We start from the raw sequence: 56137 nt of genomic DNA on the forward strand, positions 1-56137 counted from the left end.
TCGACTATCTGCAGGAGCCCGACTGCTTCCACGACCTGTTCGGCCACGTGCCGCTGCTGATCGAGCCGGTGTTCGCCGACTACATGCAGGCCTACGGGCGTACCGCGCTCGCGGTCGCGGACGACGACGCGGCGCTCGCACGGCTCGCGCGTCTCTATTGGTATACGGTGGAGTTCGGGCTGATCCGCGATCCGCGCGGCACCAACGGGCTGTCGATCTACGGCGCGGGAATCGTGTCGAGCAAGGGCGAGAGCCTCTACAGCGTCGAGAGCGCGGCGCCGAACCGGCTCGGCTTCGACCTCGAGCGCGTGATGCGCACGAAGTACCGGATCGACACGTTCCAGAAGACCTACTTCGTGATCGACGACTTCGCGCAGCTGTTCGCGCTGGCCGACGTCGACGCGCGTGCGCTGGCCGAGCGGCTCGCCGCGCTGCCCGAGCTGTCCGCCGACGCGGTGCTCGATACCGACGTCGTGCTTCAGCGCGGCACCGGCGAAGGCTGGCCCGACGACGACGACGCATGACGCATGAGGCATGATCCAGCCGCGGACGCCGGCAGCCTCCGGCGCCGGCCGCGATGCGCGCCGCCCAACTATGAAACAATGACCGGAGCCGGCTTTGCCGCGCGGCGTGTGCCGCGCGCGAGCGCCGCTACCGAACGAGGTGCAACATGATCCACAAGCTCACATCCGAAGAACGCAAGACGCGGCTCGAAGGCCTGCCGCACTGGACGGCCGTGCCGGGCCGCGACGCGATCCAGCGCAGCCTGCGCTTCGCCGATTTCAACGAGGCGTTCGGCTTCATGACGCGCGTCGCGATCAAGGCGCAGGAGATGAACCACCATCCGGAATGGTTCAACGTGTACAACCGCGTCGACGTGACGCTGTCGACCCACGACGCCGACGGGCTGACCGAGCGCGACATCGAACTCGCGCAATTCATCGACCGCGTGTGTGCGCACACGCTGCCGGCGGCCTGACACGTTGCGCGAGCCGCCGCGCCGGTTTTGCCGCGCGGCGCGTCAACTTTTCATTTCGCTGAACGTTTTCTAGGATGTATTGAGCGAAAGCCTTCAGCTTTCCAAGCCATCCTTAAGGCGCACGTAAGTCTCGAACGCATTCCGCGCCTTGGGGTCCAAACCTTCCAGTTGCAGCGCGCTTCCGCGCTGTACAATCAGCAGCGCATACGGCTTGGAGAGCGCGCTGGCCTCTTCGCAGAGTTTGAGTTCGTCGCCGCTGGATGGCGAGCGGGCGCGCCAGAAATTGATCGCGGCTTCGAGGTCGTGAATCGAAATATCGGACATGATTGAATTTGTTCGTTCGCTGGCCGCCATGCTTGATGTCAGGCGATGCGGCGCCCCTGTGGAAACGGCGTCGTGCTGTCCGCGTGCCTGAACCGCCAACCCATTGTACTTGAGCGAACTTCATGCGACTCCTTCTGATCGAAGACGACCGCCCCATCGCACGCGGTATCCAGAGCAGCCTCGAGCAGGCTGGCTTTACCGTCGACATGGTGCACGACGGCATCTTTGCCGAACAGGCGCTGGCACAAAACCGCCACGAACTCGTGATCCTCGACCTCGGCCTGCCGGGTATCGACGGGATGACGCTGCTCACCCGCTTTCGCCAGACCAATCGCCACACGCCGGTCATCGTGCTGACCGCGCGCGACGAACTGAACGACCGCATCCAGGGCCTGAACTCCGGCGCCGACGACTACATGCTCAAGCCGTTCGAGCCGGCCGAGCTCGAAGCGCGCATCCGCGCGGTGATGCGCCGCAGCGGCCCGCACAGCGACATGCCGCGGCCGGAAGTGTCGCTCGGCGGCGTCCGGCTGTCGGGCGTCGATCGCCGCATCTTCAACGACGACAAGCCGCTCGAGCTGTCGCCGCGCGAATTCGCGGTGCTCGAAATGCTGCTGCTGCGCCACGGCCGCGTGGTCAGCAAGGCGCAGCTGCAGGATCACCTCACGCATTTCGGCGGCGATCTCGGCGACACCGCGATCGAAGTCTACGTGCACCGCGTGCGCAAGAAGCTCGAGCAGTGCCGCGTCGAAATCGTCACGGTGCGCGGCTTCGGCTACCTGCTGCAGGAAATCCGCCAGACCGCCAGCGTCTGAGCGGCCGGGCGCGCCGGCCGGCCGCCTGCGGCCGGTGCGTCGCACCGCGCCGTTGCCAGTCGCCCGTCGCCGTCCGGTGCCCGACCGCGCCGCTCCCCGTGAGCGGCGCTCATCCATTTGCCCGTCGAAATGTCTGCTGATCCGGCCGTGACCTCCAGCCTGCGCCGCTCGCTGCTGCGGCGCCTCGCCGCGCCGCTGTCGATGCTCGCGCTGATGAGCGGCCTGATCGCCTACTGGCTCGCGTGGCAATACACGCAGCACGTGATCGACCGCTCGCTCGCCGATCTCGCCACCGCCATCTCGAAACAGATCCAGATCGCCGGCCCCGACGCGCCGTTCACCGTGCCGCCGCTCGCGCAGGCGATGTTCTCCGATCCGGCCGAAGCGCTGATCTACCGGATCAGCGACGGCGAACAGGAGCTCGCCGGCGATCCGAAGCTGCCGCTGCGCGGCATCAACGTGCGCCGCATGCATCACGCGTACGTGTTCGAGGCCGAGTACGACAATCGCGCGGTGCGCGTCGCCCAGGTACGCGTCGAAGACGTCGAGGGCGGCAAGCCGATGGTCGTCGAAGTCGCGCAGCCGGTGCGGCACCGCTACAGGATCGCCGCCGAATTCCTGGTCGCCATCATGATGCCGCTGCTGCTGTTGCTGCTCGCCGGCTGGGGCATCGTGTGGCGCGTCGTGAACCAGCAGCTCGGCCCGCTCACGCATCTCGCCGATTCGCTGAACCGGCAGACCCACACGTCGCTGGAGCCGGTCGACGAGACCGACGTGCCGCTCGAAATCCGGCCGCTCACGAGCGCGATGAACGCGCTGCTCGGCCGCCTGAAGACCGCCCTCGACGCGCAGCGCAAGTTCATCGCCGACGCCGCGCACCAGCTGCGCACGCCGCTCACCGCGGTGAAGCTGCATGCCGAGCAGGCGGCCGTCGCGCGCGATCCGCAGCAGACCTATACGGCCGTGCGCGAACTGCGCGCGGCTGCCGATCGCGCGGTGCGGCTGTCCAACCAGCTGCTGTCGCTCGCTCGCGCGGAGCCGGGCGAACAGGTTGCGCGTTTCGTCGACGTCGACCTCGCCGCGATGGCGTTCGAGACCGGCGCCGAGTGGGTGCCGCGCGCGCTCGCGTCGCACGTCGATCTCGGCTTCCAGCGCAGCGACGAGCCCGGCGACGACGAAACATTGAACGTGCGCGGCAATCCGGTGCTGCTGCGCGAAGTCATCGCGAACCTGCTCGACAATGCATTGAAGTACGTGCCGCTCGCGCGGCCGGACGGCGCGCGCATCACCGTGAACGTCGCGCGCGGTACGCTCGACGACGGCCTGCCGGCCGCGGAGATCGTCGTCGAGGACAACGGCCCCGGCGTGCCGGCGAATCAGCAGGCGGACCTGTTCAAGCGCTTCTTCCGCGGCGACGCGCAAAGCGGCAACGGCGTCGAGACGGGTGCGGGGCTGGGCCTCGCGATCGTGCACGACATCATCGCGATGCACGGCGGCACGGTGTCGTACGAGGATGCACCCGAAGGCGGCTCGCGCTTCGTGGTGCGGGTGCCGCTCGCCGAGCGAACCAGCAAGCCGGCGAGCGAAACGCCGGCGGCCGTGCCGACGCACTGAGCGGCGCGTAACGCGCGCGTAGCGGATCTCGAGCGAACCCGGCGGAGCCATCGAGCCTGCCCGGCCGCGCAGCAACGCAGCAACAAGGCCCGCCGGCGCAACAGCCGCGCGAGCTCGCGCGGCGCGTCGCTCACTTCTTCTTTTTCTTGTCCTTCGCGCCGGACTCGGCCTTGCCGTCCTTCTTGTCCTTCTTCTTTTTCTTCTTGCCGTCGTCGTCCGGCGTCGCGAGCAGCGTGCCGCGGCACGTCTCGGCGCCGCAATGGCACGCGTATTCGCGCTTGAGCTTCTTCGTCAGCTTCTCGTCGATCACGAGGCCGTAGTCGTAGAACAGCTCCTCTTCCGGCTCGATGTCGCGCAGCGCGTGGACGAACACGCGGCCCTTGATCTCCTCGGCCTCGCAGTTCGGCGCGCACGAGTGGTTGATCCAGCGCGCGCTGTTGCCGTTGACCTTGCCATCGATCACGCCGCCGTCTTCGAGTGCGAAGTAGAACGTATGGTTCGGGTCGTTCGGATCGTGCGGATGACGGCGCAGCGCTTCCTTCCACGAGATCCGCTCGCCCTTGTATTCCACTACGCGCTCGCCGGCCTTGATCGGCTCCACCGCGAACACGCCCTTGCCGTGTATTCCCGAGCGGCGCACCGCGATCCTGCGTGAACTCATCGAACGAATCCTTGTGAAGTCGACTTGAATGAAAGACGGCCGTGCTCACGGCCCTGCGTCGCGCCAAACGAAAACGCGGCACCGACGGTGCCGCGTCCGGGCATGCAGCGAATCATCCGCATGCTACACGTTCGAGATTGCTTCGTTCAACATCGCGCGACGTCGCGCGCACGACGTTCAGCGTCAGCGCTGGCCGAACGCGACGTCGCCGAACAACGCCTTGTGCTCGCGCGGTTGCGAACGCCAGTACTGCGGCGGCGCCGACACCTGCGCGCCGAGCTCGGCCGCCGCATGCCACGGCCAGCGCGGGTCGTACAGCATCGCGCGCGCCATCGCGACGAAATCCGCGTCGCCGGCCTCGATCAGCCGGTTCGCATGCGCGGGCTCGCTGATCAGGCCGACCGCGATGGTCGGCATCCCGACCGCGCGCTTCACGGCCTGCGCGAACGGCACCTGATAGCCCGGCGACAGCGGAATCTTCTGCAACGGCGACACCCCGCCGGACGACACGTCGATCCAGTCGCAGCCGCGCTGCTTCAGCGCATGCGCGAACGCGATCGTGTCGTCGAGCTCCCAGCCGCCTTCGACCCAGTCGGTCGCCGACACGCGCACGCCGACCGGCCGATCGTCGGGAAACGCCGCGCGCACGATGTCGAAGATCTCGAGCGGAAAGCGCATCCGGTTCTCGCGCGAGCCGCCGTACTCGTCGGTGCGCCGGTTCGCGAGCGGCGACAGGAACTGATGCAGCAGATAGCCGTGCGCCGCATGCACCTCGATCGCGTCGATGCCGAGCCGCGCCGCGCGTTTCGCCGCCGCCGCGAACGCGTCGCGAATCCGGTTCAGGCCGGCCGTATCGAGGGCCAGCGGCGGCGTCTCGCCTTCCTTGTGCGGCACGGCCGACGGCGCATGCGGCAGCCATCCGCGGTCGGCCACCGAGACGAGCTGGCCGCCCTGCCACGGCACCTCGCTCGAGGCCTTGCGGCCGGCATGCGACAGCTGCATCGCGACGCGCACCGGCGAATGCTTGCGAATCGCCGCGAGCACCGGCGCGAGCGCGGCTTCGGTCGCGTCGTCCCACAGACCGAGGTCGCCGGCGGTGATGCGGCCGTCGGGCTCGACCGCGGTCGCTTCGATGCAGAGCAGGCCCGCGCCGGACAGCGCGAGATGGCCGAGGTGAATCATGTGCCAGTCGGTCGCCTCGCCGCGTTCGGCCGAATACTGGCACATCGGGGAGATCACGATCCGGTTCGGAAGCGTCACGCCGCGTAGCGTGAACGGGGAAAACAACGCAGTCATGGAGGCCGCTCGCGTGCAGAGGAAAGAGCGGATCAGCGTAGCACGCACGTCGCGCGCGTGCAGGCGGGCGGTTGGTCAGTAAGCGGATGGTCAGCTAGGGGGTTGCCGCAGATGTGGGAACAGCACTGCGCCGCGTGCCGGCTCGCCGATCGCGCGGTGCCAGCGGTGCCGCGCGCGCGATCACACCCCGACGCTGTCGAGCCACTCCGAGAACATGCGTCGCGCGGCCGTCTCGAGCGCGGGGCCGTGCTGCGCGGTGTCGGCCCGCAGACGACACGCGTCGATGCCGGCCGTCGCCGCGATCTCGCCGGCATTGCCGATCAGCCAGGGCTCGAAGCGGTCGGTGCGGATTTCCGGATGGCATTGCAGCGCCAGCACATGCCGGCCCCATGCGAACGCCTGGTGGCGGCACGCCGGTGTCGATGCGAGATGGATCGCGCCGCCCGGCAGGTCGAACGTGTCGCCGTGCCAGTGCAGCATCGAGGTGGCCGCAGCGTCCAAATGACGCAGCGGCGAGGCGCGGCCCGCGTCGGTGAGCGCGAGCGGCGCCCAACCGAGTTCCTTCTCGGCGGCCGGATAGACGCGCGCGCCGAGCGCGCGGGCGATGAACTGTGCGCCGAGACAGATGCCGAGGATCGGCAGGCCCGCATCAATGCGCTGGCGCACCAGCGCCGCAAGCGGCGCGATCGACGGATACTGCGCATCGTCGTACACGCTGAGCGGCCCGCCGAGCAGCACCAGCAGCGACGGCTGCAGCGCGTCGAGCACCTCGACGCGCGACGCGCCGACGTCCACGTAACGCACGCGGCGCCCGCGTTCGCCGAGCACCTGCTCGAAGCTGCCGAGATCCTCGAAATGCACGTGGCGGATCGCCACCACTTCGGCATGCATCATCGGCCTCCCGGTCGATCGGCGGACTTCAGCCGGCGAATACCTTCCAGGTCTTCTTCTGGGTCGCGACGTCGGCTTCTTCGTGCCCCGAGCAGTCGAGGCGCAGGTCGCTGTCGGTCATCGCGTGGTCGAACACGGCGCAGTGATGCACGGTCTTCTTCGACTGCTTGCCCGGCTGGAAGTGCGCGCACGTCAGGCACATGCGCTGCGGCGGCGTCGCACCGGCCACCTGCAGCTCGCGCAGCGTCTTCAGCAGCGCGCGATACAGTGCGCTCTGCTCGTCGGCGCCGAGCTTGCCGACCGCTTTCGACAGAAACTCCGGCCATTGCAGCGCCTTCTTCGCCGCGGTGCGGCCGCGGGCCGACAAACGCACCGCGAGCGCGCGGCCGTCGTCCAGGGCGCGACGCTTCTCGACGAGCCCCTTCGTCTCGAGCGTGCTCACCGCATCGCTGGTGGTCGCGGCCGTGAGCTGCGTCTCGCGTGCGATTTCGCCGAGGCGCATCGGCCCCTTGCGTTGCAGCAGCAGCACGAGGATCTCGCCCTGCGTCGGCGTGAGGCCTGCGCCCTCCGCCCAATCCCACGCCTGGCTCCGCATGGCCGTGCTCAATCGCAGCAAGCTGTGGGTCACACGTCCCGAAGCCTGATTCCCGTAAACGCCTTCGCTCATAGTCTTTTCGCTTTGCCGCCGCCCGGATGCCGAGCAGCCGTAGTGTGGAGATCCGATGTCTATCTCAAAATAAACGCCCACCGAGGAGCGTCAACACGGCCGTCGCGAGGCACACGCGGCGGTCGCATTCGCGGCGACCGGTGAGAGACCCGTCGTTCCGGTGTCCGCAGAGTCGCCATTCTAAGCGAGAGCGGAAAATCGTACAGCTAAGTTATCCACAGCATTCTGTGGGGAATACCTCGATAACCGTAACTTTTCGTTGTGCCGCCAATTGCCGCGGGTGGTGCGACAAAACGCGCAAACATTTTCGTGTCCGGATCGGACATTTGTCTGGCGATACCGGACGAAGGGGTTATCCAGTGCGCAGAGCGTTGACTTTGAAGCGGAATATCGGGTTATCCACAGATTTTGAGGAACACTGGGGACGCGATTGGCCCGAAATGGCGGCGAATACCGTTCAGTGAATCGCCGCGCGGTCGAGCCTGCAATCTGCAAAACATTTTTTCATTCGCGCCAGCGCAAACACTGCTGTCTGACCGTTTCGTTCAGCGACTTCTCCTGTTTGAAAACGGTTCTCAACCACGACGCGTCATTTACGCGCGCTTTCGCTAGCGCACCGATCTCGTCGAGGGCCGCGCGCGAGCCGAGCGCCGCCGCGTGCGGGGCGATCCGGTCGAGCGTGTCGAGGATGTCCTCCGCGATCGTGCGGCGCTCACCCGTCTGAGGATTCACGCAGGTCCCCTCGAGCCCGAAGCGGCACGCTTCGAAACGGTTGAACGTGTAGACGAGATAGTCGTCCTCCGACAGCTTCAGCGGCCGGTCGGTCAGCAGATAGCGCGCGAGCGTCTGGATGTAGCACGCGATCGCGGCCGCGCGGTCGACCGACAGCGGCGTGTCCATCACGCGCACCTCGATCGTTCCGTAGCCGGGCTTCGGCCGGATGTCCCAGTAGAAGTCCTTCATCGAGTTGACCACGCCCGTGTTGACCATCTTCGTGAAGTACTCCTCGAAGCTGTCCCAGGTCAGCACGAACGGCGCGCGGCCCGACAGCGGGAACGCGAACACCGAGTTCAGGCGCGCCGAATGGAAGCCGGTGTCGACGTTCTGCACGAACGGCGACGACGCCGACAGCGCAATGAAATGAGGAATGAAGCGCGACATCGAATGCAGCAGGAACAGCGCGCTGTCCGGGTCTGGGCAGCCGATGTGCACGTGCTGGCCGAACACGGTGAACTGCTTCGCGAGATAGCCGTACAGCTCCGAGATGTACTGGAAGCGCGGCGCGTCGTAGATCTGCCGGTCGCTCCACTGCTGGAACGCGTGCGTGCCGCCGCCGCAGAGCCCGACGTTCAGCTGGTCGGCCGCCTTCACGAGCACGTCGCGGATCGCGTGCAGCTCGGAGAGCGCCTGTTCGTGCGAATGACAGATGCCGGTCGACAGCTCGATCATGCTTTCGGTGATTTCCGGCGTGATGTTGCCCGGAAAGGTCTCGCCCTGGATCAGCCGCATCAGGTCGGACGCGGCCTTGGTCAGGTCGTAGTTGTGCGTGTTGACGACCTGGATCTCCAGCTCGACGCCGAAGGTGAACGGTTCGGAATTGACGAAGGTTTCGAGTGCCATGGCGGGTTCCGGAATCAGTTTCTGTCGCTGCGTTCGCTGACCGCCGACAGGCAGCGGTACACGACGAACGGGCTCACGAGCTGCAGGACCACGATCGTGCACATCACGATCGCGCGCAGGTGCGGGTCGAAATTCGGATACATCTGATAGGTGTCGTCGACGAGCAGGTACGACAGCGCGGACATCGGCGTGAGCGCGATGCCGAGCGCGACGCCCTGCTTCATCCCGAGCCCGCTCGGCTTCGCGAACGCGACCACACCCGCCAGCTTGGCGACGAGCCGCGTGACGATCAGCACGATCGCGAGCAGCCCGCCGAGCGCGATGTCGCCCCACGTGAACGACGTGAGCGTCAGCACGAACAGCACCACCGTGAGCAGCCAGCCGGCCGTGCCGAAGTGCTCGGGCCACAGCTGCGGACGCGCTTCGAGGTTCTTCACGATGATGCCGGCGAGCAGCAGCGTGAGCAGCGTCGACAGCTTCAATGCCTGGGCGACCGCGATCGCCAGCATCACGAGCCCGAACAGCGCGACGAACGAGTGCTCGTCGCGCATCGTCGAGGTCATGTGGCGGAACAGGTAATTGCATGCGCGCGCAACGAGATAGGCGACGATGAACGAACCGGCGATCAGATACACCGGTTGCAGGATCGTCGCGAACACGTTGCCGTACGCTTCCTGATGGAGCCAGCTCGTCACGAGCTTGGTCAGCACGATCGCATACACGCTGTTCAGCGCGGTCAACGTGATGAGCCGCTGCGACACCTGCCCTTCCGCGCGCAGTTCGGTCTTCAGCTGGATCACCATCGACGGCGAGGTCGCGATCGCGATCGCCGACAGCACCAGCGCGACCATGCCCGACACGCCGAGCGCGAGCATCACGAACAGCACGAGCACGAAGGTCAGCGTCGCTTCGGCGAGGCTCGACGCAATCAGCCACGGATTGCGGCGAATCCACTTCAGGTCGAGCCGGCTGCCGAGCTCGAACAGCAGCAGGCCGAGCGCGACGTCGATCAGCAGACGCGAGGTTTCGTCGGTACTCGCGTCGATCACGCCGAATCCGAGCGACCCGGCGATCAGACCGATCACCGCATAGCCGGTGATGCGCGGCAGTCGCCAGGCGCGATAGCACAGCTCGCCACACAGACCGGCCGCAAACAACGCGAGACCGGCCCAGAACACGGCATCCGGCGCGAGCGGCCAGTTGGGCAGAAATGAGAACGCCGACTTCATCGTGGTGACTTCTCCTTTGGAAGCAATCGCCAGCGGCGCGGGGTCAAGCGTCAGAAATGAGATGCACGCCGGCTGGGTATCGCCCCGAATGTGATTGTTGTGGTCGACGACGGCGGGACATGGGATCCGCCTCTTCCGCCATCCGGCGGAGTGTCGTACAGGCTGCCGATCTGGATTGTCGGCCTGGTGTGTGAACGGACTGCGCAGTCTCGAAGATTCAGATTCGAAATCGTGCCGACCGTTCCATTGATGCATGTCCGGCGCAGGGCCGGACGAACGCGAAGGAAACCGATTGTGCCACAGCTTTTTCGTTCCGGAACCCGCCCGATCGACTCGCGGCGCTGTGAGGCGCCACAGGTCTTTGGTTTCAACTGTTTACTCGTATACATACGTAGTAGAAGTTAACAAGGCACGCACAGTTCTGTGGATAACGCCGGTTTGTGTAGAAAGATCAAGGCATTGGCGTGCGCGTAACCCGTTGCACACGTTGTTTGCTCACAGCGGTTCGAGTTGAGCAACTTTCGGGCCGCATCGCGGCTGTGCGAGTTACCCAGTTTACGTCCACTGTGATTGCACACGGACTGCGTACGGATTCCGCGCAGTTATCCACAGCGGTGCGTGGATAAGTTTGCGCGGGCGAATCGCGGGACTGTGAGGCATGGGCCGGCCAGGTCAGCCGAGTTTGCGCCCGCGCAGGGCGCGGATCAGGAACCGGGCGGGGTCGACGGCATCGACGAGCTCGCGCTCGAGCGGCAACGGCTCGCCTTCGAGTTGCGACGCGATCAGCTCGGCACCGAGCGACGCCCACACGAGGCCGCGCGAACCGAAGCCGAACGCGCCGTACAGGCCGGCGGTGCGCGGCAGGTCGCGCGCTTTCGCACCGCTCAGCGCCCGCGCGTTGGCAACGGCCTGCGCTTCGTCCGCGAGCGGGCCGATCAGCGGCACGCGATCGGCGACGACCCAGCGAAACGCGACGCGCCCGCGCAACGTATCGACGTCCGGCACGTCGCCGACGAGGCCCGGCAGCAGATGCCGGATGCGCGCGAGGTTTTCGAGGTGGCCGGCGTCGCGAATCTCAGGATCGACGTCGTCCGGTTCGAAGGTCGCGCCGATCAGCAGCGTGCCGTTGTCGAGCGGCACCGCGTAGCCGTCGCCGATCGCGGGGCACGGCAGCGGCGCCGTCGTGCCGGGCGGCAGCAGCGTCAACTGGCCGCGCACCGGCTGTAGCGCGACATGCCGCAGGCCCGCGAGCCGCACCGCGTCGCCGGCATTCGCGAGCACGACGACCGGCGCTTCGGCGATCGTCGCGCCGTCGGCGCCGATCGCGCGCCACGTGTCGCCGTCGCGTTCGAGCCGCGCGACCTCGGTGCCGGTGCGCAGCGTCACGCGCTCGCCGGCCGCGGCGACCTGGGCGGCACAGAGTCCGGCCGGCCATACGGCGCCGCCGTGCGGAAACAGCAGGCCGCCGTGCGCGACCGGCAGATTCAGATGCGCGCGCGCGGCGTCGGCATCGAGCAGCGTGACATGGTCGGCCGGTGCGCCGAGCGCGTCGAACGCATCGCGCATTCGCACGAAGTCGTCGGCCGATTCCGCGAGATGGATCATCCCGCGCGTGCTGCGCGCGAACGTGTGGCCCGCATGCTCGAGCGCGCGCCAGCGCGCGAGCGCATGCAGGAAACCGCTGCGCGTGAGGCGGCTCGCGACGTTGTCGTCGCGCGTCATCAGCGGATGGAACACGCCGGCCGGATTGCCCGATGCCTCGCTCGCGATCTGCGCGTGTCGCTCGATCAGCGTGACGTGCCAGCCGCGCGCGGCGAGCCGCTCGACGAGCGCACATCCGGCGAGGCCCGCGCCGATCACGATCGCCTCGCGCACGGCCACCGGCAACGCGCGCGGCGGCTCGTGCCGGCGCATCCGCCACCGCGGCGCGTATTCGCCGACCAGCATCGCAAACTTGCCGGCCAAACCCGGCATCTTGCGATAGGCGAAGCCCGCTTCGACGAGCGCCTGCTTCACGACGCCTGCGCTCGAATACGTCGCGAACGTCGCGTCGTCGGCTGCGACGCGCGCGAGCGCGCGGAACACGTCGGCCGACCAGAGGTCCGCGTTCTTCGCCGGTGCGAAGCCGTCCAGATAGAACGCGTCCGCGCGTGCGACGAGCTTCGGCAGCAGCTCGCGCGCATCGCCGAGCGCGAGCGTGAGCACGACGCGTCCACCTTCGAATTCGATCCGATGAAAACCGGGCACGGCCGGCGGCCACGCATCGGCAAGCAACGTGGCCTGCTCCGACAAAGTTGTGCCCGCAACGATGTGGGAAAGCGCGCGGCGCAGGTCGTCGCGCGTGAACGGATGCTTCTCGAACGACACGAAATGCAGCCGCTCGCAGCGCGCGGGGTCGTCGCGCCACGCGGCCCAGGTCGCGAGGAAGTTGGTGCCGGTGCCGAACCCCGTCTCGACGATCGTGAACGTGCGGCTGCCCTGCCAGCGTGCGGGCAGCCGGTTGCCGGCGATGAACACGTAGTTCGCCTGCGCGAACGCACCGGCGACGTTGTAATAGATGTCGCCGTACTCGGGCGAGATGAGGGTGCCGTCGTCGCGAAACGCGAGCGTGGCCGGGACGAGTCGGTCGGGCATGCGAAACAAAAAGCGTGGCGGCCAAGCCTGGCAAGGGATTGCGCGGACGCCCGGCGCGCCGCGTTGGCAAAAACCAACGAGCTGGCGCGCGCGTGGAGCGAGCTGCGTATCCTCTGCGCTTGGCGCAGGTCAAAAAATGGGCAATCGACGATTCATTCGGCGAAATACCGATGAAAATCTTTGAAACCCTTGTCGTTATTGGGTTTGCGCTGCGCTATCATAGCAACGCCGTACCGCGGGGTGGCCGCCGGCAAGCCGGACGGCGCGTCGCGCGGGCCAGGATTCGGCGCTGTGTCGTCGGAGTCTGTCTCTCGACGGCACGGTTCGCGCACGTATAATCGGCGCGTTCGCGCTGTTCGTGTCAAACCTAACCTGAAAAAGGAACCTTAATGAACAAACAGGAACTGATCGACGCCGTCGCCGCCCAAACGGGCGCCAGCAAGGCTCAAACCGGCGAAACGCTGGACACGCTGCTCGAAGTCATCAAGAAAGCCGTGTCGAAGGGCGATGCGGTTCAGCTGATCGGCTTCGGCAGCTTCGGTTCGGGCAAGCGCGCAGCACGTACGGGCCGCAACCCGAAGACGGGCGAAACCATCAAGATCCCGGCAGCCAAGACGGTCAAGTTCACGGCTGGCAAGGCGTTCAAGGACGCCGTCAACAAGCGTTAATACCGCGCTCGTTCCAGAAAAAAACCCGCCTTCCGGCGGGTTTTTTGTTTGGCGCGCGCGGCATTTTCACCACAGTGTGCGCCGCGCTTGCAAGATTTAACGTTGTGTCGGCCGCTTGCCAGCAGCGTGTTTACCGCGTGTTACGCATGCACGATCTGCCCGTCGGGATCGTCGTCATCATGCTCGTCGACGTCCCACGCCGGGAACGGATCGTCGAATGCGGCCCATTGTTCGGCGCCCAGCGCGAATTCCGCATCGGTGAGCAGGCACGCGTCGAGTTTCGCGCGCCAGGCATCGGCGTCGAGCCCGATGCCGATCAGCACGAGCTCCTGACGGCGATCGCCGATCGAGCGATCGTCGAGATCGCCCTGCCACTCCGTGCGAATTTCGGCGAGCAATTCGTCGTCTTCCGGCCATTCCGCGCGATCCTGCGCGGCCCACCAGAGGCCGGCCGGCCCGTGTCGGCACACGCCGCCCGCCTGCGACAGCGAGCCCGCGATGTCGTTGCGCGTCGCGAGCCAGAAGAAGCCCTTGCTGCGCAGCACGCCCGGCCATTCCTGATGCAGCAGCGCCCAGAGTCGCGCCGGATGAAACGGCCGGCGTGCGCGGTAAACGAAATTGCCGATGCCGAATTCGTCCGCTTCGCCGTGCACGTGCGCATGATGCGGATCGTGGCAGTCCGGATCGTCGCACTGCGTATGATCGTGATCGAGCGACGCGAGCCATCCCGGCGCATTCGCGGCCTCGTCGAAATCGAAGCGGCCGGTGTTCAGCACTTCGTCGAGCGGCACGTTGCCGAACGTCGAGACGACCTGATGCGCGCGCGGGTTCAGCCGCGCGAGGATGTGCTGCAGGCGCGCGAGTTCGTCCGCGCCCACCAGATCGGCCTTGTTGATCACCAGCACGTCGCAGAATTCGATCTGCTCGATCAGCAATTCGACGAGCGTGCGATCGTCTTCGTCGGAAGCGGCGATTCCGCGCGTCGCGAGCGCATCGTCGGAACCGTAGTCGCGCAGGAAGTTGTACGCATCGACGACCGTCACGAGCGTGTCGAGCCGCGCGACGCTCGACAGCGAGGCGCCGTCGTCGTCGACGAACGTGAAGGTTTCGGCGATCGGCATCGGCTCGGCGATGCCGGTCGATTCGATCACGATCGCATCGAAGCGGCCGTCGGCGGCGAGATTGCGGATCTCGACGAGCAGATCGTCGCGCAGCGTGCAGCAGATGCAGCCGTTCGACATCTCGACGAGCCGTTCCTCGACGTGCGACAGCGCCTGCGCATCGCGCACGAGCGACGCGTCGATGTTGACCGCCGCGAGGTCGTTGACGATCACCGCGACCTTCAGGCCCGCGCGGTTCGCGAGGATGTGATTGAGCAGCGTGGTCTTGCCGGCGCCGAGGAAACCGGACAGCACGGTGACGGGCAACGGCTGGTTCATTGCCGGATTCATAACGATTTGCACCAACGGAAAGGATGAAAAAGCGGCCGCGGCGCCCTTGCGGGGCGCGATCGGCCCGCGGGGCCGGTCGACATGGCGGCGTGAGTCCGCATTGTGCATCAAACGCGCGCCGGCCGAGCGGCTGCGCGCCGCGGCGTCACTGCTGCGGCAGCAGCTTCCACTGCGACAGGATGCCGGCGATCTGCCGCGCATACTTGTCGCGCAGCGACGGCGTTTCCGAATGATAGGCGCCCACCGCCTGCCAGCTGTTGCCGTAGCGATTCATCTTCTGGCGCAGATGCCACGCGGCGATGTAGACGTTCTTGCACGGCTCCATCAGCGTGTCGCGGCCGATCCCGTAACGCGACAGCGTCTGCAGATGGATCGAGTTGATCTGCATGAGCCCGTAGTCGACGGAGCCGTTCGTATTCTTGTTCAGCGCGTCGGGCCGGTTGTGCGACTCCTGCCACGCGATCGCGCGCAGGATCAGCGGATTGACCTTCTGATACCGGGCGGCTTCGTCGAAACAATCGGCGCGAGCGTTGCCGCAGGCGAACCCTGCGCCGGCGGCGATCAGCGCGATCGAAGCGAACCGTCTGTTCATAGTGCGCAAGCGGTGACGAATAGGTGAAATGCTCGGGAAAACCCGTGTCTGTTCGGCGTACGACTGGAAACGCGTCGCCCGTATCATACCGACAGACCGTCACGTGGCGACATCCGACGGACGGCAGACCGTTTATACCGCATTTCCGTGTCGATCTCGATAGCGCGACAAGGCGATGGCGGCCGGAATCTCGCAGTGATGCCGAAAATATTACATTCTGCATACATTGCGCCAGCAAGATGTCGTATGTGAGACAGTCTTCGGATCAATGTGATATTTCGGACATGAAAAACTGCTAATGTCGCGCCTTTAGGACTTGGATCCCAGCACTACCGCCGGAAGTGGCCTGAGCCGGCATCGACCCATTCATCCATGACAAGAACTCGCTTCGCTATGCGGCGCATCGCCACGACCCTGGTGGTCGCCGGCATCATCGTCTCCCAGGCCGCCTACGCTCAGGTCACGCTCAACTTCGTGAATGCGGACATCGACCAGGTCGCGAAGGCGATCGGCGCCGCGACCGGCAAGACCATCATCGTCGATCCCCGCGTGAAGGGGCAGCTCAATCTCGTGGCCGAGCGGCCGGTGCCGGAGGAGCAGGCGCTGAAGACGCTGCAGTCGGCGCTGCGCATGCAGGGCTTCGCGCTGGTGCAGGACCACGGCGTGCTGAAGGTCGTGCCGGAGGCCGATGCGAAGCTGCAAGGCGTGCCGACCTATGTCGGCAACACGCCGCAAGCGCGCGGCGATCAGGTGATCACGCAGGTGTTCGAGCTGCACAACGAATCGGCCAACAACCTGCTGCCGGTGCTGCGCCCGCTGATTTCGCCGAACAACACGGTCACCGCGTACCCGGCGAACAACACGATCGTCGTGACCGACTATGCGGACAACGTGCGCCGCATCGCGCAGATCATCGCCGGCGTCGACAGCGCCGCGGGCGCGCAGGTGCAGGTCGTGCCGCTGCGCAACGCGAACGCGATCGACCTGGCCGCGCAACTGCAGAAGATGCTCGACCCCGGTGCGATCGGCAACAGCGACGCGACGCTGAAGGTGTCGGTCACCGCCGATCCGCGCACCAACTCGCTGCTGCTGCGCGCGTCGAGCGCGTCGCGCCTCGCGGCGGCGAAGCGCCTCGTGCAGCAGCTCGATGCGCCGAGCGCGGTGCCGGGCAACATGCACGTGGTTCCGCTGCGCAACGCGGACGCGGTGAAGCTCGCGAAGACGCTGCGCGGGATGCTCGGCAAGGGCGGCAACGACAGCGGCTCGTCGGCGTCGTCGAACGATGCGAACAGCTTCAACCAGAACGGCGGCTCGTCGTCGAGCGGCAACTTCTCGACCGGCACGTCGGGCACCCCGCCGCTGCCGTCGGGCGGCCTCGGCGGTTCGTCTTCGTCCGCGTATGGCGGCGGCGCATCGGGCAGCGGTGGCATGGGCAGCGCCGGCCTGCTCGGCGGCGACAAGGACAAGGGCGACGACAACCAGCCCGGCGGGATGATCCAGGCCGACGCGGCGACCAACTCGCTGATCATCACCGCATCCGATCCGGTCTACCGGAACCTGCGCTCGGTGATCGACCAGCTCGACGCGCGGCGCGCGCAGGTCTATATCGAGGCGCTGATCGTCGAGCTGAATTCGACGACGCAGGGCAACCTCGGCATTCAGTGGCAGGTCGCGAGCGGCCAGTTCCTCGGCGGCACGAACCTGAACCCGACGTCCGGGCTCGGCAACAGCATCGTCAATCTGACGGCCGGCACCGCCGGCGCCACCACGCCCGGCCTCGCGGCCAATCTCGGCACGCTGACGCAGGGCCTCAACATCGGCTGGCTGCACAACCTGTTCGGCGTGCAGAGCCTCGGCGCGCTGCTGCAATATTTCGCCGGCGTGAGCGACGCGAACGTGCTGTCGACGCCGAACCTGATCACGCTCGACAACGAGGAAGCGAAGATCGTCGTCGGCCAGAACGTGCCGATCGCGACCGGCTCGTACTCGAACCTGACGAGCGGCACGACGAGCAACGCGTTCAACACGTACGACCGTCGCGACGTCGGCCTCACGCTGCACGTGAAGCCGCAGATCACCGACGGCGGCATCCTGAAGCTGCAGCTGTATACGGAAGACTCGGCGGTCGTCGCCGGCACGACCAGCGCGCAGACGGGGCCGACCTTCACGAAGCGCTCGATCCAGTCGACGATCCTCGCCGACAACGGCGAGATCATCGTGCTCGGCGGCCTGATGCAGGACAACTACCAGGTGTCGAACAGCAAGGTGCCGCTGCTCGGCGACATCCCGTGGATCGGCCAGCTGTTCCGCTCCGAATCGAAGCAGCGCGCGAAGACCAACCTGATGGTGTTCCTGCGGCCGGTGATCATCAGCGATCGCAACGTCGCGCAGGAAGTCACCGCGAACCGCTACGACTACATCCAGGGCGTGACGGGCGCATACAAGTCGGACAACAACGTGATGCGCGACAAGGACGATCCGATCGTCCCGCCGATGCCGCTCGGTCCGAGCCAGGGCGGCACGCCGGCCGGCAACCTGTTCGATCTCGACAAGATGCGGCGCCAGCAGATGCAGCGTCAGGTCGCGCCGGTCCCGGCCCAGCCGCTGCCGGAGCAGACGCCCGTGCAGCCGCAAAGCGTGCCGCAGCAGACGGTGCCGCAGCAACCGTTGAGCGCCACGCCGGGAGCCTCGCAGTGAGCGACGTGCTCGCGTCCGCGCCCCAGGACGGCGCGCCGGGCGAACGGCAGCCGCCGTCGCCGCTCGCCGCCCGCCTGCTGCCGTACGGCTTCGCGAAGAGCGGCCAGGTGCTGATCGCGCACCAGCTCGACGATACGCTCGAGGTGTGGATCAGCGAACGCACGAGCGACGCGGCGCTCGCCGAGATCGCCCGCAACTTCGGTTCGATCGTCGTGCAGCGCGTGCCGGCCGACGAGCTCGCGCAGGCGATCAACCACGCGTACGCGCGCCAGGACGGCAGCGCCGCGCAGATCGTCGGCGAGGTCGAAGGCGAAGTCGACCTGTCGCGGCTGATGCAGGACATCCCCGAAGTCGAGGATCTGCTCGAATCGGAAGACGACGCGCCGATCATCCGCATGATCAACGCGCTGCTCACGCAGGCCGCGCGCGAGCAGGCGTCGGACATCCACATCGAGCCGTTCGAGAATGCGTCGGTCGTGCGGTTTCGCGTCGACGGCACGCTGCGCGACGTCGTGCGCCCGAAGAAGGCGCTGCACGGCGCGCTGATCTCGCGGATCAAGATCATGGCGCAGCTCGACATCGCCGAAAAACGCCTGCCGCAGGACGGCCGCATCACGCTGCGCGTCGGCGGCCGCCCGGTGGACGTGCGCGTGTCGACGCTGCCGACCGGGCACGGCGAGCGCGCGGTGCTGCGTCTGCTGGAAAAGGACGCGCAGCGCCTGAACCTCGAAGCGCTCGGGATGGGCCGCGACACGCTCGTCCAGTTCGACAAGCTGATCGCCCGCCCGCACGGGATCGTGCTGGTGACGGGGCCGACCGGCTCCGGCAAGACGACGACGCTGTACGCGTCGATGTCGCGGCTCGAAACGGCGACGACCAACATCATGACGGTCGAGGATCCGATCGAATACGACCTGTCCGGCATCGGCCAGACGCAGGTCAACGAGCGGATCGGGATGACGTTCGCCCGCGCGCTGCGCTCGATCCTGCGCCAGGATCCGGACGTCATCATGATCGGCGAAATCCGCGACCTCGAAACCGCGCAGATCGCGGTGCAGGCATCGCTCACGGGCCACCTGGTGCTGGCGACGCTGCATACGAACGACGCCGCGTCGGCCGTCACGCGGCTGACCGACATGGGCGTCGAGCCGTACCTGCTCGCGTCGTCGCTGCTCGGCGTGCTCGCGCAGCGGCTGGTGCGCCAGCTGTGTCCGGTGTGCAAGGAAGAGCGGCACGAGGACGGCCGCAGCGTGTGGCATCCGGTCGGCTGCGACAAGTGCGGCCATTCGGGCTACACGGGCCGGCGCGGCGTGTACGAACTGCTGGTGGTCGACGATGCGATCCGCTCGCTGATCCATCGCAACGCGGCCGACGCGGAGATCCTCGCCACCGGCCGCGCGCAAGGCATGCGCACGCTGCGCGACGATGCCGAGCGCTGGCTCGCGGCCGGCGCGACGTCGCTCGAGGAAGTGCTGCGCGTGACGGGAGGCGCATAGCGCGATGCCGGCATTCCGTTTCGAAGCGATCGACTCGGCGGGGCGTGCGCAGAAAGGCGTGATCGACGCCGACAGCGCGCGCGCGGCGCGCGGCCAGCTGCGCACGCAGGGGCTCACGCCGCTCGTGGTCGAGCCGGCCGCCAGCGCGACGCGCGGCGCGCGTTCGCAGCGCCTCGCGTTCGGCCGCAAGCTGTCGCAGCGCGAGCAGGCGATCCTCACGCGCCAGCTCGCGAGCCTGCTGATCGCGGGGCTGCCGCTCGACGAGGCGCTCGGCGTGCTCACCGAGCAGGCCGAGCGCGACTACATCCGCGAGCTGATGGCCGCGATCCGCGCCGAAGTGCTCGGCGGCCATTCGCTCGCGAATGCGCTCGGACAGCATCCGCGCGATTTTCCGGAGATCTACCGCGCGCTCGTCGCCGCCGGCGAACATACGGGCAAGCTCGGCATCGTGCTGTCGCGCCTGGCCGACTACATCGAGCAGAGCAACGCGCTCAAGCAGAAGATCCTGCTCGCGTTCACGTATCCGGGGATCGTCACGCTGATCGCGTTCGGCATCGTCACGTTCCTGCTGAGCTACGTCGTGCCGCAGGTCGTCAACGTGTTCGCGAGCACCAAGCAGCAGTTGCCGCTGCTGACGATCGTGATGATGGCGCTGTCCGAGTTCGTGCGGCACTGGTGGTGGGCGATCCTGATCGCGGTCGCGCTCGTCGTGTGGATCGTGAAGTCGACGCTGTCGCGCGCCGGGCCGCGGCTGGCGTTCGACCGCTGGGTGCTGACCGCGCCGCTCGCGGGCAAGCTCGTGCGCGGCTACAACACGGTGCGCTTCGCGAGCACGCTCGGCATCCTGACCGCGGCCGGCGTGCCGATCCTGCGCGCGCTGCAGGCGGCCGGCGAGACGCTGTCGAACCGCGCGATGCGCGCGAACATCGACGATGCGATCGTGCGCGTGCGCGAAGGCTCCGCGCTGTCGCGCGCGCTGAACAACGTGAAGACGTTTCCGCCGGTGCTGGTGCACCTGATCCGTTCCGGCGAAGCGACCGGCGACGTGACGACGATGCTCGACCGCGCGGCCGAAGGCGAGGCGCGCGAGCTCGAACGGCGCACGATGTTCCTGACGAGCCTGCTCGAGCCGCTGCTGATCCTCGCGATGGGCGGGATCGTGCTGGTGATCGTGCTGGCCGTGATGCTGCCGATCATCGAGCTGAACAACATGGTGCAGTGACGGCGTGGCCGGCGCGTGCGCCGGCGCCGCTCAGCGCATGTAGATCGCGGGGGACGGCGTGTTGGCCGGGAGCTGGACTTCGGCGCGCGCGCCGTTGCGGTCGACGATGATCGAGCGGCTGCGCACTTCGGCGAGCTTCGCGCCGGGCGCGAGCTCCGCGCCGAGCGACACCGCGCGCGGCGGTTCGCCGCCGATGCCGACGATCGCGGCGCCGCCGTGATCGAGCGCGAGAATGCCGAACAGGTGGATGTCCTGCACGGGATTCTTGTCGAGCTGTCCGCCGAAGAGCGCGGCGGCGTCCTCGGTGCGGATCGGCAGCCGCGCGGCGGCGGCAGGCAGCGGCGCTTCGCGGGCCGACAGCGTGACGACCCAGTAGGTGGCCGTCGCGCACAAACCCGCGAAGAGGGCGAGGGAGAGGATCCGGATCGAGAGCGCGTTCATGCGCGCTATTGTACGGATCTATATGAAATTTGCGTTGAGTGAAAGCCCTCGGCGATGCGCGCCTTACAATGCGTGCTCCGCGCCCCGGGTATCGGAAGCCTGCCGTCAGGTATGCGGCCGCGATGCGCAGGGTGCGTCACTCAATCGACGACATTTTTTGGAAAGAGGTAGTCATGCAAACGTGGATCACTCGCCGTAATGCGGCCGTGCGCCGTCAGCGCGGTTTCACGCTGATCGAGATCATGGTGGTGGTCGCGATCCTCGGGATCCTGGCGGCACTGATCGTGCCGAAAATCATGAGCCGTCCCGACGAGGCGCGCCGTATCGCCGCGAAGCAGGACATCGGCACCATCATGCAGGCGCTCAAGCTGTACCGTCTCGACAACGGCCGCTATCCGAGCCAGGAACAGGGGCTGACCGCGCTGACCCAGAAGCCGACGACCGATCCGATCCCCAACAACTGGAAGGACGGCGGCTATCTCGAACGCCTGCCGAACGATCCGTGGGGCAACGCGTACAAGTACCTGAATCCGGGCGTGCACGGCGAGATCGACGTGTTCAGCTACGGCGCCGACGGCAAGGAAGGCGGCGACGGCAACGACACCGACATCGGGTCGTGGCAGTAAGCCCGCGCTGACCGGTCCCGCCTTCGCCGCATTCTTCCCCTCATGCCCGCCCCTCGCACGCCGTCGCGCCCCGCTGCCGCATGCCGCACCGCCGGCCGCGTGCGCGGCCGCATCGCACGCGCGCAGGCGCGCGGCTTCACGCTGCTCGAGATGCTGGTCGTGCTGGTGATCGCGGGCCTGCTGGTGTCGCTCGCGTCGCTGTCGCTCACGCGCAATCCGCGCACCGACCTGCGCGAGGAAGCGCAGCGCATCGCGCTGCTGTTCGAGTCGGCCGGCGACGAAGCGCAGGTGCGCGCGCGGCCGATCGCGTGGCAGCCGACCGCGCACGGCTTCCGTTTCGACGTGAGCTCGGCCGACGGCTGGCGCACGCTGCGCGACGATCTGCTGCGTCCGCGCGACTGGGACGGCGGCGTGACGGGCGCCGATATCGACTATCCGGGTTCCGACACGCGCGCGAGCCGCGTCGTGTTCGGCACCGAAAGCATCGACACGCCGGTGCGCGTGACGCTGCATTCCGCCGCCGGCAGCGCGACGATCGTCGGCACCGGCAACGGCCGCTACGAGGTGCAATGACGATGCGTCGTCGCCTGCGCTTCCCGGCCGCTTCCTCGCAGGGCTTCACGATGATCGAGGTGCTCGTCGCGCTCGCGATCATCGCGGTCGCGCTCGCCGCGTCGATCCGCGCGGTCGGCACGATGGCGACCAACGCCTCCGATCTGCATCGCCGGCTGCTCGCCGGCTGGAGCGCCGACAACGCGCTGGCGCAATTGCGCCTCGCGCATGCGTGGCCGGAGGTCGGCGAGCAGAGCTTCGACTGCTCGCAGGGCAACGTGCAGCTGGTGTGCACGCAGCGCGTGAGCAGCACGCCGAACCCGGTGTTCCGGCGCGTGCAGGTGTCGGTGAGCATGCCGGGGCGCGCCGGCGTGCTCGCACAAATGGTGACGGTGGTCGCGAATGAAACCAGCCGTCCGCTCTGACGCGCCGCCGCGCCGCCAGCCGGCGCGCGCCGCCGCCTCGCGGCGCGTGCGCGGCTTCACGCTGATCGAGCTGATGATCGCGATCGCGATCCTCGCGGTCGTCGCGATCCTCGCGTGGCGCGGGCTCGACCAGATCATGCGCGGCCGCGACAAGGTCGCCTCCGCGATGGAGGACGAGCGCGTCTTCGCGCAGATGTTCGACCAGATGCGCATCGACGCGCGGCTCGCCGCGACCGACGACGAAGCCGGCCAGCCGGCGATCGGCGTCGCCGGCAATACGCTGCAGATCGTGCGCGAACTCGACGTGCCGGGCGCCGCGCCGCGGCTGCAGGTGGTCCGCTACCGGATCGCCGGCGGGCGCGTCGTGCGCTACGCATCGCCGCCGCTCGACGACGCGAACCGCCTGCGCGACGTGCTGAAGGACAGCAGCGTCGACGGCTGGAGCTGGGTCGCGCTGATGGGCGGCGTCGGCGCGATCGACGCGAAGCTGTACGTGCCGCGCGTCGGCTGGACCACCAACCTGCAGACGGCCAACGACGCGCTGGCGCAGAACAACGACGCGCTGAAGGTGCCGCAGATCGGCAACGCGCCGCCCGCGCGCGCGGTGACGGGCCTGCAGGTCAGCATCGGCGCGACGTCGCTGCGCGTGCCGGTCACACGCATTTTCCTGGTCGGGGAATGACGATGCGCGCCCGCCCTTCCCGCTTCCGGTTCGCCGCGCGCGCGCAGCGCGAGCGCGGCGCGGCGATCATCACCGCGCTGCTGGTGGTCGCGCTGTCGGCGATCCTTGTCTCCGGGATGCTGTGGCGCCAGCAGGTGCAGATCCGCCGCATCGAAAACCAGCGCGTGCTCGCGCAGGCGCAGTGGGTCGCGCGCGGCGCGCTCGACTGGACGCGCATGATCCTGCGCTCCGAAGCCGACACGGCGCCCGGCATCACCTATCTCGGCGGGATCTGGGCCGTGCCGATCGCGAAGACCAAGCTGTCGGACTTCCTCGGCCGGATCGGCGCGCCGAACGACAACGGCGGCGAGGACACCTACATCTCCGGCTCGATCGAGGATGCGCAGGCGAAGTACAACCTGCGCAATCTCGTGTCGTCGCCGGCGCCGGGCGTGCTGCAGCTCAACGTCACGCAGCTGCAGGCGTTCCAGCGGCTGCTGGCGACGCTCGGTTACGACGGCGCGCTCGCGAAGCGGATCGCGCTGCAGATGCGCGCCGGGCTGATGCATTCGGCGACGCGCTTCCAGACGCCGGCGCTGCCGGGTGCCGGCACGGCCGCGACCGCGCCGGTGCCCGGCGGCGACCTGGCCGGCAACTTCACCGACGAACCGGGCATGTCCGACACCGAGCGCGGGCCGGCGCCGCTCGTGATGACGAGCGTCGACAGCCTGCTCGACGTCGACGGCGTGACGCCCGAGATGGTCGCGCGGCTGCGCCCGTTCGTCACCGTGCTGCCGACCACGACGCCGGTGAACATGAACACCGCGCCGGCCGAGGTGATCGCCGCGCTGGTGCCGGGGATGAGCGTGTCGTCGGCGCAGGCGCTGGTGTCGCGCCGCGAGACGGTGTTTTTCCGCAACGCCGGCGACGTGCAGCTCGCGCTGCGCGGCGCCGGTGCGCCGAACGCGACGATCGACTCGAGCCTCGTCGACGTCAATTCCAGCTATTTCATCGTGCACGGCCGGATCCAGCACGATCGCGCGGAGGTCGATCGCACCTCGCTCGTGTATCGTGATCCGACCACGCATTCGACGCGGGTCGTGCGCATCCGCGACCAGCTATAACGACGCCATTCGGGAGAGGAGCTCTTGAGCACGCTGATTGTTTCTTTGCCGCCGCGCGAGCCGGCCGTGCCGTTGCAGGAATGGCAGTGGCCCGAGCTGCCGTTCACGCTCGTGGACAAGGCCGGCCAGGTGCAGCGCGCGGGCCGCGCCGCGCTCGCGCTGCTGCCGCGCGCGAACGCGACGGTGCTGATCGTCGCCGCGCGCGACGTGCTGCTGCTGGCCGCGACCGTGCCGCCGCTCAAGGGGCCGAAGCTGCGCCAGGCGCTGCCCAACATCGTCGAGGATCAGCTGATTCAGGATCCGCTCGGCTGCCATATCGCGCTCGATCCGGTCGCGCTGCCCGACGGCCGCCGCGTGCTGGCCGTCGTCGATCGCGCGTGGTTCCGCACGATCTGCGACGCGTTCATCGCGGCCGGCCACCGGCACCTGAGCGCGGTGCCGGCCACGCGCTGCCTGCCCGCGCCGCGCGCGAGCACGGCCGACGCCGCCCTGCCCGCCGACGGCGACGCCGCGCCTGCCGCCGCACTCGCAGCCGACGCCGCGCCGCTCGCACGGCCCGCGCCGGTGGCCGCGGTGCTCGGCCTCGCGACGACGGTCGAACCGGCGCTCGTCGAAGCCGGCGCGCAGCCGGGGGCGGCCGTGGCGCCGCGCTACGAATTCGCGATCGCGCGCGGTGCGCTCGGCGAAGGTTTCGCCGCGCCCGCGGCCCGCGCCGGCGGCACGCTGGCCGCGCTCGCGGGCGGCGCCGACGTCGAACTGTACGAACTCGGCGAGCCGGGCGCGGAGCCGCGCCTCGCGTCGGTCGGCCGCAGCGACGCCGCGCTGTTGCCCGGGGCGCAGCCGCTGGCGTTCGACGTGTTCGCGCGGCGTGCGCTCGACGAGAAGTTCGATCTCTGCCAGTTCGAATTCGAATCGCAGCCGTGGCGCTTCGATCGCGCGACGGTGAAGCGCCTGCGCGTGCCGATCGCACTCGTGGCGGCGACGCTCGGCGTCGCGGTGATCGGGATGAACCTGCACTGGTGGAAGCTGTCGCGCGAGCGCGATGCGCTGTCGGCGCAGATCACCGAGACGCTGCTGTCCGCGTTCCCGAAGACGACCACCGTGCTCGATCCGCCCGCGCAGATGCAGCGCCAGCTCGATCAGCTGCGGCTCGCGGCCGGCGAGCTGTCGCCGAACGATTTCCTCGCGCTGGCGAGCGGGCTGTCGCGCTCGATGGGCGCGCTGCCGCAGAACGGCATCGCCTCGCTCGATTATCACGACCGGCGGCTCGACGTCGGCTTCAAGCCGGAGGTCAAGGTCGACCCCGATTTCCCGCAGCGTCTCGCGCGCAACGGGCTGGCCGGCGAAGTCGACAGCAGCACCGGCAAATGGACGATCCGGAGCCGCTCATGAACACCGCACAACTGAACGAGACGCTGGCCCAGTTCTGGGGCGAGCGCACGCCGCGGGAACGCACGCTGCTCGGCTGGGGCGGCACGGTGCTGGCCGTCGCGATCGCGTATTCGGTGTTGTGGTCGCCCGCGCAGGAAGGCCGCGCGCGCATCCAGCACGAGTTGCCGACGCTGCGCCGCGAGCTCGCGCAGATGACCGCGCAGGCCAACGAGGCGAAGTCGCTGACCGCCGCCGCGCAGGGCGTCGCGCCGACCGGCCTCGCGCTGAAGGACGCGCTCACCGCGTCGCTGTCCGATCACGGGCTGCAGGGCGCGCAGGTGCAGGTGGTCGGCAACGGCGTGCAGGTCCAGATGAAGAACGTGTCGTTCCCGGCATGGACGCAGTGGCTCGACGATGCGCGCCGGCAGTTCAAGGTGCAGGTCGGCGAAGCGCACGCCACCGCACTGAAGGATGACGGTCAGGTCGACCTGACGGCCGTGATGCAACCCTCGATGCAGAAATGACGCAGTGAACGAAACAAGCGACGCCCGGCCGATGCGGCCGGCACTCAGGCGGCTCGTCGCCGTCTTGCCGTGGCTGGCGGCCGGCGCGCTGGCCACGGCCGCCACGCTCGTCGCGCTCGCGCCGGCCGCGTGGATCGCGCCGCAGTTCGCGCGTGCGACCGGCGGTCACGTCAATCTCGTCGATCCGGACGGCTCGCTGTGGCACGGCTCCGGCACGCTGATGCTGGCGCCGGGCGCGGACCAGAGCGCCGCCACGCTGCTGCCGGGCCGCGTCGAATGGACCACGCGCTTCTGGCCGCTCTTGACCGGCCGCGTGCAGATGCGCATGCGGCAGACCGAGGCGATGCCCGATGCCGTCACGCTCGACGCGACGTGGCGCGGCGCGGTGCTGTCGGCCGGTGCGATGGCCGTGCCCGCATCGCTGCTCGCCGGGCTCGGCACGCCGTTCAACACGCTCGACCTGCAGGGCGACGTGCGGCTCGGCTGGACCGACTGGCGGCTGATCGGCAACAACGCGTTCGGCCAGCTGACGGTGACGATCGATTCGATGAGTTCGCGCGTGTCGCGCGTGAAGCCGCTCGGCTCGTACCGCGCGGTGCTGCAGGCGAAGGGCGCGGACGCCGATCTCGACCTGTCGACCACGCAGGGCCCGCTGTTCCTCGACGGACACGGCGGCTTCGGCCCCGGCCACGGGTCGTTCCGCGGCACCGCGCACGCGGCGCCGGAGCAGCAGGCGAACCTCGCGGGGCTGCTGAACCTGCTCGGACATCCGATCGGCAACAACCAGGTGTCGCTGATCTTCGGCGACGCGATGCGCTGAGCCGCCGCGGCCCGCGCCGCGGCTCCCGTTACTGCTGCGCGAGCGGCGCGGCGGCCGTCGCGCCGGACGCCGGCATCGCGGCGGGCGCCGCCATGCCGCCCGTCTCGCGCGCCATGTCCGACGTATCCCAGCCGCCGCCGAGCGCCTTCACGAGCCCGACCGACGACACCATCCGCTGGCCGCCGAGCGTCGCGAGCTTCTGCTGCGCAGTGAACGCGGTGGTCTGCGCGGTCAGCACGTTCAGATAGGCGACCGTGCCGGCCTTGTACTGGTTCGTGACGATCGCCAGCGCCTGCTCGGCGCTCGCGACCGCCTGCCGCTGCACGTCGACTTCCTGCGCGAGGATGCGCTGCGACGCGAGGTTGTCCTCGACGTCCTGGAACGCGGTGAGCACCGCGAGCCGGTACGCGGCGACGTCCTGATCGTAGGTCGCGCGGGCCGCGTCGGTCTGCGCGGCCCGCAGGCCGGCGTCGAACAGCGTCGCCGCGAGCTGCGGGCCGACCGTCCAGAACCGTGCGGGCAGCGTGAACAGCTGCGACCATACCGAGCTCTGGAAGCCGCCGCTGGCCGACAGCGTGAGCGTCGGAAAGAATGCGGCGATCGCGACGCCGATCTGCTCGTTCGCGGCGGCCGCGCGGCGCTCGGCGGCCGCGATGTCGGGCCGGCGCTCGAGCAGCGCGGACGGCACGTCGACCGGCGTGACCGGCGGCTCCTCGGCGAGCGGGTTCGGCGGCAGCGAGAAGGTCGATGCCGGTTCGCCGATCAGCGTCGCGATCGCATGCTCGTATTGCGCGCGCGCGACGCCGTTGTCGATCGACGCGGCCTGCGCGCTCTGCAGCTGGGTCTGCGCCTGGATCACGTCGGCGCGCGCGGCCACGCCCTGCGCGTACTGGTTCTGCGTGAGCTTCAGCGAGTCGCCGTACGACTTCACCGTGTCGTCGAGCAGCTTCTGCAGCGCATCGGACGTGCGCAGCTGGAAGTACGTCTGCGCGAGCAGCGCCTGCTGCGACAGCCGCGCGTTCGCGAGATCGGCCGCGGCCGCCGCTTCGCCGGCGCGCTGCGCGCTGACGTTGCGGCTCACCTTGCCCCACAGGTCCGGCTCCCAGCTCGCATCGAGGCCGACGCTGTAGCTGTTGCCGATCGCCGAGCCGCCGCCGAACGTGGACGAACCCGACGACGACGCGCGTCCCGTACGCGAGCGCGTGCCCGACGCCGTCAGCCCGACCGTCGGGAAGTACGCGGCGCGCGCCTCGGTCACGAGCGCGCGTGCCTGCCGGTACGCGGCGGCCGATTGCGCGATGGTCTGGTTCGACGCGTTGAGCTTGCCGATCAGCGCGTCGAGCTGTGAATCGCCGTAGACGGACCACCACGGCCCGCGATCGGCCCGGTCGGCCGGCTGCGCGACCTTCCAGCCGGCCGGCGCTTCCTTGAACGCGGCGGGAATCGTCGTGTCGGGCCGGTGATAGTCGGGCCCGACCGCGCAGCCGGCGAGCAGCACGGCCGTTGCAACGGCAACGGCGGCGCTCAGCGGGCGAAAGGCGCGCGGGAAGGAGGCGTACGGCATCGTGAGGTTCCTGTCTGGGTGCGGCGGCCGGCGAGCGGCGTCGCGCAACGCGCGCGGTGCGGACGTTCAGCCGCTGGCGGACAAATGGTAACTGACGGCGGGAAAGCTGCGCAGCCGTAAGGGTAAGGTGCGCGGCCGCACGCATGTGTTACCGGTGCGGACGGCCGGTTTACCGGTCGTTACGGCGGACTTGCGTGCAAAACGGGCCGGCTGCGCCGACCGCACCGCGCGTTGCGGCGGGCCGATTCAACGGCGAAGGCAACGGCGACGGCGGGCGCCGCGCCGCGTCAGTGGCAGCGCGCGGGCACCGGCAGGGGATCGACGGCGGGCCGCCATGGCGATGGGTCGGGTGCCGCCGTCTGAGTCGTGCGGTGCCCGGCGCGGCCGGCCCGTTTCGCGCTGCGCTGGCGCCGATGATCGAACCACGCGAACCCGAGCGCCGCGAGCGAGCCGCCCGGCACCACCAGCATCGTCACGTACAGCGCGATCTTCCAGCCGCGGTGCGGGCCGGCGAACGCATGATGAGCGGTATCGGTCAGGTTGCGGCGCAGTGCGCCGGCGGCGTTTTTCAGGAACAGCATGGGGAACATCCTCGGGTGCCCGGCAGGGCGGGCGCGGCGGTCAGAACATAGTCTCCGGCGGTGCGACATGCACGTCGTAACTGGTTGCCTGAAATAATATTGACCAAGCAATCATTTTTCAAGATACTGGGCGCGTTTTGTCCTGAAACGCACTGTTGCTGCGCGCAATCGCAATGAACGGCGGCCTTTACGATCCCGACACCATCGAGCTGGAAACGAGCCTCGGTTATTTCCTGACCAAGGCTCGGCAGGCGCTCGTCGAGCGGATGGATCGCGCCCTCGAGCCGTACGACCTCACCGCGCAGCAGATCGGCGTGATCCTGCTGCTGTCGCGCGGCTATGCGCGCACGCCGTTCGAGCTGTCGCGCAAGATGTCGTACGACAGCGGCTCGATGACGCGGATGCTCGACCGTCTCGAGCGCAAGGGCCTGGTGGCCCGCGCGCGCAGCGAGCAGGACCGCCGCGTAATCGAGCTGACGCTGACCGAGCGCGGCGCCGAGGCGGCGCGGGCGTTGCCGTCGCTGATCGCGACCGCGCTGAACGCGCAGCTGGCCGGCTTCTCGGCCGACGAGCTCGCGACGCTCACCGGCCTGCTGCAGCGCTTCATCGCGAACGGCCCCGGCGACGCCGGCTGCCCGAAGCCCGACGAATCCGACGAACCCCACTGTTGAGCGCGGAGGCCCGATGTTCCGGTTTAAGCATTCGCTTATTTGTCTGTCTGGGCAGAAGATGACCGTGCAGGTGCCCCGCGCGCCCCTTCATTCGTTCCACCCGGTCGCGCCGCACGGTTCCGTGTGCCCGCGCCTTGTGCCGACGCGTTGCGCGCGTCGCGTCTAGGAGATTCCGATGTCCACCACCACGGCATCTGCCGCGTCCCCTGCCGCCGAACCGGCGCCGCTCACCGGCGGCGCGCTCGCGCTGCTCACCGTCGGGCTCGCGCTCGGCACCTTCATGGAAGTGCTCGACACGTCGATCGCGAACGTCGCGGTGCCGACCATCTCGGGCAGCCTCGGCGTCGCGACCAGCGAAGGCACGTGGGTGATCTCGTCGTACTCGGTCGCATCGGCGATCGCGGTGCCGCTGACCGGCTGGCTGGCGCGGCGGGTCGGCGAAGTGCGGCTGTTCACGCTGTCGGTGCTCGCGTTCACGATCGCGTCGGCGCTGTGCGGCCTCGCGTCGAACTTCGAGACGCTGATCGCGTTCCGGCTGCTGCAGGGCCTCGTGTCGGGGCCGATGGTGCCGCTGTCGCAGACCATCCTGATGCGCAGCTACCCGCCCGCGAAGCGCGGGCTCGCGCTCGGGCTATGGGCGATGACGGTGATCGTCGCGCCGATCTTCGGCCCGTTGCTGGGCGGCTGGATCAGCGACAACTACACGTGGCCGTGGATCTTCTACATCAACCTGCCGATCGGGATCTTCTCGGCGACCTGCGCGTACTTCCTGCTGCGCGGCCGCGAGACCCGCACGAGCAAACAGCGGATCGACGCGATCGGCCTCGCGCTGCTCGTGATCGGCGTGTCGTGCCTGCAGATGATGCTCGACCTCGGCAAGGACCGCGACTGGTTCAACTCGACCTTCATCGTCGCGCTCGCGCTGATCGCGGTGGTGTCGCTCGCGTTCATGCTCGTGTGGGAGGCCACCGAGAAGGAGCCGGTGGTCGACCTGTCGCTGTTCCGCGACCGCAACTTCGCGCTCGGCGCGCTGATCATCTCGTTCGGCTTCATGGCGTTCTTCGGCTCGGTCGTGATCTTCCCGCTGTGGCTGCAGACGGTGATGGGCTACACGGCCGGCAAGGCCGGGCTCGCGACCGCGCCGGTCGGGCTGCTCGCGCTGGTGCTGTCGCCGCTGATCGGGCGCAACATGCACCGGCTCGACCTGCGGATGGTCGCGAGCTTCGCGTTCATCGTGTTCGCGGGCGTGTCGGTGTGGAATTCGACGTTCACGCTCGACGTGCCGTTCAACCACGTGATCCTGCCGCGGCTCGTGCAGGGGATCGGCGTCGCGTGCTTCTTCGTGCCGATGACGACGATCACGCTGTCGAGCATTTCGGACGACCGGCTCGCGAGCGCGTCGGGGCTGTCGAACTTCCTGCGCACGCTGTCCGGCGCGATCGGCACCGCGGCCAGCTCGACGTTCTGGGAGAACGACGCGATCTACCACCATGCGCGGCTCGCGGAATCGGTGAGCGTCTATGCGCAGAACACGACGGACTACCAGGCCGCGCTCGCGCAGCTCGGGGTCGTCGGGCAGACGGCCAACGCGCAGCTCAACCAGCTCGTCACGCAGCAGGGCTTCATGATGGCGACCAACGACTTCTTCCACCTGTCGGCCGGCGTGTTCATCGCGCTCGCGGCGCTCGTGTGGATCACGAAGCCGAAGAAGGGCGCGGGGCCGTCGATGGGGCATTGAGCCCCGCCGCGGCCGGCCGGCGTCGCGTGCCCGGCCGCCGGCCGCGGGCCGCACACATCGCCCACGCCCACCGCCCACGGCACGCATGAGCCGCACGGCCGCCGCGTGCCGATGTCCCGGCCCGCATCACTCGCGCGCGAGCAGACCCCCGAAGGCGAGATCATCGCCGGACGCGATCGGCAGCGTCGCGCGCGCAACCTCGAGCCACGCGCGCGCCGCGTGCGACAGATAACCCTTCTTCAGCCAGCCGAGCGCGATCGCCCACGTGATTTCCGGCTCGACGATCGGCCGGCACGTGAACTGCCGCGCATCGAGCCGCCGGCAGTACGGCTCGGGCAGCAGCGCGATGCCGACGCCCGCGTGCACCAGCGCCGCCATGAAGTCCCAATGGCCGCTGCGGCTCACGATCGACGGCGTGAAGCCAGCCTGCCGGCACGCGTCGAGCACCGCGTCGTGCAGCGCGAGGCTTTCCGCGTAGAACACGAACGACTCGCGCGCGAGGTCGGCGAGCGCCACGGCCGTGTGGTCCTCCCAGCGCGACTCGCGCGGCGCGACCAGCCACAGCGGCGCGCGCACCATCGGCAGCCGCTCGAACGTGCCGGGATCGACCGGCTCCAGCAGCCCGCCCAGCTCCAGCTCGCCCGACATCAGCGCCGCCTCGATCATCCGCGCGCCCTGCTCGAACAGCTTCAGCTCGATGTTCGGATAGCGCTGCTTGTACGCGGCGATGATCGGCGTGAACAACGAGCCGCCGAGCGGCGGAATGCCGATCGTCAGCTCGCCGCGCCCGAGCGTGCCCAGATCGTTCAGCTCCGACTGCAGCTGCGCCTGCGCGGCGAGCACGTCCTGGCCGCGCTGGAACACGATCCGGCCCGCGTCGGTCAGCACCATTTGCCGGCCGTCGCGCAGCAGCAGCGGCGAGCCGATCTCGTCCTCCAGCGCCTTCACCATCTTGCTGATGGTCGGCTGCGTGACGAACAGCCGGTCGGCCGCCGCCGTGAAACTCTGCTGGCGGACCACTTCGACGAAGTACCGCAGCGCGCGCAATTCCATCGCTTCTCCCCAGATTGGTGCAGCATCTACAGACAGGATTCCGAACTGGAATGATAAGGATAGAGACAAGTCATTTTATTTATGGTTAGGGGAAACCCTATACTCCTAGCATCAACCGAATCTCTGCAGGAGCCAGCCATGAGCCACTCGACCGCGTCTGTCGCCGTCCTTCCCGCCACGCCGGGCAAGCTCACGCGCACGGGCCGCATCGCGCTGCAGTCCGCCGCGCTCGGCGTGCTGTGGCTGGCGGTCGACTGGGCCGTGCGCGCGGTCGGCCTGCCGGTGCCGTCCGGCGTGGTCGGGCTCGCCGTGCTGCTGGTGCTGCTGTTCTCGGGCCGCGTGGCGCCTGCATGGGTGAAGGACGGCGCGAACTGGCTGCTGTCCGACATGCTGCTGTTCTTCGTGCCGGCGGCCGTCGCGGCCGTCCAGTACGGCGGCCTGTTCCGCGAGGACGGCTGGCGCATCGCGCTCGTCATGCTCGCCGGCACCGCGTTCGTGATGGTCGCGGTGGCCGTCGCGGTCGACCTCGCCGCGAAGCTCGAGCGCCGGCTCGCCGCGCAACGCATGTTCGCCGAACGCCGCCGCGCGCGTCTGGCGACCGTGTCGGTCCACTGAGCCGGAGCCCGTCATGCATGCGCTGCTGTCGCGCCTGAGCGTCGACCAGGTGAATACCGCGATCTCGATCGGCTGCTTCGTGCTGACGGTCGCGCTGTATTTCGCGTCGAAGCGGCTCTACGCGTACCGCAAGACGCTGCTGTTCTCGCCGCTGGTGTTCGTGCCGGGCGTGCTCGCGCTGCTGGTCGTGCTGACCGGCATCCCGTATTCGGTGTACTTCCGCGACACGCGCTGGCTGATGTGGCTGCTCGGCCCGGCGACCATCGCGTTCGCGGTGCCGATCTACGAATACCGCGAGCTGATCCGCCGCCACTGGCTGTCGCTGTCGGTCGGCGTCGCGGTCGGGATCGCGGCGGGCGTGTGCGGTTCGCTGCTGCTCGCGAAGCTGCTGCACCTGTCGCCCGAGCTGCAGCGCTCGCTGATGACGCGTTCGGTCTCGACCCCGTTCGCGCTCGCGGTGTCCGACAAGATCCACGCGCCGAAGGACCTCACCGCGCTGTTCGTGATCGCGACCGGCATCTGCGGGATGCTGCTCGGCGAACTCGTGCTCGCACTGGTGCCGATGCGCACGCGGCTCGCGCGCGGCGCGCTGTTCGGCGCGGCCGCACACGGCGTCGGCACTGCGAAGGCGCGCGAGATCGGCAGCGAGGAAGGCGTCGTGTCCAGCCTCACGATGATGATCGCGGGCGTCGCGATGGTGCTGATCGCGCCGTTGCTGTCGCTGCTGCCGATCTGAGCAGGCACTGAGCCCGCGCGGGCGGCCGGCCGCCCGCATCGCCGCCCTGTCCTGCCTGCCGCCGGCCGCCGCGCGGCGGCCCTTCACCGTTCCCCCGCCGCTCCGCCACCCTCCCCGCGCCGAATCGAGCCGAAGCGATCCCACAGCCGGCCGACAATCTGCTGAGATAGCCGTAATTCCCCCCTCTTTTCCGCCCATCGGCTTCGGCCCGGATGCCGAACAATGCATGCTACGAGACACCACGCACGCATTCACATGGCCTCCACGACTGCAAACCCGCCTGCCGACAAGCCGGCTTCGTCCGGCAAGTTCAAGCGCATCGCGCTGATCGCCGTCATCGCGCTGGGCGCGGCCGCCGCCGCAGCCGGCGGCATGTACGTGTTCCTGAGCAAGGCGGGCGTCGGCCATTCGAGCGCGCCGGCCGAACCGCCGCCGCTCGCGGCGCCCGTGTTCTTCCCGCTCGACCCGCTGACCGTCAACCTGCAGTCGGACGACGGCATCCAGCACTACCTGCGCGTCGGGCTGTCGCTGAAGCTGACCGACCCGAAGGCGCAGGAGGAGCTGACCGCGCGCATGCCGGAGATCCGCAGCCGGATCCTGCTCGCGCTGTCGAACAAGCATCCCGAGGAGCTCGCGACGCCGGACGGCAAGCAACTGCTCGCGAAGCAGCTGCGCGAGCTGGTCGAGCAACCGACGCAGCCGGGTAACCAGCGCGCGAAGGTGGACGCCGTGCTGTTCACCGAATTCGTCGTCCAGTAACGCGGCCGCAAAAGGAGCGCGCATGGGCCACCAGGAGTTCATGTCCCAGGAGGAGGTCGATGCCCTCCTCAAGGGCGTCACCGGCGAAACCGACTCGATCGACGAGCAGCGCGACACGTCGGGCGTTCGCCCCTACAACATCGCGACGCAGGAGCGGATCGTCCGCGGCCGGATGCCCGGCCTCGAGATCATCAACGACCGCTTCGCGCGTCTGTTGCGGATCGGCATCTTCAACTTCATGCGGCGCACGGCGGAAATCTCCGTGAGCCAGGTGAAGGTGCAGAAGTACAGCGAGTTCACCCGCAACCTGCCGATTCCGACGAACCTGAACCTGGTGCACGTGAAGCCGCTGCGCGGCACGTCGCTGTTCGTGTTCGATCCGAACCTCGTGTTCTTCGTCGTCGACAACCTGTTCGGCGGCGACGGGCGTTTTCACACGCGCGTCGAGGGCCGCGACTTCACGGCCACCGAGCAGCGGATCATCGGCAAGCTGCTGAACCTCGTGTTCGAGCACTACACGACCGCGTGGAAGAGCGTGCGGCCGCTGCAGTTCGAATTCGTGCGCTCGGAGATGCACACGCAGTTCGCGAACGTCGCGACGCCGAACGAGATCGTGATCGTCACGCAGTTCTCGATCGAGTTCGGGCCGACCGGCGGCACGCTGCACATCTGCATGCCGTATTCGATGGTGGAGCCGATCCGCGACGTGCTGTCGTCGCCGATCCAGGGCGAGGCGCTCGAAGTCGACCGCCGCTGGGTGCGCGTGCTGTCGCAGCAGGTGCAGTCGGCCGAGGTCGAGCTGACCGCGGATCTCGCGGAAATCCCGGCGACCTTCGAGAAGATCCTGAACCTGCGCGCAGGCGACGTGCTGCCGCTGGAGATCGACGACACGATCACCGCCAAGGTCGACGGCGTGCCGGTGATGGAATGCGGCTACGGCATTTTCAATGGTCAATATGCGTTGCGCGTGCAGAAGATGATCAGCGCGGGCGACACGATGAAGGAAGGTGGATATGAGTGAGCTGAACACGACGACGCCCGAACTCGACGCGCAGGCCCTCGCCGACGCGGCGCTCGCGGAATCGGCCGCAGCGGCGGCCCCGGCCGCGCCGGCGGCAGCGGCAGCGGCAGCGCCTGCCGCGGACGAAGAACAGGGCCTCGACGACTGGGCCGCCGCGCTCGCCGAGCAGAACGAGCAGCCGGTGGTGGCCGGCGCGACCGGCGCCGGCGTGTTCCAGCCGCTGTCGAAGGCCGCGGCGAGTTCGACGCACAACGACATCGAGATGATTCTCGACATCCCGGTCAAGATGACCGTGGAGCTGGGCCGCACCAAGATCGCGATCCGCAACCTGCTGCAGCTCGCGCAGGGTTCGGTCGTCGAGCTCGACGGCCTCGCCGGCGAACCGATGGACGTGCTCGTGAACGGCTGCCTGCTCGCGCAGGGCGAGGTCGTGGTCGTCAACGACAAGTTCGGCATCCGGCTGACCGACATCATCACGCCGGCCGAACGCATCCGGAAGCTGAATCGGTGAACGTCGTGAAGGCCGCCCGCCGCGCCCACCGCTTCGCCGTCGCCACCCTCCCGGCCCTCCTGGCCGGGGTGGCGGCGCTCGCGAGCAGCGGCGCCGGCGCGGCCGACATGAACGCGGTGAACCACGCCGGTTCGATCGCGTCGAGCGTGATGGTCGGCTCGGCCGCGCCGTCGCTCGGCGTCGGCGCGGTGCTGCAGACGCTGGTCGGGCTCGCGGTCGTGATCGGCCTGGTGTTCGGCTGCGCGTGGCTCGCGCGCCGCTTCGGGTTCCAGCCCGCGCGGCGCGGCGGCCAGCTGAAGGTCGTGTCGAGCGTCGAGCTCGGCGCGAAGGAAAGCGCGACGATCGTCGAGATCGGCGACACCTGGCTCGTGCTCGGCGTCGCGCCGGGCAACGTGCGCCTGCTGCATACGCTGCCGGCCGGCTCGGCGCCCGACGCGGCCGTCGTGTCGACGTCGCCCGGCGCCGGCGCCGCCGACGCGAACGCGTCCGGCCCGTTCGGCGCGCGGTTTCGCGACGCGCTCGCCGGCGAAGCCGCGAAGCGCTTCGGGCGCGGCAAGGAGCGCTGACATGGCGCCGCGTCACCCATCCGTACCCGCATTCCGATGAAACACGACTTCCTGCGTCACGCGGCGCGCTTCGCGCCCGTGCTGATCCTCGGCCTCTTCCCCGCGCTCGCGTGCGCGCAGGCGGCCGGCCTGCCCGCGTTCAACACGAGCCCGGGCCCGAACGGCGGCACCACCTATTCGCTGAGCGTGCAGACGATGCTGCTGCTCACGATGCTGTCGTTCCTGCCGGCGATGCTGCTGATGATGACGAGCTTCACGCGCATCATCATCGTGCTGTCGCTGCTGCGCCAGGCGCTCGGCACCGCGACGACGCCGCCGAACCAGGTGCTGCTCGGCCTCGCGATGTTCCTCACCTTCTTCGTGATGTCGCCGGTGCTCGACAAGGCCTACAACGACGGCTACAAGCCGTTCTCCGACGGCTCGCTGCCGATGGAGCAGGCCGTGCAGCGCGGCGTCGCGCCGTTCAAGGGCTTCATGCTGAAGCAGACCCGCGAGACCGATCTCGCGCTGTTCGCGAAGATCTCGAAGGCCGCGCCGATGCAGGGGCCGGAGGACGTGCCGCTGTCGCTGCTGGTGCCGGCGTTCGTCACGAGCGAGCTGAAGACGGGCTTCCAGATCGGCTTCACGATCTTCATTCCGTTCCTGATCATCGACCTGGTGGTCGCGAGCGTGCTGATGTCGATGGGGATGATGATGGTGTCGCCGTCCACCGTGTCGCTGCCGTTCAAGCTGATGCTGTTCGTGCTGGTCGACGGCTGGCAGCTGCTGATCGGCTCGCTCGCGCAGAGCTTCACGTAAGCGGAGGAAGACGCGATGACACCCGAACAGGTGATGACGCTGGCGCACCACGCCATGATGGTCGGCCTGCTGCTCGCCGCCCCGCTGCTGCTGGTCGCGCTCGCGGTCGGCCTCGTCGTGAGCCTGTTCCAGGCCGCGACGCAGATCAACGAATCGACGCTGTCGTTCATCCCGAAGCTGCTCGCGGTCGCGGCGACGCTCGTGATCGCCGGCCCGTGGATGCTGACGACGATGCTCGACTACCTGCGGCAGACGCTGCTGCAAGTCGCGACGCTCGGCGCCGGCTGAGCGGCCCGCGCGGCCCCGCTTCCCCGCGATGTTCTCGGTTACCTACGCGCAGCTCAACGGCTGGCTGACCGCCTTCCTGTGGCCGTTCGTGCGGATGCTCGCGCTCGTCGCGACGGCGCCCCTGGTCGGCCACGGGGCGGTGCCCATGCGCGTGAAGATCGGCCTCGCGGCGTTCATGGCGCTGGTCGTCGCGCCCACGCTCGGCGCGATGCCCGGCGTGACCGTGTTCTCCGCGCAGGGCATCTGGATCATCGTCACGCAGTTCCTGATCGGCGTGTCGATGGGCTTCACGATGCACCTCGTGTTCGCGGCCGTCGAGGCGGCCGGCGACTTCATCGGGCTGTCGATGGGGCTCGGCTTCGCGACCTTCTTCGATCCGCATTCGAACGGCGCGACGCCGGTGATGGGCCGCTTCCTGAATGCGGTCGCGATGCTCGCGTTCCTCGCGGTGGACGGCCATCTGCAGGTGTTCGCGGCGCTGGCCGCGTCGTTCCAGACGCTGCCGGTGTCGGCCGAGCTGCTGCACGCGCCCGGCTGGCATACGCTCGCCGCGTTCGGCGTGACCGTGTTCCAGATGGGGCTGCTGCTCGCGCTGCCGGTCGTCGCCGCGCTCCTGATCGCCAACCTCGCGCTCGGCATCCTGAACCGCGCGGCGCCGCAGATCGGCATCTTCCAGATCGGCTTCCCGGTCACGATGCTGGTCGGGCTGTTGCTCGTGCAACTGATGATCCCGAACCTCGTGCCGTTCGTGTCGCACCTGTTCGACATGGGCCTCGACGGGATCGGCCGCGTGCTGCAGGGCTGGCGCTGACGCGCCCGCGCCCGCCCCATTTGCTGGAAAACCCCTAACCGAATCGCCGTGTCGCGAAAGGTTGCGGAAGGCTTCGCGTCCCTATACTCGTCGTGACGATGCGCCACGCATCGCGCCATACGAATACAACGAAGGAGACGACCCGATGCGACCCATCCTGCGCACCCTCGCCGTTGCAGCCAGCCTGAGCTGCGCGCTCGCCGCTCACCCCGCGCTCGCCGACGACGGCGGCAAGATCACGATCATGGTCGGCGGGATCGCCAAGCTCATCTATCTGCCCGCGCGGCTCACGCAGGAACTCGGCTACTTCAAGGCCGAAGGGCTCGACGTCGAGCTGCTGTCGCAGCCGGCCGGCGTCGATGCCGAGAACGAGCTGCTGGCGGGCGCCGTGCAGGGCGTCGTCGGCTTCTACGATCATACGGTCGACCTGCAGAGCAAGGGCAAGGAAGTGAAGGCGATCGCCGTGTTCGGCCAGGTGCCCGGCGAGGTCGAGATGGTGTCGACCAAGGCCGCGCCGACCTTCAGGACGATGGCCGATGCGAAAGGCAAGACGCTCGGCGTGACGGGCCTCGGCTCGTCGACCAGCTTCCTCACGCAATATCTCGCGCTGCAGCGCGGCGTGCCGTCGACGCAGTACACGATGCTGCCGGTCGGCGCCGATGCGAGCTTCATCGCCGCGATCAAGCAGGGCCGCATCGACGCCGGGATGACGACCGAGCCGACGGTGTCCGCGCTCGAGAAGATGGGCGACGCGAAGGTGCTGGTCGACATGCGCACCGTCGAAGGCACGCGCGCCGCGCTCGGCGGCACCTATCCGGCCGCGAGCCTGTACGTGCAGTCCGCGTGGGCCGATTCGCACAAGGCGGAAGCGAGCAAGCTCGCGCACGTGTTCGCGAAGACGATGCAGTTCATCCACACGCACAGCGCCGAGGAGATCGCCGCGAAGATGCCGGCCGATTACCAGAAGGACAAGGCGCTGTACGTGGCTGCGCTGAAGGCGTCGCTGCCGATGTACACGGCCGACGCGAAGATGCCGGCCGACGGCCCGGCGACCGTGCTGAAGGTGCTGTCGGCGTTCAACCCGTCGGTGAAGGGCAAGCACATCGATCTGGCGCGCACCTACACCAACGACTTCGTGAATGCCAAATGAGTGCGCAATGAGCGCGCCATGAACGCGCCATGAACGCGCGCGGTGCCCGCGCCGGCGGCCGGCTGCCGCCGTGCGCGCACCGCAGGCCCGGCTGACCGGCCCGGCGCCGCCGCTGCGGCGCCCTCTTCACCCGCAGGACGAATGCGATGAACCAGGCAGTTTCCCCGAGCACACCGGCGATCGAGTTTCGCAACGTGTCGTGCCGCTTCATTTCGCCGGAAGGCCGCGCGACGGTGGCGCTGCGCGAATTCAGCATGAGCGTCGCGCGCGGCGAGTTCATCGCGATCGTCGGCCCCACCGGTTGCGGCAAGTCGACCACGCTGAACCTGATCACCGGGCTGCTGAAACCGGCGTCGGGCGAGGTGCGCGTGATGGGCCGGCCGGTCGACGGGATCGACCCGCGGATCGGCTTCGTGTTCCAGGCCGACGCGGTGTTTCCGTGGCGCAACGTGATCGACAACGTCGCGGCCGGCCCGCTGTTTCGCGGCCGCTCGAAGGACGTCGCCTACGCGCAGGCCGACGAATGGATCCGCAAGGTCGGCCTCGACAAGTTCGCGAAGCACTACCCGCACCAGCTGTCGGGCGGGATGCGCAAGCGCGTCGCGCTCGCGCAGACCTTCATCAACCAGCCGGAAATCCTGCTGATGGACGAGCCGTTCTCCGCGCTCGACATGCAGACGCGCACGCTGATGCAGGACGAGCTGCTGCAGCTGTGGTCGGCGAACAAGGGCTCGGTCGTGTTCGTCACGCACGATCTCGAGGAGGCGATCGCGCTCGCCGACCGCGTGTTCGTGCTCACCGCGCGCCCCGCGACGCTCAAGCGCGTGTACGAGATCGACCTGCCGCGCCCGCGCGTCACGTCGGAGGTGCGCTACGACGCGCGCTTCATCGAGATTTCGAAGGACATCTGGCACGACCTGCGCGAAGAAGTGCAGATCGGCTGACGCCTGCGCGGCCCGCGCACGCGACCCACCGCCAAGGACAGGAGCATGACCGACATGACGCTTCCCCCCACCGCCCTGCCGGCGACCACGCTCGAGGACGACGAGCGCGCCGCGCAACGCCGGCTGCGCCGCCGGCGCAATCTGATCGTCGCGCTGCGCATCGCCGTGCTCGTCGTCGTGCTCGGCGGCTGGGAGCTCGCCGCGCGCCTGAAGTGGATCGATCCGTTCTTCTTCTCGATGCCGTCGCTGATCTTCGAGCAGATCCAGGACTGGTTCGTCAACGGCACGTCGCAAGGCCCGCTGCTCACGCAGGTGTGGGTCACGCTGGAGGAAACCGCGATCGGCTTCGTGATCGGCTCGGTCGCCGGCGTGATCTGCGGCATCGTGCTCGGCCGCAACAAGCTGATGGCCGACGTGTTCGGCCTGTACATCCAGATCGCGAACTCGATTCCGCGCGTCGTGCTCGGCTCGGTGTTCGTGATCGCGCTCGGCCTCGGGATCGCGTCGAAGATCGCGCTGGCCGTCGTGATGGTGTTCTTCGTCGTGTTCGGCAACGCGTTCCAGGGCGTGCGCGAAGCGGACCGCTACCTGATCGCGAACGCGCAGATCCTCGGCGCGTCGCGCCGGCAGATCACCACGTCGGTCGTGATTCCGTCCGCGCTGAGCTGGATTCTCGCGAGCCTGCACGTGAGCTTCGGCTTCGCGCTGGTCGGTGCGGTGGTCGGCGAATTCCTCGGCTCCAAGCAGGGCATCGGGCTGCTGATCTCCACCGCGCAGGGCGCGTTCAACGCGAGCGGTGTGTTCGCGGCGATGATCGTGCTGGCCGTGGTCGCGCTGGCCGCCGACTACCTGCTGACGCGGATCGAGAAGCGCCTGCTGAAATGGCGTCCCGCCGCGTTCTGAGCCGCGCCCGGCCGACCACATCCACGAACCGCACGAACCGCGCCGGCCGCCCCGGCGCGGTTCGGCATTGAGGAGACGCCATGGCGCACAGCCTGCGCGGGCGGCTGCTGTGGTGGTTGCTGCTGCCGCTCGCGGCCTTCGTGCTGATCGCCGGCGCGATGTCGTACGACACCGCGCGGCGCACGGCCGCGCTCGTGCAGGACAGCGCGCTGATCGCATCGGCGCGCACGATCGGCGAGGACGTCGAGTGGCGCAACGGGCTGCCGGTCGCCGACGTGCCGCCGGCCGCGCTGGAGATCTTCGAGTCGCCGTCGCGCGACTCGGTGTTCTACAAGGTGAGCGACGGCCACGGCCGGCTGCTCGCGGGCAACCCGGCGCTCGACGCACCGGCGCGGCACCGCGCCGAGCCGACGCTGTACGACACGACGCTCGAGCATGTGCCGCTGCGCGCAGTCGCCTACGATCGCCAGCTGTACGACGAGGGACGCGTCGAGACGGTCACGGTCGTCGTCGCGAAGACGGCGCGCTCGTACGACGCGATGGTCGCGACGATCTGGCGGCCGCAGCTGCTGCGCCTGTCGCTGATGCTGGTGCTCGCGATCGTGCTCGTCTATCTCGGCCTCACGCTGGAGCTGCGGCCGCTGATGAAGCTGAAGGACGACGTCGCCGACCGCGGGCCGATGGAGCTGGAGCCGATCCGCCCGGAGCGGCTGCAGCACGAGCTGCGGCCGATCGTCGATGCGATCAACCAGTGCATCGCGCGGCTCAACACGCACACGGCGACGCAGCGGCGCTTCATCGCCGACGCCGCGCACCAGCTGCGCACGCCGATCGCCGTGCTCGACACGCAGATCCAGTACGCGCGGCGGCGCGATCACGGCGACCGCGAGCTGGCGGCGGTGCTCGACAGCATGCAGCGCAGCAGCCGCAAGATGGCCGACGTGACCGACAAGCTGCTGCTGCTCGCGCATGCGGAAGCCACGCCGTCGACGCTGCTCACGCAGCGCGTCGATCTCGCGGCCGTCGTGTCGAGCGTGCTGGAGGAAGCGATCGTACTCGCGCAGCGGCGCGCGATCGACCTCGGCGCGGATCTCGGCGAGCGGCTCGACGTCGCCGGCAGCGACAGCCTGCTGAGCGCGCTGGTGTCGAACCTCGTCGACAACGCGGTGCGCTACACGCAGCCGGGCGGCTGCGTGACGGTGGCCGCGCGCCGCGACGGCCACGCGGTCGTGCTCGACGTGATCGACGACGGCCCCGGCATTCCGGCCGAGGCGCGGCCGCACGTGTTCAAGCGGTTCTACCGCGTGTCGGCCGATACCGAGGGCTCCGGCCTCGGCCTCGCGATCGTGCGCGAGATCGCGCAGGCGCACGGCGGCAGCGCCGTGCTCGCGCCGGGCCCGGGCAATCGCGGTATCGTCGTGACCGTGCGGCTGCCCGCTTACGACTGAAGATACGAATCGCCATGAAACTGCTGCTGGTCGAAGACAACGCCGAACTCGCGCACTGGATCGTGAACCTGCTGCGCGGCGAGGACTTCGCGGTCGACTGCGTCGGCGACGGCGAGCGCGCCGACACGGTGCTGAAGACGGAGCGCTACGACGCGGTGCTGCTCGACATGCGGCTGCCCGGCATCAGCGGCAAGGAAGTGCTCGCGCGGCTGCGGCGCCGCAACGACAACGTGCCGGTGCTGATGCTGACCGCGCACGGCTCGGTCGACGACAAGGTCGACTGCTTCGGCGCGGGCGCCGACGACTACGTCGTCAAGCCGTTCGAATCGCGCGAGCTGGTCGCGCGCATTCGCGCGCTGATCCGGCGACAGGCCGGCGTCGGCACCGCGCAGCTCGTGTGCGGCGACCTCGTCTACGCGTTCGGCACGCGCGAGTTCCGCTGCGGCGACGCGCTGCTCGCGCTGCGGCGCCGCGAGCATGCGATTCTCGAAACGCTGATGCTGCAGCAGAGCAAGACGGTGTCGAAGGCGCGGCTGATGGACAGCGTGTTCGCGCTCGACGACGAGCCGAGCGCCGATGCGATCGACATCTACATCCACCGGCTGCGCAAGCATCTCGCGGGCAGCACGGCCGAGATCATCACGCTGCGCGGCCTCGGCTATATCCTGCGCGCGAAACCCGCGCAGCACTGACGCCCGCTCTCTCACGCTCCTCGCGCGCCTCGCGCGACAATTCGTAGTACGGAAATTCACCACCGACCCGGCGATGCATCGCGCGGCCCGCTGCCGCTCGCGTGCGCGACCTGCCTTCGTCGCGGCTTCGGTGTTTTCACCGACGCAGATGCTTGCCGCGGGAAAGCGACGTGAAGGATTGCACCTTCTACGATGCTACGCGTCGGCCCCATGCGGCCGTCACCATGCGGCGTACGTTTCGTACCGCCAACGAATTGACTTCAATGCGGCAGCCCGGAGGAGACGATCTTGAAACGAACCACCCTTGCCCTTTCCATCGCGGCGACTGGCCTCTGCGCCGGCACCCACGCGCACGCGCAGTCGAGCGTGCAGCTGTACGGGCTGATGGACCTGAGCTTTCCGACCTACCGGACCCACGCCGATGCGAACGGCAATCACGTGATCGGCATGGGCAACGAAGGCGAGCCGTGGTTCAGCGGCAGCCGCTGGGGCCTGCGCGGCGCGGAAGACATCGGCGGCGGCACCAGGATCATCTTTCGCCTCGAGAGCGAATACGTGGTCGCCAACGGCCAGATGGAAGACGACGGCCAGCTGTTCGACCGCGACGCGTGGGTCGGCGTCGAGGATCCGCGCCTCGGCAAGCTGACGGCCGGCTTCCAGAACACGATCGCGCGCGACGCATCGGCGATCTACGGCGACGCGTACGGCGCCGCGAAGCTGACGACCGAGGAAGGCGGCTGGACCAACTCGAACAACTTCAAGCAGATGATCTTCTACGCGGCCGGCCCGACCGGCACGCGCTACAACAACGGCGTCGCGTGGAAGAAGGTGTTCGGCAACGGCATCTTCGCGAGCGCCGGCTACCAGTTCAGCAACTCGACCGCGTTCGCGACCGGCTCCGCGTACCAGGTCGCGCTCGGCTACAACGGCGGACCGTTCGCGGTGTCCGGCTTCTACAACCACGTGAACCACGGCGGCTTCACCAACCAGACGTTCTCGGTCGGCGGCAACTACGCGTTCAGCATCGTGCGCCTGAACGCCGGCTACTTCCGCTACAACGGCGACCAGGGCTCGCTCGGCCAGCGCCACGACGATTCCTGGACGGTGTCGATGAAGATCGCGCCGCGCGGCCCGCTCGACTACGAGCTCGGCTACCAGCAGATGCGCGTGAAGAACGCCGCATACAACGCCGACGGCTTCGTGCCGAACGCCAACCTCGGCGCGTTCAGCCTGACCAGCGGCGTCGGCAACGGCTTCAAGGAGACGCTCTACGGGTCGGTGTTCTACCACCTGAGCAAGCGCACCGAGGTGTACCTCGCCGGCGACTACATGAAGCTGCATGGGGGCTACACGGTGGCGTCGACGTTCGGCGCGAAGAACCAGCTCGAGCTGACGTCGGGGATTCGCACGCGCTTCTGACCGGACCGGGGCCGCCCGGCCCCGTATCGCGCGCGCCCGATACGCGCGGCGGGCACGGCGACGCCCTCGCGTCGACCGTGCCCCTTTTTTCTGCCGTCGCTGCCGTCGCTGCCGCAGCACCGCATCTGCCGCGGCCCGCGCGTCGTGCGCCGGCCGCGAGGCCCGGCCCGACGCGCCTCGCGGGCCGCCCGACGGGCGTTTCCCCGCCGATGCGCGCACGCTCGCCTCACATCGGTGCTTGACCTGCGCCGACCGACTCGCTAGCGTTTCGGGTTTGCCCGGGCGGCCCTTGCCGCCGGTGCCGCGACTGCGCCCGATGTCCTGGCGCACGCGGCCGGGCTCCGATGGAAAAGACGATGCAGAAACTCGATGCGGCGAGCCCGCTGGCGATGTCGACGGATTTCACCGCCGACAACGTCGCGCGCCTGAAGGCGCTGTTCCCCGAACTCGTGACCGAAGGCCCGCACGGCGCGTCGGTGGACGTCGACGTGCTCAAGGCGCTGGTCGGCGAGCACACCGTCGGCGCCGCCGACGAGCGCTACGGCTTCCACTGGCACGGCAAGCGCGGCGCGCGCCAAGCCGCGCTCACGCCGTCGACCGGCACGCTGCGCCCGTGCCCCGACGACAGCGTCGCGTGGGACGACACGCGCCATCTCGTGATCGAGGGCGACAACCTCGACGTGATGAAGCTGCTGCACAAGAGCTACGCGGGCAAGGTGAAGCTCGTCTACATCGACCCGCCGTACAACACCGGCAGCGATTTCGTCTACGCGGACGACTTCAGCGACAGCATCCGCCATTACCTCGCGATGACGGGCCAGACCGACGCCGGCGTGAAGCGCAGCACCAACACCGAGGCGAACGGCCGGTTCCACACCGACTGGCTGAACATGATGTATCCGCGGCTGAAGCTCGCGCACGCGCTGCTGTCCGACGAAGGGCTGATCGCCGTGCACATCGACGAGCACGAGGTGCATGCGCTCGTGCTGATGCTGCGCGAGATCTTCGGCGAGGAGAACGAGCTCGGCGTGGCCGTGTGGGACAAGCGCAATCCGAAGGGCGACGCGCGCGGCATCGCGTACCAGCACGAGTCGCTGGTGCTGTTCGCGCGCAACGCCGAGACGCTGCTCGAACAGGCGCCGCTGAAGCGCCCGAAGCGCAACGCGCAGCGCATGCTCGACGCCGCGCACGACGCCGTGTACCGCAGCGGCAACGCGAAGGACGCGCAGAAGGCGTACCGCGCGTGGATGAAGGCGCAGACCAACCTGTCCGGCGGCGAGGTGATGTACGACCGGCTGTCCGCCGACGGGCGCGTGTACCGGCTCGTGTCGATGGCGTGGCCGAACAAGAAGAAGGCGCCGGACGAGTACTTCACGCCGCTGATCCACCCGGTCACCGGCAAGCCGTGCGCGATGCCGGCGCGCGGCTGGCGCAATCCGCCCGCGACGATGCAGGCGCTGATCGAGCGCGGCCAGATCGAATTCGGCCCCGACGAGACCACCCAGCCGCAGCGGATCTACTACCTCGACGAGAACATGTACGAGAACGTGCCGTCGGTGCTGCCGTTCGCCGGCTCCGACGACGCGCTGCTGAAGGCGCTCGGCATCCCGTTCGACCAGCCGAAGCCGGTCGATTTCGCGGCGGCCGTGATCGGCTGGTGCACGCGCGGCGACGACATCGTGCTCGACTGCTTCGCCGGCTCCGGCTCGACCGGCCACGCGGTGATGCAGGTGAACGCGACCGACGGCGGCGCACGCCGCTACATCCTCGTGCAGCTACCCGAGGCGCTCGACCGCCGCGACAAGGCGCAGCAGGCGGCCGCCGATTTCTGCGCGAAGCTGAAGAAGCCGGCGACGCTCGCCGAAGTCACCAAGGAGCGGCTGCGCCGCGCCGCGCAGCAGGTCGCGCGCGACTATCCGGAAAGCTATGGCGACCTCGGCTTTCGCGTGTATCGCCTCGACACCACCAACGTGATCGAGTGGGATCCGCGCCGCGACGACTTCGACCATGCGCTGTTCGCGTCGGTCGAGCACGTGAAGACCGGCCGCAGCGAAGACGACCTGCTCGCCGAGCTCACGCTCAAGCTCGGCCTCGATCTGTGCACGCCGGTCGAGCATCACCAGGTGGCCGGCAAGACGGTGCACCTGATCGGCCGCGCGATCGTCGCGTGCTTCGACGCGCGCATGTCGCGCGACGACGCGGGGCCGCTCGCCGACGGCATCGTCGAGCTGCTCGATGCGACCGGCGCGACGCGCGACGTCACGTGCCTGTTCCGCGACAGCGGCTTCGTCGACGACGTCGCGAAGCTCAATCTCGCCGCGCTGCTCGAGCAGCACGGCGTGAAGCGCGTGCGGAGCCTCTGATGCGGCTGCATTTCGAAGCGGATCTCGACTACCAGCGCGACGCGATCGACGCCGTCTGCGACCTGTTTCGCGGCCAGGAATCGTATCGCGGCGACTTCAGCGTGCTCGCGAACGCCGCGCCCGGCACGACGGCCGCCGCGCAGGGCTCGCTCGGCTTCGCGGTGTCGGAGCAAGGCGTCGGCAACCGGCTGTCGCTGACCGACGACGCGCTCGCGCGCAACCTCGCCGACGTGCAGCTGCGCGGGGGGCTGCCGCCGTCCGGCCAGCCCGGCTCGCGCGACTTCACCGTCGAGATGGAAACCGGCACAGGCAAGACCTACGTGTACCTGCGCACGATCTTCGAGCTGAACCGCCGCTACGGCTTCACGAAGTTCGTGATCGTGGTGCCGTCGATCGCGATCAAGGAAGGCGTGCACAAGACGCTGTCGATCACCGAGGATCATTTCCGCGCGCTGTACGCGGGCGTGCCGTACGACTACTTCCTGTACGACTCGGCGAAGCTCGGCCAGGTGCGCCACTTCGCGGCGAGCGCGGCGATCCAGATCATGGTGATGACCGTCGCCGCGATCAACAAGAAGGAAATCAACAACCTCTACAAGGACAGCGAGAAGACCGGCGGCGAGAAGCCGATCGACCTGATCCGCGCGACGCGGCCGATCGTGATCGTCGACGAGCCGCAGAGCGTCGACGGCGGCCTCGAAGGGCGCGGCCGCGAGGCGCTCGCCGCGATGGCGCCGCTCTGCACGCTGCGCTATTCGGCCACCCACGTCGACCGGCATCACATGGTGTATCGGCTCGACGCGGTCGACGCTTACGAGCGCAAGCTCGTCAAGCAGATCGAGATCGCGTCGGCGATCGTCGAGGACGCGCACAACAAGCCGTACGTGCGGCTCGTCGGCGTGTCGAACCGGCGCGGCGCGATCAGCGCGCGCATCGAGCTCGACGTGGCGACCGCGGCCGGCGTGAAGCGGCAGATCGTGTCCGCGACCGACGGCGACGATCTCGAACGGCTGACCAAACGCGCGCTGTACGCCGGGCTGCGCATCGGCGAAGTGCATGCGGTCAAGGGCGCCGAATACGTCGAGCTGCGCCATCCGGAAGGCGACGCGTTCCTGTCGCTCGGCGAGGCGTTCGGCGACATCGACACGCTCGCGGTGCAGCGCGAGATGATCCGCCGCACGATCCGCGAGCATCTCGACAAGGAGCTGCGCCTCGCCGAGCGCGGCGTGAAGGTGCTGTCGCTGTTCTTCGTGGACTCGGTCGAGCGCTATCGCCGCTACGACGAGAACGGCACGCCCGTCAAAGGCGACTACGCGCTGATCTTCGAAGATGAATATGCGCGCGCCGCGCGGGTGCCGGCCTATCGCGCGCTGTTCGACGGCGTCGACATCGCCCGCGAGGTCGAGCGCGCGCACAACGGCTACTTCTCGATCGACCGCAAGGGCGGCTGGACCGACACGAGCGAGAGCAGCGCCGCCGCGCGCGAGAACGCCGAGCGCGCGTACGGGCTCATCATGCGCGAGAAGGAAGCGCTGCTGTCGTTCGACACGCCGCTGAAGTTCATCTTCTCGCACTCGGCGCTGAAGGAAGGCTGGGACAACCCGAACGTGTTCCAGATCTGCACGCTGCGCGACATCCAGACCGAACGCGAGCGCCGTCAGACGCTCGGCCGCGGGCTGCGCCTCGCGGTCGACCAGGACGGCGAGCGCGTGCGCGACCCCGGCGTGAACACGCTCACCGTGATCGCGACCGAGCGCTACGAGTCGTTCGCGGAGAACCTGCAGAAGGAAATCGAGGCCGACACCGGCATCCGCTTCGGGATCGTCGAGCAACACCAGTTCGCGGCGCTGCCGGTGCAGGAAGGCGACGGCCCCGCGCATGCGCTCGGCATCGAGCTGTCGCGCATGCTGTGGACGCATCTGCACGAGCAAGGCTACGTCGACGCGCAGGGCAAGGTGCTCGACCGCCTGAAGGACGCGCTGCGCCGCAGCGCGCTCGTGCTGCCCGACGCATTCGAGACGCTGCGCGCGCCGATCGTCGCGACGCTTCGCAAGCTGTCGGGCCGCTTCGCGGTGCGCAACGCGGACGAGCGGCGCGCGATCGCGCTGCGCCGCGATGCGTCCGGCAAGGCCGTGATCTTCGGCGACGCGTTCCGCGCGCTGTGGGAACGCATTCGCCATCGCACCGTGTACAGCGTGGACTTCGACAACGCGAAGCTGGTGCGCGACTGCACGACGGCGCTGCGCGACGCGCCCGACATCGCGCGGGCGCGGCTGCAATGGCGCAAGGCCGAGATCGACATCGGCAAGGCCGGCATCGAGGCGATCGAGGTGGCGGGCGCCGGCACGGTGCTGCTCGACGAAGGCGAACTGCCGTTGCCGGACCTGCTCACCGAGCTGCAGGACCGCACGCAGCTCACGCGCCGCTCGCTCGCGACGATCCTCGCCGACAGCGGCCGGCTCGACGACTTCCGCGTGAATCCGCAGCAGTTCATCGCGCTGGCCGCCGACGCGATCAACCGCTGCAAGCGGCTCGCGCTCGTTGCGGGGATCTCGTACAGGAAGCTCGGCGATCGTCACGTGCACGCGCTCGAATCGTTCGAGAGCGAGGCGCTCACCGGCTACCTGCGCAGCCTGCGGCTCGATGCGCGCAAGTCGATTCACGAGGCGGTGGTGTGCGAGACGGACGCGGAGCGCGCGTTCGCCGATGCGCTCGAAGCGCACGACGGCGTGAAGCTGTACGCGAGGCTGCCGGCGTGGTTCCGCATCGCGACGCCGCTCGGCGGCTATCACCCGGACTGGGCCGTGCTCGCGGAACAGGATGGCGGCGAGCGGCTCTATTTCGTCGTCGATACGCCGAACGCCGACGACGCCGTGCCGAGCGAGCACGAGCGCGCGAAGCTCGCGTGCGGCGCCGCGCATTTCCGCGCGCTGGCCGATGGCGAAGATGCGGCGCGGTTCGTGCGCGTCGCGCAGGTCGATGCGCTGTTCGAGCCCGGTGCGGCGGCGGGCGGCCGCGCGGGTTGATGCGAAGGGCGGCGCGAGCCGCCCTTTTTTCATTTGGGGGGACGCGCTTCCCTCCTTCGATACGAACGATCCGTCCGTCGTCCGCGGGAAAGCGGTTCGTATTCCGACGCGTTCTCACGCGCCGTTACGGCTGGTTGCAAATCAGGGTCGAGACGGCGAGCAACGACCGGCCTGCGATGCCGCGCGCGCCCATGAAAAAAGCGCGCCGAAGCGCGCTTGTTCCGTCCGCACGGGCACGCTTACAGCGTGCGGCCGAGCGCGTTGCGATGCCCGTGATGCGTCGAGGTCGCCGTCGTCGCATGCGCGGTATGGCCGTGCGTATGCGCGTGACCGTGGCCGGGCTGCACGCCGGCGCGGTCGGCGATCGTGTCGGAGCGATCGGCCGCGCGTGCGAGGCCCTTGTCGCGGTCGCCCGAGCGGAAGCCGTTCGAATTGCTCAGCGCGTCGCCGCTCATGTGGCTGCCGGACATCCCGCCCGCGTTGCCGCCCATCCCGCCCATCCCGCCTGCGCCATGGCCGCCGCCACCACCACCGCCATTGCCGCCAGCAGCCGCCTGTGCGCCGGCGGCCCCGAGTGCGAGCAGCGCCGCTGCCAGCACGGACAGATATCGTTGAGTTTTCATCGTTTTCTCCCTGAAGCGCGTTCGGATGACTGCATTCTACGAACGCGCGGTTTTCGCGCGGCGCGACGTTGTAAATGATCGTAACGCGGCGTGTGCACGCATTCGTCCGATCAATTTCCGGCCCACCGGCGTGCGACAACGACAGCGACCGGCGGCGACCGGCGGCGACGGTGTCGCGGCGCCGCCGGTCGTCGTGGTTCACTGCGCCGTCTGCGATGCGGCCGCGGCCGCCTTGCGCTGCGCCGCCTGCTCCTGCTCGTGCTTCTTCGCCAAATGGCGGCCGACGAGACAGCCGCCGACCGCGCCTACCACCGCATGGTGCCCGACGTAGTGGCCGGCAACGCCGCCCACCGCCGCGCCCTTGATGCAGCCGGCAGCCTGCGCGCTACCGATCGTTGTGAGCGCAACAGCCGCGGCGGCCGTCAACGTTCCGATGTATCGAATGGGGTTCATGCGATCACGCTCCTCGTGTCGATGCGATCAATGTTGTCGTGTGCGTGTCGCGGCGCTCAGTCCCAGCGGCCGCGCCAGCCGCCGCCGTCGCGCCAGCCGCGCTCGCGCCACTCGTGTTCTCGCCATTCGCGGCGGCGCCATTCATGTTCGCGCCACGCGCGCGCACGCCAGTCGTCGTCGCGATAGCCCACCGGCGCGTACATCACCGGCGGCGGCGGTGCGACGTAGACGGGCGCCGGCGCCGCGTAGACGCCCGGCACGCCGATCCCGACCGACAGGTCGACGTGCGCCGACGCGACGCCCGACGCTGCGAGCGCCGCTACACCGAGAACTGCACCGAGAATAAGTTTCTTGCTCATTTCGCGACTCCCTGCACGTATCGTGCGTGATGTGACTACGGTTCGGAGTCTAGGCAGCGCGGGCCGACACAGGTGAAACCGGTCTGCGAGACCGGTAACGGGCGATTACGGCGCCCGTGAAGCCTTGCTGCGCAAGGAGACGCGCGATTCGACACGCCGTTGCGACGGCGCATCGAATCGACGGAGACGGAAATTATTGCCGCAAGGCGGCCGGTGCGGCGTGCCCGGCCGCTACGCGCGGATATCGTCGACGCTGCGCAGCCAGTGCACGCTGAACAGCTCGTCGGCGTCGGTCCACACGGTGTCGGGCTCGAAGCCCGCGCGCCGCGCGATCGCATGGAAGCCGTCGATCGTGAACTTGTGCGAGTTCTCCGTGTGGACGCGCTCGCCGGCCTCGAAGCAGAACGCGTGGCCGCGCACGTGCACCGTCTGCGCGACATCGCTGACGAGATGCATCTCGATGCGCTGCCGCTCGCGATCGTAGAACGCGCAATGCGAGAAGGCGTCGACGTCGAAATCCGCGCCGAGCTCCGCGTTCGCGCGCACCAGCAGGTTGAGGTTGAACTGCGCGGTGACGCCCTGCGCGTCGTTGTACGCACGATGCAGCGTGCACTCGTCCTTCACCAGATCGGCGCCGACCAGCAGGCCGCCGCCGCGCAGCAGCCGTGCGGCGTCGCGCAGGAACGCATCGGCTTCTTCCGGCGAGAAGTTGCCGATCGTCGAGCCGGGGAAAAAGCCGATGCGTCGCCGCGGCGTGTTCGTGAGCTCGGCCAGTTGCTCGGCCTTCGTGTAGTCCGCGGCGAGCGGCGCGACGTCGAGCCATGGATACGCGGCGCGCAGGCGCGCGGCCGCGCCGTGCAGATAGTCGGCCGAGATGTCGATCGGCACGTAGCGCGCCGGCGCGTTCGCATAGTTGTTCGCGCAGGCGTCGAGCAGCACGCGAATCTTCTCGAGCGAGCCCGCGCCGAATTCGACGATGTCGGCATGCGGGCCGACGCGCTGCACGATCTCGGCCGCGCGGTCGCGCAGGATGCCGAGCTCGGTGCGCGTCGGGTAGTACTCCGGCAGCTCGCAAATGCGGTCGAACAGCGCGGAGCCGGCCGCATCGTAGAAGTACTTCGGCGGAATGCTGCGCGGCGTGCGCGACAGCCCGTCGATCAGGTCGCGCTCGAACGCGCTCGGCCGCGCCTCGCGGGCGGGTTGCTGGCCACCGCTCGTGGCCGTCAGGTCAGACGTCTCGCGCAAGTCGCACTCCCGTGAATTGCCAGCGCGCGGCCGGCGGAAAGAAATTGCGGTACGTCGGCCGCGCGTGGCCCGGCGGCGTCGCGATGCTGCTGCCGCGCAGGACCTGCTGGCCGACCATGAACTTGCCGTTGTATTCGGCCGCGACGCCGGCCAGCGGCCGAAAGCCCGGATACGGCTCGTACGACGAACGCGTCCACTGCCACACGTGGCCGAGCATCTCGCGCACGCCGTCCACGCCAAACGCGGCTTCCCATTCGAATTCGGTCGGCAGGCGTGCGCCGGCCCATTCCGCGTACGCGGCCGCCTCGTAGAAGCTCACGTGGCACACCGGCGCATCGGGCGCGAGCGGTTCGACGCCATGCAGGCCGAACGCGCGCCATTCGCGTACGGTTTTCGCGGTGCGGTCATCGTCGGCGATCCAGTATGCCGGCGCGCACCACCCTTCGCGCTGCACGGTCGCCCAGCCGTCGGACAACCAGAGTTCGGCGCGCGTGTAGCCGCCGTCCGCGATGAAGGCCGCGAATTCGGCATTCGTCACGAGGCGGTTCGCGATCTCGCACGGCTGCACGAGCGCCGTATGGCGCGGCCGCTCGTTGTCGAACGAGAACGCGTCGCCGTCGTGGCCGATCTGGACGAGGCCGCCCGGCTGACGCAGCCAGCGCAGCGCGCCGGCGTCGCCCGCGGCGAGCGCCGCTTGCGCGTGCGCGCCGTCGCGCGGCCGGAACGCAGGCTTGAGCGGGTTGCACGAGAACGCGTGCAGCATGTCGGTGACGATCAGCTCCTGATGCTGCTGCTCGTGATGCAGGCCCAGCTCGACCTCGGGTGCGATCGCGGCCAGCAAGGCGGGATCCGCAGCGTCGAGTGCGTGCTGCAGCGCTGCGTCGACATGCTGCCGGTACGCATGCACGCGCTCGAGCGACGGACGCGTGAGCAGCCCGCGCTGCGGCCGCGGATGACGCGGGCCGAGCGCTTCGTAATACGAGTTGAACAGAAACTGGAACGCGTCGTCGAACGGCGCGTAGCCGGGCACGCGGCGCATCAGCACGACGGTTTCGAAGAACCAGGTGGTATGCGCGAGGTGCCACTTCACCGGGCTCGCGTCGGGCATCGACTGCACGGCCTGGTCTTCGGCCGACAGCGTCGCGGTCAACGCGAGGCTATGGGCGCGCACTTCCTGGTAACGGCGCTGAAGCTGGGATGCAAGGAGGCTCATCGGTTTACCGTCCACGTCGCGATTCGCTGCGTTGCCGGGAAAAGGACAGCGTTGCGCTCGGATGCGCGCGGCTGACGTGCGACCTTCGTTGCTGCGTCGTCGGGCGGTAGATTCTGCGTCACTTCGTCTGCCCGTGCAGAACAGTATGGGCCAGAAATGTGACCGTCGCGAATCGGATTTCGGGTGAAACGATAGCGAAAGAGGAATGAAAGCATGGGTTCCACGAAGCTCGGATGGGCGGCGGGCGGTCGAATGCGGGTAGCGCAATGTGTCGCAACGCGCCCGCAATTCGCATGCCCGAGCGTCGATTCTGCCGACATCTGGTGACAAGCGCCCTGAGCGAGTGAAAGCTGCGATGACGCTGCGGCGTCTCCATGCGCGCGATACCGGGCGCGCTGCGCTTCTGATCGGACGCTCGTCGCACATGACCTGCAATCGCGCTGCATTGCCCCGCCGCTTCCGTTCGTTGAAATTTTTTTCGCGTCGATGTCACACGCGGCAGGTGTCGCTCGTCATGTCGTCTGAATCCACCCGAAAGGAGAAGCAACCATGACAACGAAACTCAATCCGTTTGCCGCCGCGCCCGCGCTGATGAAGAGCTGGATGACCGTATCGGTCGCCGCTGCCGGGAGCCTCGAGCCGACGCTGATCGAGCTCGTCAAGATCCGCGCGTCGCAGATCAACGCGTGCGCGAACTGCCTTAACATGCACACGGTCGAAGCGCGCGCGCGCGGCGAGACCGAGCAGCGCATCAATCTGCTGGCTGCGTGGCGCGAGGCGCCCTGCTACACCGATCGCGAACGCGCCGCGCTCGGCTGGACCGATGCGCTGACGCGGCTGTCGGAAGGCCACGATGCGCGCGCAGCCGCGTATGCGGCGCTGGTCGATCAATTCAGCCAGGAGGAACAGGTGAAACTCACGCTGATGATCAACGTGATCAACGGCTGGAACAGGCTCGCCGTCGGCTTCGGCTTGTGGGTCGATCCGGCCGAAGCGAAGGCTGCCGCCGCGAGCCTGGTGGCCTGATGACGAACGTCGATCCGTCCGCGGGCGGTGACGACGCAGCGGCGAGCTTCGATCCGCTGCGCCGTACGTTGATCCGCGTCGCGTACCGGATGCTCGGCTCCGTCGCCGATGCCGAGGACGTCGTGCAGGACGCGTTCATCCGCTGGATGGACGTCGATCGC

The 56137-nt window shown here is 68.6% G+C and carries 56 protein-coding genes (2 of these 56 running past the window's edge); 37 read left to right on the top strand and 19 right to left on the bottom strand.

Annotated features, from left to right (window positions below; genetic code table 11):
- Both phhA and MBR110_RS01860 read left to right on the top strand, forming a co-directional pair.
- Positions 1–524, top strand: the 3' portion of a protein-coding gene (gene phhA / locus MBR110_RS01855; RefSeq protein ID WP_176322690.1) for a phenylalanine 4-monooxygenase. The gene continues 403 nt to the left of window position 1, outside the view; only the last 524 of its 927 coding nucleotides appear in the window; its start codon lies beyond the left edge, outside the window; the stop codon is at positions 522–524.
- A 146-nt stretch (positions 525–670) separates the two neighbouring features.
- Entirely contained in the window at positions 671–979 is a 309-nt protein-coding gene (locus MBR110_RS01860) for a 4a-hydroxytetrahydrobiopterin dehydratase (RefSeq protein ID WP_011882790.1), read from the top strand.
- Positions 980–1072: 93 nt separating this feature from the next.
- Here MBR110_RS01860 and MBR110_RS01865 read toward each other — a convergent pair whose 3' ends face one another.
- Positions 1073–1303 carry a DUF3717 domain-containing protein gene (locus MBR110_RS01865; protein ID WP_014722154.1) on the bottom strand — a complete coding sequence of 77 codons (231 nt, stop codon included), beginning with the start codon at positions 1301–1303 and terminating at the stop codon, positions 1073–1075.
- Between the two features lie 122 nt (positions 1304–1425).
- On the opposite strand from MBR110_RS01865, the gene MBR110_RS01870 reads away from it, so the two are divergent.
- A complete protein-coding gene (locus MBR110_RS01870) occupies positions 1426–2118 on the top strand; it encodes a response regulator (RefSeq protein WP_006401494.1) in 693 nt (230 codons plus the stop codon).
- Between the two features lie 129 nt (positions 2119–2247).
- Complete coding sequence (locus MBR110_RS01875) at positions 2248–3732, top strand: sensor histidine kinase (RefSeq protein ID WP_011882788.1); 1485 nt, start codon at positions 2248–2250, stop codon at positions 3730–3732.
- 130 nt (positions 3733–3862) lie between these two features.
- Here MBR110_RS01875 and MBR110_RS01880 read toward each other — a convergent pair whose 3' ends face one another.
- The 7 genes from MBR110_RS01880 to mnmC all read right to left on the bottom strand — a co-directional run bounded on the left by MBR110_RS01880 (position 3863) and on the right by mnmC (position 12730).
- Positions 3863–4393, bottom strand: coding sequence for an SET domain-containing protein (locus MBR110_RS01880; RefSeq protein ID WP_034192996.1), 531 nt, complete (start codon positions 4391–4393; stop codon positions 3863–3865).
- 183 nt (positions 4394–4576) lie between these two features.
- Positions 4577–5689, bottom strand: a complete 1113-nt coding sequence (locus MBR110_RS01885) for an NADH:flavin oxidoreductase/NADH oxidase (protein ID WP_181709144.1) — start codon at positions 5687–5689, stop codon at positions 4577–4579.
- 180 nt (positions 5690–5869) lie between these two features.
- A complete protein-coding gene (locus MBR110_RS01890; RefSeq protein WP_034193033.1) occupies positions 5870–6580 on the bottom strand; it encodes a glutamine amidotransferase in 711 nt (236 codons plus the stop codon).
- A gap of 28 nt (positions 6581–6608) precedes the next feature.
- Positions 6609–7247, bottom strand: coding sequence for a MarR family winged helix-turn-helix transcriptional regulator (locus MBR110_RS01895; protein ID WP_059454909.1), 639 nt, complete (start codon positions 7245–7247; stop codon positions 6609–6611).
- 504 nt (positions 7248–7751) lie between these two features.
- Positions 7752–8867 carry a YbdK family carboxylate-amine ligase gene (locus MBR110_RS01900; RefSeq protein ID WP_011882782.1) on the bottom strand — a complete coding sequence of 372 codons (1116 nt, stop codon included), beginning with the start codon at positions 8865–8867 and terminating at the stop codon, positions 7752–7754.
- A gap of 14 nt (positions 8868–8881) precedes the next feature.
- Positions 8882–10096, bottom strand: coding sequence for a cation:proton antiporter (locus MBR110_RS01905; protein WP_011882781.1), 1215 nt, complete (start codon positions 10094–10096; stop codon positions 8882–8884).
- A 672-nt stretch (positions 10097–10768) separates the two neighbouring features.
- Complete coding sequence (gene mnmC / locus MBR110_RS01910; RefSeq protein ID WP_181709145.1) at positions 10769–12730, bottom strand: bifunctional tRNA (5-methylaminomethyl-2-thiouridine)(34)-methyltransferase MnmD/FAD-dependent 5-carboxymethylaminomethyl-2-thiouridine(34) oxidoreductase MnmC; 1962 nt, start codon at positions 12728–12730, stop codon at positions 10769–10771.
- 389 nt (positions 12731–13119) lie between these two features.
- Between mnmC and MBR110_RS01915 the strand changes: the two genes are divergently transcribed.
- Positions 13120–13398 (top strand): HU family DNA-binding protein, encoded by a 279-nt coding sequence (locus MBR110_RS01915; RefSeq protein WP_006401505.1) that lies wholly within the window; start codon positions 13120–13122, stop codon positions 13396–13398.
- A gap of 140 nt (positions 13399–13538) precedes the next feature.
- On the opposite strand, the gene MBR110_RS01920 is transcribed toward MBR110_RS01915, so the two are convergent.
- Positions 13539–14849 carry a GTP-binding protein gene (locus tag MBR110_RS01920; RefSeq protein WP_011882778.1) on the bottom strand — a complete coding sequence of 437 codons (1311 nt, stop codon included), beginning with the start codon at positions 14847–14849 and terminating at the stop codon, positions 13539–13541.
- 145 nt (positions 14850–14994) lie between these two features.
- Positions 14995–15441 carry a lytic transglycosylase domain-containing protein gene (locus MBR110_RS01925; RefSeq protein WP_014722145.1) on the bottom strand — a complete coding sequence of 149 codons (447 nt, stop codon included), beginning with the start codon at positions 15439–15441 and terminating at the stop codon, positions 14995–14997.
- A 372-nt stretch (positions 15442–15813) separates the two neighbouring features.
- On the opposite strand from MBR110_RS01925, the gene gspD reads away from it, so the two are divergent.
- The 3 genes from gspD to gspF are packed head-to-tail and all read left to right on the top strand — an operon-like array spanning position 15814 to position 20856.
- Positions 15814–18138 (top strand): type II secretion system secretin GspD, encoded by a 2325-nt coding sequence (gspD, locus tag MBR110_RS01930; protein ID WP_041493718.1) that lies wholly within the window; start codon positions 15814–15816, stop codon positions 18136–18138.
- Entirely contained in the window at positions 18135–19634 is a 1500-nt protein-coding gene (gspE, locus tag MBR110_RS01935) for a type II secretion system ATPase GspE (RefSeq protein WP_011882775.1), read from the top strand. Before gspD ends, gspE begins: the two co-directional genes overlap by 4 nt.
- A 4-nt stretch (positions 19635–19638) precedes the next feature.
- Positions 19639–20856: a type II secretion system inner membrane protein GspF gene (gspF, locus tag MBR110_RS01940; protein WP_011882774.1), complete on the top strand. Its 1218-nt coding sequence runs from the start codon at positions 19639–19641 to the stop codon at positions 20854–20856.
- 30 nt (positions 20857–20886) lie between these two features.
- On the opposite strand, the gene MBR110_RS01945 is transcribed toward gspF, so the two are convergent.
- A complete protein-coding gene (locus tag MBR110_RS01945) occupies positions 20887–21297 on the bottom strand; it encodes a hypothetical protein (protein ID WP_011882773.1) in 411 nt (136 codons plus the stop codon).
- Positions 21298–21470: 173 nt separating this feature from the next.
- Between MBR110_RS01945 and gspG the strand changes: the two genes are divergently transcribed.
- From gspG to gspN, 8 genes are read left to right on the top strand one after another with little or no spacing between them, the layout of a single operon-like run.
- Entirely contained in the window at positions 21471–21923 is a 453-nt protein-coding gene (gspG, locus tag MBR110_RS01950; RefSeq protein WP_011882772.1) for a type II secretion system major pseudopilin GspG, read from the top strand.
- Positions 21924–21965: 42 nt separating this feature from the next.
- Positions 21966–22496: a GspH/FimT family pseudopilin gene (locus MBR110_RS01955; RefSeq protein WP_059463015.1), complete on the top strand. Its 531-nt coding sequence runs from the start codon at positions 21966–21968 to the stop codon at positions 22494–22496.
- Positions 22493–22900: a type II secretion system minor pseudopilin GspI gene (gene gspI / locus MBR110_RS01960; protein WP_014722141.1), complete on the top strand. Its 408-nt coding sequence runs from the start codon at positions 22493–22495 to the stop codon at positions 22898–22900. The genes MBR110_RS01955 and gspI overlap by 4 nt, the downstream gene beginning before the upstream one ends.
- Positions 22878–23582 (top strand): PulJ/GspJ family protein, encoded by a 705-nt coding sequence (locus tag MBR110_RS01965; protein WP_011882769.1) that lies wholly within the window; start codon positions 22878–22880, stop codon positions 23580–23582. The genes gspI and MBR110_RS01965 overlap by 23 nt, the downstream gene beginning before the upstream one ends.
- A 2-nt stretch (positions 23583–23584) precedes the next feature.
- Positions 23585–24685, top strand: a complete 1101-nt coding sequence (gene gspK / locus MBR110_RS01970; RefSeq protein WP_181709146.1) for a type II secretion system minor pseudopilin GspK — start codon at positions 23585–23587, stop codon at positions 24683–24685.
- A 24-nt stretch (positions 24686–24709) separates the two neighbouring features.
- On the top strand, positions 24710–26077 hold the full coding sequence (gspL, locus tag MBR110_RS01975) for a type II secretion system protein GspL (RefSeq protein WP_045578647.1): 1368 nt from the start codon (positions 24710–24712) through the stop codon (positions 26075–26077).
- On the top strand, positions 26074–26580 hold the full coding sequence (gspM, locus tag MBR110_RS01980) for a type II secretion system protein GspM (RefSeq protein ID WP_011882766.1): 507 nt from the start codon (positions 26074–26076) through the stop codon (positions 26578–26580). Before gspL ends, gspM begins: the two co-directional genes overlap by 4 nt.
- A 31-nt stretch (positions 26581–26611) precedes the next feature.
- Positions 26612–27400: a type II secretion system protein N gene (gspN, locus tag MBR110_RS01985; RefSeq protein ID WP_011882765.1), complete on the top strand. Its 789-nt coding sequence runs from the start codon at positions 26612–26614 to the stop codon at positions 27398–27400.
- Between the two features lie 28 nt (positions 27401–27428).
- Here gspN and MBR110_RS01990 read toward each other — a convergent pair whose 3' ends face one another.
- Entirely contained in the window at positions 27429–28964 is a 1536-nt protein-coding gene (locus tag MBR110_RS01990) for an efflux transporter outer membrane subunit (RefSeq protein WP_011882764.1), read from the bottom strand.
- A 287-nt stretch (positions 28965–29251) separates the two neighbouring features.
- Positions 29252–29545 carry a hypothetical protein gene (locus MBR110_RS01995; RefSeq protein ID WP_011882763.1) on the bottom strand — a complete coding sequence of 98 codons (294 nt, stop codon included), beginning with the start codon at positions 29543–29545 and terminating at the stop codon, positions 29252–29254.
- 173 nt (positions 29546–29718) lie between these two features.
- Between MBR110_RS01995 and MBR110_RS02000 the strand changes: the two genes are divergently transcribed.
- Both MBR110_RS02000 and MBR110_RS02005 read left to right on the top strand, forming a co-directional pair.
- A complete protein-coding gene (locus MBR110_RS02000; RefSeq protein ID WP_011882762.1) occupies positions 29719–30216 on the top strand; it encodes a MarR family winged helix-turn-helix transcriptional regulator in 498 nt (165 codons plus the stop codon).
- 175 nt (positions 30217–30391) lie between these two features.
- Entirely contained in the window at positions 30392–31954 is a 1563-nt protein-coding gene (locus MBR110_RS02005; protein ID WP_181709147.1) for a DHA2 family efflux MFS transporter permease subunit, read from the top strand.
- A gap of 126 nt (positions 31955–32080) precedes the next feature.
- Here the strand turns inward: MBR110_RS02005 and MBR110_RS02010 are convergent, their stop codons facing one another.
- Positions 32081–33007, bottom strand: a complete 927-nt coding sequence (locus tag MBR110_RS02010) for a LysR family transcriptional regulator (RefSeq protein ID WP_014722135.1) — start codon at positions 33005–33007, stop codon at positions 32081–32083.
- 138 nt (positions 33008–33145) lie between these two features.
- On the opposite strand from MBR110_RS02010, the gene MBR110_RS02015 reads away from it, so the two are divergent.
- From MBR110_RS02015 to MBR110_RS02095, 17 genes are all read left to right on the top strand, one after another.
- Positions 33146–33622, top strand: a complete 477-nt coding sequence (locus MBR110_RS02015; protein WP_011882759.1) for a CidA/LrgA family protein — start codon at positions 33146–33148, stop codon at positions 33620–33622.
- Positions 33623–33635: 13 nt separating this feature from the next.
- On the top strand, positions 33636–34358 hold the full coding sequence (locus tag MBR110_RS02020; RefSeq protein ID WP_011882758.1) for an LrgB family protein: 723 nt from the start codon (positions 33636–33638) through the stop codon (positions 34356–34358).
- Positions 34359–34580: 222 nt separating this feature from the next.
- Positions 34581–35117, top strand: coding sequence for a flagellar basal body-associated protein FliL (gene fliL / locus MBR110_RS02025; protein WP_046425506.1), 537 nt, complete (start codon positions 34581–34583; stop codon positions 35115–35117).
- Between the two features lie 22 nt (positions 35118–35139).
- The gene (gene fliM, locus MBR110_RS02030; RefSeq protein ID WP_011882756.1) at positions 35140–36138 is read left to right on the top strand and encodes a flagellar motor switch protein FliM; all 999 of its coding nucleotides are present in this window, start codon (positions 35140–35142) and stop codon (positions 36136–36138) included.
- Positions 36131–36649, top strand: coding sequence for a flagellar motor switch protein FliN (fliN, locus tag MBR110_RS02035; protein ID WP_059474949.1), 519 nt, complete (start codon positions 36131–36133; stop codon positions 36647–36649). Before fliM ends, fliN begins: the two co-directional genes overlap by 8 nt.
- Entirely contained in the window at positions 36646–37215 is a 570-nt protein-coding gene (gene fliO / locus MBR110_RS02040; RefSeq protein ID WP_181709148.1) for a flagellar biosynthetic protein FliO, read from the top strand. Before fliN ends, fliO begins: the two co-directional genes overlap by 4 nt.
- A 36-nt stretch (positions 37216–37251) precedes the next feature.
- Positions 37252–38013 (top strand): flagellar type III secretion system pore protein FliP, encoded by a 762-nt coding sequence (gene fliP / locus MBR110_RS02045; RefSeq protein WP_011882753.1) that lies wholly within the window; start codon positions 37252–37254, stop codon positions 38011–38013.
- A 15-nt stretch (positions 38014–38028) separates the two neighbouring features.
- On the top strand, positions 38029–38301 hold the full coding sequence (gene fliQ / locus MBR110_RS02050; RefSeq protein WP_011882752.1) for a flagellar biosynthesis protein FliQ: 273 nt from the start codon (positions 38029–38031) through the stop codon (positions 38299–38301).
- 28 nt (positions 38302–38329) lie between these two features.
- The gene (gene fliR / locus MBR110_RS02055; RefSeq protein ID WP_014722130.1) at positions 38330–39112 is read left to right on the top strand and encodes a flagellar biosynthetic protein FliR; all 783 of its coding nucleotides are present in this window, start codon (positions 38330–38332) and stop codon (positions 39110–39112) included.
- Positions 39113–39257: 145 nt separating this feature from the next.
- Positions 39258–40262 (top strand): ABC transporter substrate-binding protein, encoded by a 1005-nt coding sequence (locus MBR110_RS02060; RefSeq protein WP_181709149.1) that lies wholly within the window; start codon positions 39258–39260, stop codon positions 40260–40262.
- A 146-nt stretch (positions 40263–40408) separates the two neighbouring features.
- Complete coding sequence (locus MBR110_RS02065; RefSeq protein WP_011882749.1) at positions 40409–41206, top strand: ABC transporter ATP-binding protein; 798 nt, start codon at positions 40409–40411, stop codon at positions 41204–41206.
- A gap of 45 nt (positions 41207–41251) precedes the next feature.
- Positions 41252–42109, top strand: a complete 858-nt coding sequence (locus MBR110_RS02070) for an ABC transporter permease (protein ID WP_124260013.1) — start codon at positions 41252–41254, stop codon at positions 42107–42109.
- Between the two features lie 80 nt (positions 42110–42189).
- The gene (locus tag MBR110_RS02075; RefSeq protein ID WP_059695042.1) at positions 42190–43557 is read left to right on the top strand and encodes a sensor histidine kinase; all 1368 of its coding nucleotides are present in this window, start codon (positions 42190–42192) and stop codon (positions 43555–43557) included.
- Between the two features lie 14 nt (positions 43558–43571).
- Complete coding sequence (locus MBR110_RS02080; RefSeq protein WP_045578656.1) at positions 43572–44249, top strand: response regulator; 678 nt, start codon at positions 43572–43574, stop codon at positions 44247–44249.
- Positions 44250–44537: 288 nt separating this feature from the next.
- Positions 44538–45668 carry a porin gene (locus MBR110_RS02085; protein WP_034193009.1) on the top strand — a complete coding sequence of 377 codons (1131 nt, stop codon included), beginning with the start codon at positions 44538–44540 and terminating at the stop codon, positions 45666–45668.
- Positions 45669–46012: 344 nt separating this feature from the next.
- A complete protein-coding gene (locus MBR110_RS02090) occupies positions 46013–48031 on the top strand; it encodes a site-specific DNA-methyltransferase (RefSeq protein ID WP_014722124.1) in 2019 nt (672 codons plus the stop codon).
- Entirely contained in the window at positions 48031–51057 is a 3027-nt protein-coding gene (locus MBR110_RS02095; protein WP_059741174.1) for a type III restriction-modification system endonuclease, read from the top strand. Before MBR110_RS02090 ends, MBR110_RS02095 begins: the two co-directional genes overlap by 1 nt.
- A 239-nt stretch (positions 51058–51296) precedes the next feature.
- Here MBR110_RS02095 and MBR110_RS02100 read toward each other — a convergent pair whose 3' ends face one another.
- The 5 genes from MBR110_RS02100 to egtB form a co-directional block, all read right to left on the bottom strand.
- Positions 51297–51680 carry a hypothetical protein gene (locus MBR110_RS02100; protein ID WP_034193012.1) on the bottom strand — a complete coding sequence of 128 codons (384 nt, stop codon included), beginning with the start codon at positions 51678–51680 and terminating at the stop codon, positions 51297–51299.
- Positions 51681–51878: 198 nt separating this feature from the next.
- Positions 51879–52133, bottom strand: coding sequence for a glycine zipper 2TM domain protein (locus MBR110_RS02105; RefSeq protein ID WP_045578658.1), 255 nt, complete (start codon positions 52131–52133; stop codon positions 51879–51881).
- A 56-nt stretch (positions 52134–52189) separates the two neighbouring features.
- Positions 52190–52492, bottom strand: a complete 303-nt coding sequence (locus MBR110_RS02110) for a hypothetical protein (RefSeq protein WP_011882740.1) — start codon at positions 52490–52492, stop codon at positions 52190–52192.
- A gap of 231 nt (positions 52493–52723) precedes the next feature.
- Positions 52724–53737, bottom strand: coding sequence for an L-histidine N(alpha)-methyltransferase (egtD, locus tag MBR110_RS02115; RefSeq protein WP_045578659.1), 1014 nt, complete (start codon positions 53735–53737; stop codon positions 52724–52726).
- A complete protein-coding gene (egtB, locus tag MBR110_RS02120; protein WP_045578660.1) occupies positions 53721–54950 on the bottom strand; it encodes an ergothioneine biosynthesis protein EgtB in 1230 nt (409 codons plus the stop codon). The genes egtD and egtB overlap by 17 nt, the downstream gene beginning before the upstream one ends.
- Before the next feature lie 549 nt (positions 54951–55499).
- On the opposite strand from egtB, the gene MBR110_RS02125 reads away from it, so the two are divergent.
- Both MBR110_RS02125 and MBR110_RS02130 read left to right on the top strand, forming a co-directional pair.
- On the top strand, positions 55500–55976 hold the full coding sequence (locus MBR110_RS02125; protein WP_059606297.1) for a carboxymuconolactone decarboxylase family protein: 477 nt from the start codon (positions 55500–55502) through the stop codon (positions 55974–55976).
- Positions 55976–56137 carry the 5' end (the start) of a sigma-70 family RNA polymerase sigma factor gene (locus MBR110_RS02130; protein WP_181709150.1) on the top strand. Its footprint extends 708 nt past the window's final position, so the window shows 162 of its 870 coding nt (coding positions 1–162); it begins with the start codon at positions 55976–55978; the stop codon falls past the right edge of the window. Before MBR110_RS02125 ends, MBR110_RS02130 begins: the two co-directional genes overlap by 1 nt.

This window comes from Burkholderia sp. MBR-1 (assembly GCF_013822785.1).
Classification (GTDB): Bacteria; Pseudomonadota; Gammaproteobacteria; order Burkholderiales; family Burkholderiaceae; genus Burkholderia; species Burkholderia vietnamiensis.

What these genes read in the sequence shown, in the direction of transcription:
- MBR110_RS01860 (WP_011882790.1), top strand. Translation starts at nt 671, where the DNA reads ATGATCCACAAGCTCACATCCGAAGAACGCAAGACGCGGCTCGAAGGC.
- MBR110_RS01865 (WP_014722154.1), bottom strand. Translation starts at nt 1,303, where the DNA reads ATGTCCGATATTTCGATTCACGACCTCGAAGCCGCGATCAATTTCTGG.
- MBR110_RS01870 (WP_006401494.1), top strand. Translation starts at nt 1,426, where the DNA reads ATGCGACTCCTTCTGATCGAAGACGACCGCCCCATCGCACGCGGTATC.
- MBR110_RS01875 (WP_011882788.1), top strand. Translation starts at nt 2,248, where the DNA reads ATGTCTGCTGATCCGGCCGTGACCTCCAGCCTGCGCCGCTCGCTGCTG.
- MBR110_RS01880 (WP_034192996.1), bottom strand. Translation starts at nt 4,393, where the DNA reads ATGAGTTCACGCAGGATCGCGGTGCGCCGCTCGGGAATACACGGCAAG.
- MBR110_RS01885 (WP_181709144.1), bottom strand. Translation starts at nt 5,689, where the DNA reads ATGACTGCGTTGTTTTCCCCGTTCACGCTACGCGGCGTGACGCTTCCG.
- MBR110_RS01890 (WP_034193033.1), bottom strand. Translation starts at nt 6,580, where the DNA reads ATGCATGCCGAAGTGGTGGCGATCCGCCACGTGCATTTCGAGGATCTC.
- MBR110_RS01895 (WP_059454909.1), bottom strand. Translation starts at nt 7,247, where the DNA reads ATGAGCGAAGGCGTTTACGGGAATCAGGCTTCGGGACGTGTGACCCAC.
- MBR110_RS01900 (WP_011882782.1), bottom strand. Translation starts at nt 8,867, where the DNA reads ATGGCACTCGAAACCTTCGTCAATTCCGAACCGTTCACCTTCGGCGTC.
- MBR110_RS01905 (WP_011882781.1), bottom strand. Translation starts at nt 10,096, where the DNA reads ATGAAGTCGGCGTTCTCATTTCTGCCCAACTGGCCGCTCGCGCCGGAT.
- mnmC (WP_181709145.1), bottom strand. Translation starts at nt 12,730, where the DNA reads ATGCCCGACCGACTCGTCCCGGCCACGCTCGCGTTTCGCGACGACGGC.
- MBR110_RS01915 (WP_006401505.1), top strand. Translation starts at nt 13,120, where the DNA reads ATGAACAAACAGGAACTGATCGACGCCGTCGCCGCCCAAACGGGCGCC.
- MBR110_RS01920 (WP_011882778.1), bottom strand. Translation starts at nt 14,849, where the DNA reads ATGAATCCGGCAATGAACCAGCCGTTGCCCGTCACCGTGCTGTCCGGT.
- MBR110_RS01925 (WP_014722145.1), bottom strand. Translation starts at nt 15,441, where the DNA reads ATGAACAGACGGTTCGCTTCGATCGCGCTGATCGCCGCCGGCGCAGGG.
- gspD (WP_041493718.1), top strand. Translation starts at nt 15,814, where the DNA reads ATGACAAGAACTCGCTTCGCTATGCGGCGCATCGCCACGACCCTGGTG.
- gspF (WP_011882774.1), top strand. Translation starts at nt 19,639, where the DNA reads ATGCCGGCATTCCGTTTCGAAGCGATCGACTCGGCGGGGCGTGCGCAG.
- MBR110_RS01945 (WP_011882773.1), bottom strand. Translation starts at nt 21,297, where the DNA reads ATGAACGCGCTCTCGATCCGGATCCTCTCCCTCGCCCTCTTCGCGGGT.
- gspG (WP_011882772.1), top strand. Translation starts at nt 21,471, where the DNA reads ATGCAAACGTGGATCACTCGCCGTAATGCGGCCGTGCGCCGTCAGCGC.
- MBR110_RS01955 (WP_059463015.1), top strand. Translation starts at nt 21,966, where the DNA reads ATGCCCGCCCCTCGCACGCCGTCGCGCCCCGCTGCCGCATGCCGCACC.
- gspI (WP_014722141.1), top strand. Translation starts at nt 22,493, where the DNA reads ATGACGATGCGTCGTCGCCTGCGCTTCCCGGCCGCTTCCTCGCAGGGC.
- MBR110_RS01965 (WP_011882769.1), top strand. Translation starts at nt 22,878, where the DNA reads ATGAAACCAGCCGTCCGCTCTGACGCGCCGCCGCGCCGCCAGCCGGCG.
- gspK (WP_181709146.1), top strand. Translation starts at nt 23,585, where the DNA reads ATGCGCGCCCGCCCTTCCCGCTTCCGGTTCGCCGCGCGCGCGCAGCGC.
- gspM (WP_011882766.1), top strand. Translation starts at nt 26,074, where the DNA reads ATGAACACCGCACAACTGAACGAGACGCTGGCCCAGTTCTGGGGCGAG.
- gspN (WP_011882765.1), top strand. Translation starts at nt 26,612, where the DNA reads ATGCGGCCGGCACTCAGGCGGCTCGTCGCCGTCTTGCCGTGGCTGGCG.
- MBR110_RS01990 (WP_011882764.1), bottom strand. Translation starts at nt 28,964, where the DNA reads ATGCCGTACGCCTCCTTCCCGCGCGCCTTTCGCCCGCTGAGCGCCGCC.
- MBR110_RS01995 (WP_011882763.1), bottom strand. Translation starts at nt 29,545, where the DNA reads ATGCTGTTCCTGAAAAACGCCGCCGGCGCACTGCGCCGCAACCTGACC.
- MBR110_RS02000 (WP_011882762.1), top strand. Translation starts at nt 29,719, where the DNA reads ATGAACGGCGGCCTTTACGATCCCGACACCATCGAGCTGGAAACGAGC.
- MBR110_RS02005 (WP_181709147.1), top strand. Translation starts at nt 30,392, where the DNA reads ATGTCCACCACCACGGCATCTGCCGCGTCCCCTGCCGCCGAACCGGCG.
- MBR110_RS02010 (WP_014722135.1), bottom strand. Translation starts at nt 33,007, where the DNA reads ATGGAATTGCGCGCGCTGCGGTACTTCGTCGAAGTGGTCCGCCAGCAG.
- MBR110_RS02015 (WP_011882759.1), top strand. Translation starts at nt 33,146, where the DNA reads ATGAGCCACTCGACCGCGTCTGTCGCCGTCCTTCCCGCCACGCCGGGC.
- MBR110_RS02020 (WP_011882758.1), top strand. Translation starts at nt 33,636, where the DNA reads ATGCATGCGCTGCTGTCGCGCCTGAGCGTCGACCAGGTGAATACCGCG.
- fliL (WP_046425506.1), top strand. Translation starts at nt 34,581, where the DNA reads ATGCATGCTACGAGACACCACGCACGCATTCACATGGCCTCCACGACT.
- fliM (WP_011882756.1), top strand. Translation starts at nt 35,140, where the DNA reads ATGGGCCACCAGGAGTTCATGTCCCAGGAGGAGGTCGATGCCCTCCTC.
- fliN (WP_059474949.1), top strand. Translation starts at nt 36,131, where the DNA reads ATGAGTGAGCTGAACACGACGACGCCCGAACTCGACGCGCAGGCCCTC.
- fliP (WP_011882753.1), top strand. Translation starts at nt 37,252, where the DNA reads ATGAAACACGACTTCCTGCGTCACGCGGCGCGCTTCGCGCCCGTGCTG.
- fliQ (WP_011882752.1), top strand. Translation starts at nt 38,029, where the DNA reads ATGACACCCGAACAGGTGATGACGCTGGCGCACCACGCCATGATGGTC.
- fliR (WP_014722130.1), top strand. Translation starts at nt 38,330, where the DNA reads ATGTTCTCGGTTACCTACGCGCAGCTCAACGGCTGGCTGACCGCCTTC.
- MBR110_RS02060 (WP_181709149.1), top strand. Translation starts at nt 39,258, where the DNA reads ATGCGACCCATCCTGCGCACCCTCGCCGTTGCAGCCAGCCTGAGCTGC.
- MBR110_RS02065 (WP_011882749.1), top strand. Translation starts at nt 40,409, where the DNA reads ATGAACCAGGCAGTTTCCCCGAGCACACCGGCGATCGAGTTTCGCAAC.
- MBR110_RS02070 (WP_124260013.1), top strand. Translation starts at nt 41,252, where the DNA reads ATGACCGACATGACGCTTCCCCCCACCGCCCTGCCGGCGACCACGCTC.
- MBR110_RS02075 (WP_059695042.1), top strand. Translation starts at nt 42,190, where the DNA reads ATGGCGCACAGCCTGCGCGGGCGGCTGCTGTGGTGGTTGCTGCTGCCG.
- MBR110_RS02080 (WP_045578656.1), top strand. Translation starts at nt 43,572, where the DNA reads ATGAAACTGCTGCTGGTCGAAGACAACGCCGAACTCGCGCACTGGATC.
- MBR110_RS02090 (WP_014722124.1), top strand. Translation starts at nt 46,013, where the DNA reads ATGGAAAAGACGATGCAGAAACTCGATGCGGCGAGCCCGCTGGCGATG.
- MBR110_RS02095 (WP_059741174.1), top strand. Translation starts at nt 48,031, where the DNA reads ATGCGGCTGCATTTCGAAGCGGATCTCGACTACCAGCGCGACGCGATC.
- MBR110_RS02100 (WP_034193012.1), bottom strand. Translation starts at nt 51,680, where the DNA reads ATGAAAACTCAACGATATCTGTCCGTGCTGGCAGCGGCGCTGCTCGCA.
- MBR110_RS02105 (WP_045578658.1), bottom strand. Translation starts at nt 52,133, where the DNA reads ATGAACCCCATTCGATACATCGGAACGTTGACGGCCGCCGCGGCTGTT.
- MBR110_RS02110 (WP_011882740.1), bottom strand. Translation starts at nt 52,492, where the DNA reads ATGAGCAAGAAACTTATTCTCGGTGCAGTTCTCGGTGTAGCGGCGCTC.
- egtB (WP_045578660.1), bottom strand. Translation starts at nt 54,950, where the DNA reads ATGAGCCTCCTTGCATCCCAGCTTCAGCGCCGTTACCAGGAAGTGCGC.
- MBR110_RS02125 (WP_059606297.1), top strand. Translation starts at nt 55,500, where the DNA reads ATGACAACGAAACTCAATCCGTTTGCCGCCGCGCCCGCGCTGATGAAG.